This window comes from Streptomyces sp. NPDC085944, assembly GCF_040686295.1.
In the GTDB taxonomy this organism is placed as follows: domain Bacteria; phylum Actinomycetota; class Actinomycetes; order Streptomycetales; family Streptomycetaceae; genus Streptomyces; species Streptomyces salinarius.
Map to the genome: position 1 here is coordinate 256704 of NZ_JBFBJX010000004.1, position 56673 is coordinate 313376.

Consider the following 56673-nt stretch of genomic DNA (forward strand, 5'->3'; position numbering starts at 1 on the left):
TCTCGGCGATCCGCGTCGGCGGCCTCCAGGGGCGTGCCGACGACGAACGGGTGGCGCTCGCCGAGGGCGTCCTCGGGCAGGAGACGGTCGGCGCGGGCGGCATCGCCTACGGGCTGCGGACCGTCCCGGTCGCCGTCGACATCGCCCGCCGGGTGGCCCGGCTGGCGCCCGACGCCTGGGTCATCAACTTCACCAACCCGGCGGGACTGGTCACCGAGGCCATGTCCCGGCACCTCGGCGACCGGGTCATCGGCATCTGCGACTCGCCGGTCGGCCTCGGCCGCCGCGTCGCCCGCGTGCTGGGCGCCGACCCGGACCGCGCGTTCGTCGACTACGTCGGTCTCAACCACCTCGGCTGGCTGCGCGGACTGCGGGTCGCCGGACGCGACGAACTCCCGCGGCTGCTCGCCGACCCCGAGCTGCTCGGCTCCTTCGAGGAGGGCCGGCTCTTCGGCCCCGAGTGGCTGCGCTCCCTCGGCGCGATCCCCAACGAGTACCTGCACTACTACTACTTCAACCGGGAGACCGTACGCGCCTACCGGGAGGCCGACCGCACCCGCGGCGCGTTCCTGCGCGACCAGCAGGCCCGCTTCTACGACGAGATGCGCCGCCCCGACGCCCCGGCCCTGGCCACCTGGGACCGCACCCGCGCCGAACGCGAGGCCACCTACATGGCCGAGAACCGCGAGACGGCGGGTGCGGGGGAGCGCGAGGCCGAGGACCTGTCGGGCGGTTACGAGAAGGTGGCGCTGGCGCTGATGCGGGCCGTCGCCCGCGACGAACGCGCCACCCTGATCCTCAACGTCCGCAACCGCGGCACGCTCTGCGCCCTCGACCGCGACGCGGTGGTCGAGATCCCCTGCCTGGTCGACGCCGACGGCGCCCACCCGATGGCGGTCGATCCGCTGCCCGGCCACGCCACCGGCCTGGTCTGCGCGGTCAAGGCCGTCGAGCGCGACGTCCTGACCGCCGCCGAGACGGGCTCCCGCGCGGCCGCGGTACGCGCCTTCGCCCTGCACCCCCTCGTCGACTCGGTCGACGTCGCCCGCCGCCTGGTCGACGGCTACCGGGCAGTGCACCCGGGGCTGGCCTACCTCAGGTGAGCCCGGCCGGCGCGGACGTCGCCGGTGCCTGTGCGGGGGCCGCCGGGTGGGCCGGCCCCGGTGCCGTCGTCGGAGTCGGAACGGCGGGGAGGTCCGGGCGCTGCTGGGGCAGGGACACCGGGCGCAGCGGGCGCGGTCCGGAGACCACCGCGTAGTCCTGGCCCAGGAACGGCGGCTCCAGCTCGCCCGGGTCGTCGCCGAGGGCCAGCCGGACCGCCGCCCACGGCACGTTGACGCCGCACAGCGCCAGTTGGTGCAGTCCGCCGGCCGGGCGGGTGTTGACGTCCATCAGCACCGGCCGGTCGCCGTACATCCGGAACTGCACGTTGGACAGGTGGTGCAGCCCGAACGCCTCGGCGATCCGCCGGGCCGGGGCCAGCCACTGCTCGTGCAGGGTGAACCCCCGGCGGCGGCCGTTCTTCGTGCGGCCCACGGCCAGCCGGACCCGGTTGTCGGGCCCGGTGAGAAGGTCCACCGAGACCTCCGGCTGCTCCAGACGCGGCATCACCAGCCAGTCCACGGGCTCCTCGGCCGCCCGCAGCGCCTCGACGACCAGGGGCAGTGGCACGGACGGGCTCGGGAACCCGGTCAGGTGCGAGAGCGAGAAGGGGTCCCGGGTGACCATCCGGAAGCCCACACCGCCCGCGCCGGACGCCGGCTTGAAGCACGCCCGGTGGCCGCCGGCCTCCAGCTCCTCCACCGCGAGGACCAGCTCCTCGGCCGTGCGCACCCGCCACCAGGGCGGCACCGGCACGCCGATCGCCCGGACCGCCTCGTAGGCGATCACCTTGTCGCCGAACAGGGCCACCGCCTGGGGCGTCGGCGCGATCAGTGCCGTACCGGCGGCCTCGAACTCCGCGCGGTGCGCCACGATCGCCGACTGGTGCAGCCGCGGCACGAACACGTCGATGCCGCGCCGCGCGCACTGGGCCAGGGCGTACTCGACGTAACCCGCCGGGGAGAGCCCCTCGGGCTCCAGATCGGCGGTGTCCGCGGCGGCCAGCACGGGGGAGTCCGGGTCGCCGTGCGTGGCATGGATCTCGACGGCCCGGTCGGCGGGATTTCTCCGCAGCTGATCCATGAAGAAGACGTTCTCCGCGTACGTGCGGTTGAGCCAGACGCGTACGGGAGAAGCCATGCAAGCCGCCTTCCAGGGTTCGCGGGCAGGGCGAAGCAGGCCGTGCCCGGCCAGGGGTTCGGAGGGACACCGAGCCGCTCTGCGCGAGGAATGGGGCGTGGCGGTGGTGTTGTGGCGATCATAGGGGTACGCGCGGCCCCGAGTGCAACGCGCGTCACACGGATGCGCCGGGCCAGCAGCGCACCGGCCTTCGGACCGGTCCGGGGAGGGCGTCGCGGGGCCGTCTTGTGACGGGGGTGGCGATGTGATCTCGTGACGTCGAACGGATGTCTGCGGAGGGGTGGGGGGATGACGTCGAGGGCCGGCGCTCCGGGGACGCTGTGGGCCGTCAGCGACCTGCACATCGGTTACCGGGAGAACCGGGCCCTGCTCGAGCGGATGCGCCCCGAGTCCGCCGCCGACTGGCTCCTGGTGGCCGGCGACGTCGCGGAGACCGTCGCCGACGTCCGCCGGGCGCTGAAGACCCTCGCGGACCGCTTCGGCCGGGTCGTCTGGGCCCCCGGCAACCACGAACTGTGGACACACCCCAAGGACCCCGTCGCCCTGCGCGGCGTCGCCCGCTACGAACACCTCGTCGAGACGTGCCGCGAACTGGGCGTCATCACACCCGAGGACCCCTACCCCCGGTGGGAGGGCGCGGGCGGCCCGGCGGTCGTCGCCCCGCTCTTCCTGCTCTACGACTACTCGTTCCTGCCGCCGGGATGCGCGACCAAGGCCGAGGGCCTGGAGTACGCCCGGGGCACCGGCGTCGTGTGCACCGACGAGTACCTGCTGCACCCCGACCCCTATCCCAGCCGCGAGGCCTGGTGCCGGGCGCGGGTCGAAGAGACCGGGCGCAGGCTCGCCGAGATCCCCGCCGGCCTGCCGGTGATCCCCGTCAACCACTACCCGCTGGACCGGCACCCCACCGACGTCCTGTGGTACCCCGAGTTCGCCATGTGGTGCGGCACCTCGCTGACCGCGGACTGGCACCGCAGGTTCCGGGTGGCGACCATGGTCTACGGGCATCTGCACATACCGCGCACCACCTGGCACGAGGGGGTCCGCTTCGAGGAGGTCTCGGTGGGCTATCCCCGCGAGTGGCGCAAGCGGCCCGGGCCGCCGGGGCAGCTTCGCCGTATCCTGCCCTCTCCGTCGGCGTCCGTGGCGCCGTCGCGCCCGGAGATGACCCGTTGATCGAGGAACTGCTGCCCGACACCGTCGTCGCCGTGGAGGCGTTCGGCCACGACGAGGCCGGACACCTGCCCCTCTACCCGGAGGAGGAGGCGATCGTCGCACGGGCCGTCGCCAAGCGGCGCCGGGAGTTCACCGTCGTACGGTCCTGCGCGCGCCGGGCCATGGAGAAACTCGGCGTGCCCCGGCAGGCCGTGCCGACCGGCGAACGCGGGGCGCCCAGTTGGCCGGCCGGCCTCACCGGCAGCATGACCCACTGCGAGGGCTACGGCGCGGCCGCCCTGGTCCGTCTCGCCGACCTGGCCTCCCTCGGCATCGACGCCGAACCCGACGGGCCGCTTCCGGACGGCGTCCTCGGGTCCATCGCCCTGCCCGCCGAGGTGGCCCGCCTGCGGCGACTCGACGCGGCGCGGCCCGGCATCCACTGGGAGCGGCTGCTGTTCAGCGCCAAGGAGTCGGTCTACAAGGCGTGGTTCCCCCTCACCGGGCAGTGGCTGGACTTCACGGAGGCGGACGTCGAGATCGGCGTCGACCCGGCCGACCCGCGCCGCGGCACCCTGCACGCCGCCCTCCTGGTGCCGGGACCGACTGTGGGCGGCAGGCGCCTGGCCCACTTCGACGGCCGCTGGACCGCACAAAACGGCCTGGTCGCCACCGCGATCACGGTCCCGCACACCTGACGGCGACGGGCTGCCCGCCCCTCGCCGTCAGGTGGGCGGGCACCAGTCCCGCAGCAGCCGGAAGAACGCCTCCTCGTTCCCCGCCAGCCCCGCCGCCTCGAGGGCCTGCTCCGCCTCCGCCAGCACGGAGGGCGGGACGACGGGCGGACGCTTCGGGGCGTCCGGATCCGCCCCGGCGTCCACACCGGCCCGCACGGTGTGCAGGAGTCGCAGGTAGGCCTGGACGGCCGTGCGTTCGTGGTCGGTCAGTACGGCGGCGGTCATCGGTCGGCTCTCCCCACAACGACGTCAGCGGTCACGCGCCCCCGCACGGCGGCGGCACCCTCCCAGCTTGCCGTCCACCACTGACAATCACCTCCAGCCGCGCCCGAACTCCCGCTCCGCCCGCACCGATCGGGCCACCGCCCCGGTCAGACGCGCGACGGGCGCACTACTGACCCGAGACCGGCGCACGAACGGCTCACGAGAAGCGCACGGCTCGCGAAAGGGTGCGCGACGGCTCACGACTCGGGCCGCTGCACGCTCTCCAGCAGCATGTCCAGCCACTCGGCGACCTTGTCGCGGTGCTGGTCGGTGGGCAGTTGCGCGGCCCGCCAGGCGATGCCGCGCACGCCGTGGTCCTGGAGCAGCCGCTCCAGCGGGTCGTCGTCGGCGGCCGCCGCCGCCTCCCGCTCCCGGTCGGCGAGTTGCTGGAGCAGCTCCTGCTCGGTGCGCTGGAGGGCGCCGGAGAGCGCCTCGGGGTCCTCGGCGGTGAGGAATCCGGCGTGCACCCGGAAAAAGCGCTGGATGGCGTCGCAGTGCTCCATGGTGGGGCGCCGGTCGCCGTTGATGAGCGCGCCGGCCTGCTGCCGCGACATTCCCGCGCCGTCGGCGATCTCCTGCTGGGTGTACTTGCGGCCGTTCGGTTTCAGCCGGGTGCGGCGCAGCAGGTCCAGGCGCTGGACGAACCGGGTCTGGACATCGGGTTCACCCGCCGGCCGGCCGCTGAGCAGGGCTCCCACCACGGGCTCGGGGACGCCGGAGGCCGCGGAGAGCCGGCCGACGTCGAACACCTCGGTGTGCGGCACGCCGAGCCGGTCCGCGAGTGCGCCGACCCGGGCGACGACGGCGGTCAGCGTGGTCATCGGCATGGTGCCCGGACCCTCGAAGCCACCCGTCACCGACAGCTCTCCTACGTCTCTCACAGGCCTCACAGGCTTCTCACAAGCAGTTGCCGTGAACTTCCCGGAGAGTAGCCTGCCGCTCGAACTCACATCCAGGCATCGCCACAACTGTGGCCTATTTCAGCCGTCAACAGGCACGAAATGCCACGATAGTTGACACGCCTCGCGTCGGGGCGCCAGGATGCGGGACGCCGCGAGAAGGCCGCATAGGCAAGAGGGGTGACCTCCCGATGGCATTTCAGGCAGAAGGGCAGCGGTCGGCGCCGCGGCCCACCCCCGCGACCCCCGAGGCCCAGGCCTATCTCCAGGACTACACCGCGCTCCTGGAGGCCGTCCCCTTCCCCTCTCTCGTCGTCGACCACCGCTGGGACGTGGTGCTGGCCAACGGCGCCTTCCGGACACTCTTCCAGGGAGCCGGACCGCACCCGACGGCCATGCCGGACGACAACTTCCTCCGGTTCGTCCTCTTCCACCCGGACGCCGCCACCGTCCTCGGCGAGCACGAGTCGAGCTGGTGCCTGCCCATGCTGGCGCACTTCGCCGCCACCCTGGAGCGGGACGGCCACGACCCCGGCCTGCAGGCCGTCCGCCGGGACATCGCGCAGGACCCGATCATGGAAGCCGCCTACCGGCAGGGCCTGCCGCACTGGATCCGCGCCGTCGGAGACCGGGCCGTGCAGCACGACGGCGCCGTACGGCCGCTGCACCACCCCGACCCGCGCCGGGGCACCACCGAGTGCCGCGTCGTGGTGGAGACGCCCAGGGCGCTCCAGGAGCTCGGCTACACCCGGCTGACGCTGGTCTGGCGGGAGCCGCGCCGCACCGAGCACCGGTCGCCGCGCGCCCGCCGTGCCCCCTCCCACCTGAGGGTCGTCCCCGCCGCCGAGTGACGCGTGGTCACGGGCGGGCGGAGCGGCCGTCGCGCAGCACGATCACCCGTTCCCCCAGGTGGACGGCCTCGCGGAGCCGCCACGGAGTCACAGGTCCAGCACGAGCCGCCGGCCACGGCACCGGGAGACGCAGAGGAGCATCGTCTCCCCGGCGGCCCGCTCCTCCTCGGTGAGGACCGAGTCCCGGTGGTCCGGTTCCCCCTCGACGACCTCGGTCTCACAGGTTCCGCAGGTGCCCTCCGTGCAGGAGTGGAGCACCTCGACACCGGCTTCGCGGACCGCGTCCAGGACCGGGACACCGGCCGGGACGGCGACCGTACGGCCGCTGCGCGCGAGCACGACCTCGAACTCCGCCTCCGCAGGGGCATCGGCGGCGGCCTCCTTCGGGCGGGACCGCTCCACGCGCGGGCGCCCGGCAGGACAGCGCGCCTCGACGGCGTCCAGCAGCGGGCCCGGGCCGCAGCAGTACACGAGGGTGTCCGGGGGCAGGTCGTCGAGCACGGGCGCGGGGTCGAGCAGCCCCGCCCCGTCCTCCGGGACGATCGCCACCCGGTCGCCGTACCGCCCCGACTCCTCCCGCGAAGTTACCCGTGCGTTCCGCACGTCGGAGTGATGACAGCGGCAACTGTGCGCGGCCGTACGCGGCGTGACAGCGTCGTCTCCGTCAGCGACCGGGTGGGAAGGAGCAGGCGTGAACAAGGGCTACGCCGTGTACTGCGACGCGGACCCGTACTTCTACGACGCCCCGCACCGCACGGCTTCGGGCACCTCGCGTTCCCGTTACGCCGCGGCCTCCCGGCCGGTGCCGGAGGGATGGCGGCGCAACGAGAGCGGGGACTGGCTCGCGCTGCGCCCGGCCGACGCGGACCTGCCCGACCAGGGGTGGAAGATCCACGTCTCCGCCTGCCTCGACAACGCCGAGTCCGTGCTCGACCGCGTGTGGTGCCACTGCGTCGCCGGGGGCACGGCCTTCAAGTTCGTGCCCAGCCGCTACCTGCTGCACCAGCGCAACGCCAAGTACGCGGACCGGGCCGGCAGCGGCAAGTTCGTCACCGTGTACCCGGCGGACGAGGCGGAGTTCGAACGGCTGGTGCGCGAGCTGTCCGACCTGCTGGCCGGCGAGCCCGGCCCGCACATCCTGAGCGACCTGCGCATCGGTGCCGGCCCCGTGCACGTCCGCTACGGCGGCTTCACCCGCCGCAACTGCTACGACGCGGACGGGGAACCGCAGCCTGCCGTGGCCCGCCCCGACGGTGTGCTGGTCCCGGACCTGCGCGGCCCGGTCTTCCGCGTCCCGGACTGGGTGGGCCCGCCCGCCTTCCTGCGCCCCCACCTCGACGCCCGTTCCGCGGTCACCGTGACCGGCCTGCCCTACGCCGTCGAGTCGGCGCTGCACTTCTCCAACGGCGGCGGCGTGTACCTCGCCCGCGACACCCGCACCGGCGAGCGGGTCGTCCTGAAGGAGGCCCGTCCGCACGCCGGTCTCGCGGCCGACGGAGCCGACGCCGTGGCCCGCCTGCACCGCGAACGCCGGGCGCTGGAGCGGTTGTCGGGCCTCGACTGCACGCCCGGGGTGCTCGACCACGTCACGGTCGGGGAGCACCACTTCCTGGTCCTGGAACACATCGACGGCAAGCCGCTCAACACGTTCTTCGCCCGCCGCCATCCGCTGATCGAGGCCGATCCGGGTGAGCGGAGACTGGCCGAGTACACCGACTGGGCCCTCGACGTCCACGCGCGGGTGGAACGCGCCGTCGAGGACGTCCACGCCCGGGGTGTGGTCTTCAACGACCTGCATCTGTTCAACATCATGATCCGGGACGACGGCAGCATCGCCCTCCTGGACTTCGAGGCCGCCCACCACGTCGACGAAGCCGGCCGGCAGACCGTGGCGAACCCCGGGTTCGTGGCGCCCACCGACCGCCGGGGCGTGGCGGTGGACCGGTACGCGCTGGCGTGTCTGCGGCTCGCGCTGTTCCTCCCCCTCACCAGTCTGCTGGCCGTCGACCGGCACAAGGCTGCGCATCTCGCGGACGTGGTGGCGCGACAGTTCCCCGTGGACCGGGCCTTCCTGGACGCGGCGGTCGACGAGATCACGCGCGTGGACGGCGCCCCCGAGGCACGACGGCCCGCCGGGCCGGTGGCGCGACCGCTCACGGGGCCGACGGCATCACCGCCCGCCGGGCCGACGGCACGACCGTCCGACGTGCCCGCCGCACCACTCACCGCCGGACCGCGGACGCCACCGCCCGCGGGGCCGGTGACCCGATCGCGCCCCGGGTCGGCGGCGCGACCGTCCCCCCGGCCGGTGGTTCCGGTCCGGCCGGACGACTGGCCGCGCAGCCGGGACTCCATGGCCGCGGCGATCAGGGCCTCCGCGACGCCGTCCCGCACGGACCGCATCTTCCCGGGCGACATCGCGCAGTTCGCCACCGCCGGCGGCGGCCTGGCCTTCGCCAACGGTGCGGCGGGGGTGCTGTACGCCCTCGCCGAGAGCGGTGCGGGACGGGACGAGACGGGCGAGCAGTGGCTGCTGGAGCGGACCAAGGAGCCGCCCTCCGGCACGCCCCTCGGCTTCCACGACGGGCTCGCCGGCATCGCCTGGACCCTGGAGCACCTCGGCCACCGCGACCGCGCCCTCGACCTCACCGAACTCCTCCTCGACCAGTCCCTCGACCACCTGGGCCCCGACCTGCACGGCGGCACCGCCGGTGTCGGCCTGGCCCTGGACTCGCTGGCCGTCACCACCGGGGAGAGCGCACCGCACGAGGCGGCCCTGCGCTGCGCCGAACTGGCCGCCGACGCCGCGCCGGCCGAGGGCGGGAGCCGGGGACGTGCCCGCGCGGGGCTCCTGTACGGCGGCGCGGGACGCGCGCTGCTCTTCCTGCGGCTGTTCGAACGCACCCGGGACCCCGCCCTGCTCGACCTCGCACGGGACGCGCTGCGCCAGGACCTCGCCCGCTGTGTCCGCGGCGCGGGCGGCGCGCTGCAGGTCGACGAGGGATGGCGCACCATGCCCTATCTGGGCGCCGGCAGCGTGGGCATCGGCATGGTGCTCGACGACTACCTGGCGCACCGGGCCGACGAGGAGTTCGCCCGGGCCGGGGACGAGATCGTCGCCGCGGCCCAGGCGATGTTCTACGCCCAGCCGGGCCTCTTCCGGGGCGTGGCCGGCATGGTGCTGTACCTCGGCCGCACCACGGCCACGGCGCCCGGCACGGGCCCGGAGGCCGTACGGCGCCAGCTCGACGCGCTGTCCTGGCACGCCATGTCCTACCGCGGCCGGCTCGCCTTCCCCGGCGAGCAGATGATGCGCCTGTCCATGGACCTCTCCACCGGAACGGCCGGATGCCTGCTGGCCGTCGCCTCCGTCCTCGGCGACGCGCCCACCGGGCTGCCGTTCCTGCCACCGCTGCGCCCGAGCAGCGCCCCCTGACTCGGCCCCGTCCGGGGTCGTGAGAAAAGCACACCCGTTGCCGAACGAAAGGAAGTCGTCATGAACCTGTTCGACCTGCAGTCGATGGAGACCCCCAAGGAAGAGGCCATGGGGGACGTCGAGACCGGTAGCCGCGCGAGCCTCCTGCTCTGCGGTGACAGCAGCCTGAGCGTCACCACCTGCAACTGACGCCGGACTTGACGGCCATGACGGCGTGCTGAGCCATGCCGTCGGGCGCGGGCGCCCCGGGCTGCGGCCCGGGGCGCCGACGCCTGCCCGCGAGGGACGTACGGAGGTGTCGCAGGTGCGAACGGGACGGGGTGCGATGCGCCGAGCGCCGGGGAATCGGAACGCGGCCGACGGCTCGGCACCCGGGCGCGCACTGGAAGCCCTGGTGCTGCTGTGCTCGGTCGGCGCGGCTCTGGCGGCCGTGGTCCAGCCCCTCGTCCTCGGCCGCACCCTGGATCTGCTGCTGCGCGACGGCGACGCGGGCCGGTGGCTCCCGCTGAGCGCCGGGCTGCTTCTGGGCGAACTGCTGCTGGACAGCGCCACCGCACTGTTCACCGGCCGCTGCACTGCCACGTGGACGCAGTCCGTCCGCTCCCGCGCCCTGCACGGACTGCTGCGTGCCGTACCCGAGCACGCCCGGCCGCACCCGCCCGGCGACGTCGGCACCCGGCTGACCCTCAACGCCGCGGACGCGGGCGGCGCCCCGGCGGCCCGTGCGGCGCTGGCCGCCTCGCTGATCACCCCGCTGGGCGCGCTCGCGGCGCTGGCCCTCGTCGACCTGTGGGTGGCGCTCTGCGTGCTGACCGGTCTGCCCGCCCTGGCGCTGGTGCTGCGGTCCTTCGCCCGCGACACGGGCGCCACGGTCGCCGCCTACCAGCGCACCCAGTCCCTGATCGCGTCCCGGCTGCTCGAAACCCTGGAGGGCACGGCCACGATCGGTGCCGCGGGGACCGCGGACCGGGAACGCGCCCGGGTGCTGGCCCCGTTGACGGAACTGGCCGCCCGGGGCCGGCACATGTGGGCCCTGCACGGACGGGCCCTCGGCAGGAGCGCCGTCCTGGTCCCGGCGCTGACGCTGACCGCCACCGCCGTCGGCGGACTGCGCCTGGCGGCCGGTGAACTGAGCGTGGGCGACCTGCTCGCCGTCGGCCGGTACGCGCAGCTGACCGCCGGCGTCGGCGGTGCCGCGACGCTGCTCGGGGCAATCGTACGGGCCCGTCAGGCACGGCACCGGACCCTGGAGCTGGAACGGATGCCCGCGCAGGCGTACGGGACACGGTCGTTGCCCCCGGACGGCCCGGGGGAGCTCGAACTGCGCGGAGTGCGCGTGGTGCGTGACGGCAGGCGGGTCCTGCGCGTCGACCGCGTTCGGGTGCCGGGCGGCAGCACCGTCGCCGTGGTCGGCCGCGGCGGATCGGGCAAGTCCGTCCTCGCCGCCGTGGCGGGGCGGCTGATCGATCCGGACGAGGGACACGTGCTCCTGGACGGTGTCCGGCTCGACCGGCTGACGCGCGAGGCGCTGCGCGGCGAGGTGACCTACGCCTTCGAGCGCCCCGTGCTGGGCGAGGGCACGGTCGCCGAAGCGGTCGCCACCGGGGCGCGGCGGCCGACGGGGGAGCAGGTGCGGCGAGCGGCCCGCGCGGCGGGCGCCGACGGCTTCGTACGACGGCTGCCGCTCGGCTACGACACCCCGTTGCCGCAGGCACCCCTGTCGGGCGGGGAACACCAGCGTCTCGGACTGGCGAGGGCGTTCGCGCACGCCGGGCGTCTGCTGGTGATGGACGACGCGACGTCCAGTCTGGACACCGCCACGGAACACCGGGTGAACCTGGCACTGCGCCACTCGGTACGCCCCGGGACCAGGCTCGTGGTGGCGCACCGCCCGTCGGTGGCGGACCGGGCTGACCTGGTGCTCTGGCTGGAGCAGGGCAGCGTGCGCGCGGTCGGCACGCACCGCGACCTGTGGCACACGGCCGACTACCGCGCGGTCTTCGGCGCGGGTACCAGCGGCACCGGAGCCGAGACACCGGGCGTGGAGACCGTACGCCGACCCGAGCCCGAGGAGGCGCGTCCGTGACGTCCACCGGGCACCCCTTGGAGCAGGCCCCGGACCACGATTGTCCCGGTACCGGGGCGGGTGCGCTGCGCCGCCTCGCGCCGCCCGCGGGCCGCTTCCTCGCCCGCCGCAAGGGCGTGCTGGTGCGGCTCACGCTCTGGTCGCTGGCCGAGTCCGGGCAGGCGTTCCTGGTGGGCCACGCGGTCGCCCGCGCCGTCGACGGCGGATTCCTCGCCGGCGACCCGCGCCGTGGGCTGCTGTGGCTCGCGGTCGCCCTGCTCGCCGTACTGTCCGGCGCCCCGGTCGTCCGGGGCGTGTTCGCGCAGCTCGCCGGGCTGACGGAGCCGCTGCGCGACGCGCTGGTGCGGCGCGCGGTCGACCGTTCCATGGCCCGGGCGCTCCGGGGCGGGCCCGGCGGGACGGACCGGGCGGCCGTCTCACGGCTGACGAACCAGGCCGAGATCGCCCGGGACAGCTTCGCCGGACTCGTCCTCACCCTGCGTTCCTTCGTCTTCACCGCCGCCGGCGCCCTGCTCGGCCTGCTGTCCCTGCACCCGGCCCTGCTGGTGGTGGTCCTGCCCCCGCTGGCGGCCGGTCTCGCGCTGTTCCTCGTCACGCTGCGGCCCATGGCGGCCGCCCAACGCCGCGCGCTGGCGGCCGACGAGGCACTGGGCGACCATGCGGCGCGCTCGCGTGCGGCGTTGCGGGACCTCGCCGCCTGCGGTACCGGCCCGGCGGCCGAGCGGCGCGGCGCGGACCTGGTCGCCGACGCGGCGGCCCAGGCCCGGACCCTGGCCGGGTGGGCGGCGGTGCGCACGGCGGCGCTCGGCGTCGCGGGCCAGCTGCCCGTGCTCGCGCTGCTGGCCGCCGTGCCGTGGCTGCGCGGCCGGGGGGTGAGCGCGGGCGCGCTGCTGGGCGCCTTCACCTACCTCGTCCAGTCCCTCCTGCCCGCCCTGCACACGCTGATGACCGCGCTGGGCGCGGCCGGGGCCCGGCTCCTGGTCGTCCTCGACCGGATCCTGGGCCCGGGGCCGGGCGCCACGAGCCCACCGGCGCATGCTCTTGAAGCGAGCACCGCCGGGAACCACGGCCGGTTCCGGGAGTACGGCACCGGCGTCCGCGCACCGGGCGACGACGGGCACCCGGAGCGTCGGGCAGCGGTCCCGGCGGTGGACCTGCGGTCCGTCACCCTGTCCTACGGTGCCCGGGCCGAGCCCGTGATCGACTCGCTCGACCTGCGCGTCGCGCCCGGTGAACACCTCGCCGTCGTCGGGCCGAGCGGCATCGGCAAGTCGACGCTCACCCGTCTCGTCGCGGGGACGCTCGCGCCGAGCCGAGGCGAGGTGCGCGTGGCCGGAAGGGCGGTGACGGGCCGCCCCGCCGCCGAGCTGGCCGCCCTGCGGGTGCTCGTCCCCCAGGAGGCCTACGTGTTCTCCGGCACCGTCGCCGACAACCTCGCGTACCTGAACACGGACGTGTGCCGGGCGGAACTCCAGGCGGCGGTCCAGGCGTTCGGCCTGGACCAGCTGGTCGAACGCCTGGGCGGACCGGACGGCCCGGTGCGGCCCGCCGAACTCTCGCCGGGGGAGCGGCAGCTGGTCGCGCTGGTCCGCGCGTACCTCTCGCCCGCCCCCCTGCTGCTGCTGGACGAGGCCACCTGCCATCTCGACCCGGCCTCCGAGGCCCGTGCGGAGGAGGTTCTCGCGAGACGGCCCGGCACACTGGTCGTGGTGGCGCACCGCCTGTCCTCGGCGGTCCGCGCCGACCGCACCCTGGTGCTGGACGGCGAGCGGGCGGAGTGCGGCACGCACGCCGAACTGCTGGCCCTCTCGCCCCTCTACCGGGACCTGACGGGCCACTGGCACGCGTGACCGTGCCAGGCCCCGGCACGGGGTGCCCGTCCGTCACGGGCCCTGGCACGCGTGACCGGGACGGCCACCGGCGCGCGTGGCCGGGACGGCCACCGGGCCCGCGTGACCGCCGTGGCGGCCGTGTGCGCGGGCCGACGTCGCCTGCGCCGAGGACGGGGACGCGGCCGCGTCAGGTCCAGCCCGCGCTCTGGACGATGCGGATCGCGTCGACCCGGTTGCGGGCGCCCACCTTTCGGACCGCCGTGGCCAGGTAGTTGCGGACCGTGCCCCGGGACAGGTGCAGCCGCGCCGCGATCTCGGCGATCGGCGCCCCCTGGGAGGCCAGGGCCAGCACGCCCAGCTCCCTCGTCGTCAACGGCATCTCCGCGCCCTTCAGCAGGGCAACGGTGAGCGTCTCGTCGAGGAAGCGCTCGCCCTTGGCGACCGTGTGCACCGCCGTGATCAGCCGCTCGGCCGGGGCGTTCTTGTCGACCAGCCCGAGGGCGCCCCCGTCGAACGCCCGGCGCAGCACTCCGGGCCGCTTGGCGGTGGCCAGGACGACCAGCCGGTCGCCGTACCGGTCGCGCAGGAGCGCGGCGCGTGCGTCGTCCGGTCCCGTCAGGCACTCTCCGTCCACGACACAGGCGTCGGCCGGCAACGTGTCGCCCTCCGGCCCCCGGGCGTCTGCGCACTGCGGGGACACCTCCAGCGTGGTGTCCGATCTGAGCAGTTGCACCAGCGCCGACCGCAGCAGCTTCTCGTCGTGCGCCACGACAATGCGAACCATCTCCCCCACCCCTTGTCAGCGGCGGTCCGTTCGGACCGCCGGGCTCTCCGCGCCCCCGCGCCACCGGCCATGTGCCCCCATCCGGGTCGGTGGAACACGACGCGTACGCGCGTGCGAACCGCATCGCAGTCAATTCGCCGTCGTCACGGCTCTGTCGGAGGACGGACGGGACCCGGGACCGCGGGAAGAAGGGCGGATAACACACCCATCCGCGTCCGGCGCCGGAACGTGCGGACGCCGGTGACGAGCGGCCGTCCGGCGCTCCGTGCCCTGGCCCCCTGACCAGGGCGGGTGCCGTCCTCCGCGACCGGGGACGCCCGCCGGCCCGGCCCGAACGGACCGGAGTGCGGCCGCCGCCGAGCCCGGCCGAAAAGCGCCGTCGCCCAATCTGGCGCGAAAGGCACCGCGCCGGTCGGCGCCGGACGCTGTCGGTGGGTGCCCCTAGTCTTTGGCCAACGCACAGCACAGCGTGTCGATTCGGGGTTGTTCCGCATGCCGTGCCGTTGGTCCTAGTGGTGGGGAGAGGCGAGACACGGATGGGTTGGCTGGCAGCGGGCAACACCTACGAAGTCGCTCATTCCACCTGTCGCTCGCCAAGCAGGCGCCGTTGGAGTACCTCAACGGGCTGGCGCTGCCCGAACTGCCCGCCGTGCTGGCGCTCCGGGCGGCCTCGGAAGCCACCGTGGAGGAACACCGGAAAGCCCTGGACACCTTCCTCGGGGAACTGGACGCGCACGGGCTGACGGAGCTCGACCCCGGCCACTGGCGCCGGGTGCGCCTGGCCTTCGACCCCGACACCTTCGACGGGCCGGGCGACACGCACGGGTACAGGAGGGGGACCGTGCTCGACCTGGAGGGCGGCGCGTTCCTCCTCTTCCCCGACGACTGGTACCAGTTCGTCCGCGAGTACGGACCCCACGAGGTCAAGGGCAAGCACTACGGCGCGGCCTACCACGACCCCTCGGGCCGCTTCCAGGTGCCGGCTCCCTACACCCTCGTGTCCGAGGAGCCGTTCGTGCCGGAGCCGACGCGGGCACCCGGCTGGGTCGCCGCCTTCCGCGCCGAACTGGCCGAACGCGGCCCCGTGCCCTGGCGCCCCGAGGCCGCCGAGGAGTTCGCCCGCCTCACCGGCGTCACCCCGACCACGGCCCGCCTGGTGCTCGCCGGAATGCCGCAGACCGACGACAGGCGCGTCAGCGTACCCTCCGCGACCCTGAAGGTCGTCGGGGTGAAGTCGGCCGACGCCCGCGTGGCCAAGGACGAGCTGAGGTCCCTCGACAGCGGTGCCCTGCGGGCCGTGCTGGCCGCCCTGCTGCCCACCGAACCGTCCCGGCTGTGGACGCACGGCCCCGACACCGCCCGTGCGGCCGAGGTCTGGAACGAGCGGCTGGGCAGGCGCACCCCGCTGCCCGAGGAGGTGCTCCACGACGCCGTCCGCACGGTCGAACCCGTGGGCTGGGCCCCCGCCGACGCCCTCCGGGGCTTCGCGGACCTGGCCACCGAGCCCCGGCTGACGAAGGACCTGACCTGGAGCTTCGGCCGCTACCACCTGGAAACTGCGGAGAACGCGCCCCGCTTCGACAGCTCGGTCCTCAAGGGATCGGTGGCCCTGGCCGCGTGGCTGGCCCACCGGCTCCCCTCCGGCGACCCGCTCCGGGCCAGGCTGCCCGGTGTCCTGACCGCGCTGCGCGAACGCCTGGCCCATCCCGGCCTACTGCTCGCGCTCGACCGGCGGGGCATCGACTGGGAGGCGTTCCGGCGGACGGCCGAAGACCCCACGGAGACCGGCGACGGCTTCGAACGGTACGGCGCGGTCGTCCTGGGCACCGGGCCGACGGAGCCGATCCCCGCCGTGCGGCCCGCCCTGCTGGACGCCTCCGGCAACGACCCGCACCTGGCGGCGCTCTGCACCGGTGAACGGCCGAACGCCCAGGAGACGGCGCTGCGCCTGGTCCACGACCGGCCGTTCGCCGAGCTGCTCGCCGACCCGGGCAACCCCTTGGCCGGGGAACGCGACGCCGACGGGCTGTGGTGGCCCCAGGACCCCGCGCGCTCCGCGCCCGACCTGGTCGGCGAGGTGGCCGAGCGGTACGGCGTCGGCGAGGACGCCGCCGTGCTGTACCTGATGCTGCTCGCCCTGCCCGACCCCACCGACCGCGACACCGCCCGCTGGACCGGCTGGGGCGGCCGGCGGGGCGCAACGGCCAGGCTGCGTGCCGCCCGCGCCGAACTCGCCGCCACCGACCTCGTGGTCGAGGGCAGCCGCTCCAAGGCAGGCCGCACGCTGTTCCTGCCCGGCGGCTGGACCCGGCCGCCGAACCCCCACCTCCCGCTGGAGCGGTGGAAGCTGCCGCTGTACGGCCTGCTGGAGGGCGAGTCACCCGTCCTGGGAGTGATCGTGCCCACGCGGCCCGTCGCCGGGCTGTACCGCGAGGCCTGGCGGCGCGTCCAGGACGGTCATGGGCCACGCCTGGAGGAACTGGAGGTGCCGCGACCGCGCAAGCGCCGCCGCTGACGTGCGGGCGGAGGGGGCGGCCGGGGCCCGCGGCCGCCCCCGGCCGTCAGCGCTCCAGTACCTTGTGCGCCGTCTCCGGCAGCCTCAGGTACACCAGTGAGGACAGCAGGCACAGCACGGCGACGTACCAGGGGAAGAGCCCCGCATGCCCCAGGTCCTTGAAGAGCGTGCCCACGTACGGTGCCGTGCCGCCGAACAGCGCCACCGTGAGCGAGTAGGGGAAGCCGATCCCGGCCGCTCGCACCCGCGGCGGGAACACCTCGGCGTTCACGGCCGCGCTGATGGAGGTGAAGCCGGTCAGCAGGACCATCCCGGCGCACTGCACGAGCAGCAGCACGGCGAAGGAGTCGCGCAGCGAGTGCAGCAGCGGCACGCTCAGCAGCGCGAACCCCACGCCGAAGAAGAGCAGCAGGGGGCGGCGCCCGAACCGGTCGGAGAGCAGGCCGCCGAGCGGCTGGAGCAGCCCGAACAAGGCCAGCGAGATCGTCCCCGCGAGCAGCGCGTCCGACTTGGCGACGCCCGCGTTGAGTTCGGCGTACGTCGGCAGGTACGAGGTCCAGGTGTAGTAGGCGATGGTGCCGCCCGCAGTGATGCCGCAGATCAGCAGGGACTCGCGCGGATGGCGGCGCAGCGCCTCGAACAGGGCCGGGCGCGGAGCCCGTTGCTGCTCGGTGCTGCGGGTCTCCCGCGCGCCCCGCCGGATCCAGAAGCCGACCAGGCTCAGGACGGCGCCGAACACGAAGGGGATCCGCCACCCCCAGCCGTTCATCCGGTCCTCGCTCAACGTGTCCACCAGCAGCGTCGCGATCCCGGAGGCCACCAGCTGCCCCGCCGTGGTCGAGACGTACTGGAAGCTGGAGAACAGCCCGCGCCGGCCCGGCCCGGCCGACTCCACCAGGAAGGTCGTCGAGGCCGCGAACTCGCCGCCCACCGACAGCCCCTGGAGCAGCCGCGCGACCACGAGGACCACCGGGGCCAGCACACCGGCCGCCGTGTACGTCGGGGTCAGCCCGACCAGCAGACTGCTGCCGCCCATCAGCAGGATGGTGACGGTCAGCGCGGCGCGCCGCCCCCGCCGGTCCGCGATCGCGCCCATCAGCAGCCCGCCGACCGGCCGCATGAAGAAGCCCACCGCGAACACGGCGAACGTCGACAGCAGCGGCACCAGCGAGCTGTCCGCGCTGTCGGGGAAGACCTGGTCCGCGATATAGGTGGCGAGGAAGGTGTAGGCGTACCAGTCGTACCACTCCACGGCGTTGCCCACCGAGGCGGCGAGGAGCTGGCGTACGGGCCGGCGGGTCGGGGTTGGCGGTGCGTCCGTGTCCATGCCTGTCATGATCGCGACCATCCCCGTACGGCAGGCCCGGCACACCTCGCGTACCGGTGACTTTCACACCGGCGCCACCGGACCCTTCCCTGACGTTTGCTGCTCCTGGAACACTCCTTTCGCGCGCAATCCGTCATCACCCGGCACCGATCCGACCGGTTGAACCCCCAAGGCGAGAGGTCCCTCACCCCCATGGCCGAAGTGAACCGGCGCAGATTCCTCCAACTCGCGGGCGCCACCACGGCGTTCAGCGCCCTGTCCGCGAGCATCGACCGGGCCGCCGCGCTTCCGGCGAACCACCGCTCGGGGTCGATCGAGGACGTCGAGCACATCGTCGTCCTGATGCAGGAGAACCGTTCGTTCGACCACTACTTCGGCAGGCTGCGCGGCGTCCGCGGCTTCGGCGACCCGCACCCGGTGCGGCTCGACGACGGCCGGTCCGTGTGGCACCAGCGCAAGGGCGACGGCACCGAGGTGCTGCCGTTCCACCCGGAGGCCGACGACCTCGGCATGCAGTTCCTCGAAGGGCTCCCGCACGGCTGGTCCGACGGCCAGGACGCCTACCACGACGCCAAGTACGACCGCTGGCTGCCCGCCAAGGGCACCACCACCATGGCGTACCTGACCCGCGAGGACATCCCCTTCCACTACGCGCTCGCCGACACGTTCACGGTCTGCGACGCCTACCACTGCTCGTTCATCGGCTCCACCGACCCCAACCGCTACTACCTGTGGTCGGGGCACACCGGCAACGACGGCGCGGGCGGCGGCCCGGTCCTCGGCAACGACGAACTCGGCTACGACTGGACGACGTATCCCGAGCGCCTGGAGGCGGCCGGGATCTCCTGGAAGATCTACCAGGACGTCGGCGACGGCCTCGACGCGGCCGGCCACTGGGGCTGGATCGACGACGCCTACCGGGGCAACTACGGCGACAACTCCCTGCTGTACTTCAACAAGTACCGCAACGCCGAGCCCGGCGACCCGCTGTACGACAAGGCCCGCACCGGCACCGACGCGAAGAGCGGCGAGGGCTACTTCGACCGGCTGCGCGCCGACGTCGAGGCGGGCAGGCTGCCGAAGATCTCCTGGATAGCCGCCCCGGAGGCCTTCTCCGAGCACTCCAACTGGCCCTCGAACTACGGCGCCTGGTACATCTCCCAGGTGCTGGACGCGCTCACCTCCAACCCGGCGGTGTGGGCGAAGACGGCCCTGTTCATCACGTACGACGAGAACGACGGCTTCTTCGACCACGTGGTGCCGCCGCTGCCGCCGAAGTCCGCCGCGCAGGGCCGCTCCACCGTCGGCGTCTCCCTGGACGTCTTCGAGGGCAGCGCCAAGCACCGCGAGGGCTTCTACGGGCTGGGTCCGCGTGTGCCCATGCTCGTCGTCTCGCCGTGGAGCAAGGGCGGGTTCGTCTGCTCCGAGACCTTCGACCACACCTCGGTGATCCGCTTCATGGAACGCCGCTTCGGCGTCCACGAGCCGAACATCTCACCCTGGCGCCGCGCCGTCTGCGGCGACCTGACCTCCGCCTTCGACTTCTCCCGCACGGACAGCCGCCCGGCCCGGCTGCCGGACACCGACGCCTACGAGCCGCCGGACCGCGAACGCCACCCGGACTACCGTCCGACGCCGCCCTCGGAGCCCGGCATGCCCCGGCAGGAGCGCGGGAGGCGACCCACCCGCCCGCTGCGGTACGACCCGTACGTGGACGGCGCCGTCGACACGGAGGCCGGGAAGTTCACGCTGGCCTTCGCCTCCGGGGCCCGGGCCGGGGCAGCCTTCCTCGTCACCTCCGGCAACCGCACCGACGGCCCCTGGACGTACACCACCGAGGCCGGCAAGACCCTCGCGGACACCTGGAACTCGGCGTACTCCGGCGGTTCCTACGACCTGACCGTGCACGGTCCGGCCGGCTTCCTGCGGGTCTTCCGGGGCCCGAACGAGCCCGCCGGACCCGCAGGGCCCGAGGCCACCGCCCGGCACCACGGCGACGACCTCCGGCTCACCCTCACCAACACCAGTGCCGGCACGGTCCGGCTGCGGATCGCTGGAGCCCACGACGGCCGCTCCCGGACCGTCGCCGTCCGCCCCGGTGCCACCGTGCACCACACGGTCGACCTCGCGCGCAGCCGCCGCTGGTACGACGTGACGGTGACCTCCGAGGCCGACCCCGCCTTCCTGCGCCGCTTCGCCGGCCACGTGGAGAACGGCCGGCCGGGGGTCAGCGACCCGGCGCTCGTCACGGACTGAGAAGAGGGGTCCGAGAACGGGGACCAGCTAGAGCCGTGTGAGGCGTCCCGGCCCCTGCCGCCGGGGCGCCGGCACGGCACCCACCTGCTCGGGCCCTTCCGGCTCCGGCTCAGGTGCCGGTACGTCGGGCACCGGACGGGCGGGCCCCGGCCCGGGGGCCACCGACCCGGCGGGTCCGGTCCGGGCGCCGGCCGGCTCCGGCTGCCCCGGGACCGGGGTCGCCCGGCTGAGCTGGAGGACTCCCCAGGCGGCCAGCGCCGCACCGGTCAGCGCGAGGAGCACGCCGCCCGCGCCGCCCCTGAGTCGTTCACCGAGCAGGGAGAGGCCGATCACCGCGGCGGCCACGGGATTGGCCAGGGTCACCACCGCGAGCGGGGCGCCCAGACCGCCCCGGTACGCCGTCTGGGACAACAGCAGTCCGCCCGCGGCGAAGGCGGCCACCAGCACGGCCACACCGATCACCTGGACGCTCAGCAGCGGGCCCGACCGGTCGGTGACGGCGACCGTCACGGTCTGGGTGAGCGCCGAGGCGACGCCGGACGCGATGCCGGACGCCGTCGCGTGACGCAGCCCCGGCCGGGCGCCGGGCCACGACAGCATGCCGATCAGCGCCGCCGTCGCGCCGGACACCGTCAGAGCCTCCGGCACGCTCAGGACGTCCTCCGGTGCGGGCCCGGACGCGGTGAGCAGCAGCGCGCCGAGACCCAGCAGCGTGAGCCCGGTGCCCCGCCACTCGACCGCGCTCACCCGCCGGCCCGCCAGCCGCGCCCCCAGGGGCACCGCCGCGACCAGCGTGAGGGCGCCGAGCGGCTGGACGACGGTGAGGGGGCCGTACTTGAGCGCCACGACGTGCAGCAGCGCGGCCGAGGCGTTGAGCGCGACCGCCCACCACCAGGCACTGGAGGCCAGCATCCGCAGCGGGCCGGCGCCCAAGGCGCGCGAGGCCAGCCGTTCCTGGGCGACGGCCGCTGCGGCGTAGGCGCAGGCGGAGACGAGCGAGAGCAGTACGGCGACGAGCGCGGCGTTCACCGGCCCGCCCCGACCAGCTCCGGCCGCTCGGCCGAGGACCGGCGCCGGACCTCGGGCCGGCGGCGGGGCAGGGCGCACCCCGGGCGCCGCGACACCCGCAGCACTGCGAGCGCGAGGCCGAGCAGGGCCGCGGCCACGATCACGTCGAGCCAGTAGTGGTTCGCGGTTCCCACGATCACCAGCAGCGTCACCAGGGGATGCAGCAGCCACAGCCACCGCCACCGCGTGCGGGTCGCGACGATCAGACCGATCGCCAGCATCAGCGCCCAGCCGAAGTGCAGCGAGGGCATCGCCGCGAACTGGTTCGACAGCGAGTCCGTGCGCGGCGGGCCGTACACCGAGGGCCCGAAGACCCTGGCCGTGTCGATCAGGCCGGTGGCGCCCAGCATGCGCGGCGGGGCCAGCGGGAAGAGCAGGTGCAGCACCAGCGCGGCGCCGGTCACGGCGGCCAGGACCCGGCGGGCCCAGACGTAGTGCGCGGGCCGGCGCAGGTAGAGCCAGACCAGGAAGGCCAGGGTGGCCGGGAAGTGGACGGCCGCGTAGTACGTGTTCGCCACGTGGATCAGTGTGTCGCCGTGCAGGAGCAGGTCCTGCACCGTGCCCTCGTCGGGCAGCCGGAGCGCGCGCTCCCAGTCCCACACGTGGTGGGCGTTGTGGAAGGCCTCGGCGGTGTGTCCCGTCGCCAGCCGGCGGCCGAACTTGTACACGAGGAAGAGCCCGGCCACGAGCAGGAGCTCACGGACGAGCGGTGGGCGCGCGGGCGCGTCCGGCCCCGCTTCTGCAGGCTCGCTGCGGGCAGTCATCCCCCGGCCCCTTCGCTGACGGTGGTGCGTGTGGCTCATCGGGTACGGGGCGTGTGACGGTTCTCATCGATACGACCTCGTTCCGATACGCCAGTGTACCGATACGGTCGTGTACCGGTACACTGGCGTATCGATAGACGAACGACACACCGGAAGCGGGAAGGAGTGGAGTCGATGACGTCGCAGGACGCCGACCGGCCGGAAGCGGCCGGCACCCCGCGCCGCTCCAAGATCACGCCGGAGCGTGAGCAGGAGTTCTTCGACGCCGTGCTCGACCAGCTCCGCTCCTGCGGCTACGACGCCGTGACCATGGAGGGCATCGCCGCCAGCACCCGGTGCAGCAAGTCCACGCTCTACCGGCAGTGGAAGACCAAGCCCCAGTTCGTGGCCGCCGCCCTGCGCTCCAACAGCCGGGTGCGCTTCGCCGGCATCGACACCGGGTCGCTCGCCGAGGACCTGCGCCGGGCGGCCGCCGCCGCGGGCGAGGGCGCGGGCAAGGACACCGGGCTGCTCCAGGCGCTCGGCCACGCGGTCATGGAGGACCCGGAGCTCAAGTGCGCGCTGCGCGAGGCGCTCGTCGAGCCGGAGATCGCCGAGCTCCGGGCGATCCTCGCGCGCGGCGTGGCCCGGGGAGAGGTCCCGGCCGGCCATCCGGCGCTGGAGTACGTGCCCGCGCAGCTCTTCGGCATGCTGCGGATGCGTCCCGTCCTGGAGGGCAAGCAGGCCGACGCGGCGTACCTCGTCCGGTTCGTGGAGGCCGTCGTGCTGCCGGCGCTCGGCCTGCCCTGAAGACCCAGGTCGCCGTCCACGGGATGACTGGACGGTGACCTGCCCGCGCCGCACCGTGGGGACGGGGGCGGCGCGCACCCCCGGCCGGGCGGGGCACCCTTTGAGCGGAAGGGCGCCCCGCCCGGCCGACGGCTTTGCGGCGGCCCGCGGCCTCGGACGGGGCCGCGGGCCGCAGAGTCACACGTCCTGGCCGCTGCCGCCCCCGCCGCCGGAGGTGTCCAGCTCGATGCCCTTGGTGATCTCGTCGATGACCGTCTCCTTCTGGTCGACGTCGACACCGAAACGCACGAGGACGATCTGCGAGGGCCGGGCGGGCGAGGGGAACGCCAGCGACTCGACGAAACCGTCGGAGCCCTTGGCGGTGACCACCTTCCAGCGGACCAGGTAGCCCTTCTGCCCGGCGACCGTGACCGCCTTGGAGGCCAGCTCGTCGTGCGAGGTGATCTTGCCGTAGGAGTCCTTGCCGTAGGACTGCTCGGCGTTCGCCGCGATGTCGGCCTTCGCGACCTCCTCGGCGGTGTCGCCCTCGGACTGCAGCAGCCTCGCCGGAGCCGAGTACGCGCCGCCCTTGGTGCAGGACTTCGAGGTGTCGCCGGGGCACTTGTAGGAGTCGTCCGACGTGATCTGCGCGCCGATCTTCAGCTCCTGCCCGTACCAGCCGTCCGGAATGGGCAGGCTGATCCCGCTCATCGGGTCCGTCACCGAGCCGCTGTCGACCTCGGGCGGCTCCGAGGAGCCCGGGGACGAGGGCGAGGGCCGCGGGCCGTCCTCGCCGCCGTCCTTGTCGCCGTTGCCGCCGCCCGAGTCGCCGAAGGGGTCGTTCCGGTCGCCGGAACCCGGCCGGTCCCGCTGCGCGCCGGCCGCGCTGTCGCCGCCCGACCCGTCGTCGGTCAGCACGTACACGCCGACCCCGATACCGGCCAGCACCGCCACGGCCGTCGCGACGGCTATGCCGGTACGCAGCCGCCGCCGTCGCGCCGACGGCGGCGGCTGGACCGGAAAGCCCGCATACCCCGGGTGCACGGGATACGGCCCGGGCGCGGCGTTCTGCACCGGCGGGTGGAACGGCGGTTGCCCCGGCGGCTGGGCGGGCGGAGTCCACGCGGCGGCCGCCCCCGCCGGGCGCACCTGGTCGGTCCACGCCGTGCCGTCCCACCAGCGCTCGGTGGCGGGACCGTCATTCTTCTGTCCGGGGTCGGGGTACCACCCGGGAGGAGTCGCCTGCGTCATGTGCCCACCGTATGAGGCGTCGGTGAAAGCCGGATGAGAGGCCCACCCGTACCACCGGACCGGCCGGTACGGCATCGCGTGCCGCGAGGGGTTGACGGGTGCCCGGCCGCACCGCCGCAGATGACGGGCCCGCCGCGTCGTTCACGCTTTACCGCATGTCACCCGTCACGGCAACTGGTCGGCGGAGCACCCACCACTTGCGCGATCCGGGGGCTAGGCTCAGGCTCTGTACGTCATTCGGGCGACTCGGGGAGGTAGCGGGATGACGGAGGTACGGCGGGCGGGCACCGCCTCGGCCGCCCTCTGGGAGCGCGACGAGGAGATCGCCACCATCACACGCGCGGTGGACACCCTGGGCGCGGACCGCTCGTCCCCCGGCACCCTGCTGGAGGCCCGCGGCGAGGCCGGGGTGGGCAAGACGGCGCTGCTCGCGGAGACCCGCCGCATCGCCGAGGCCCGGGGCTGCACCGTCTGGTCGGCGCGCGGCGGCGAGACCCTCAGGTCCGTCCCCTTCAACGTGGTGCGCCAACTCCTCCAGCCCGCCCTGGTGTCCATGCTCCCCGAGGAGGCCCGCGAGTACCTCGGCGACTGGTACGACATCGCCGGCCCCGCCCTCGGCATAGCGGACCCCGGTGAGCGGCAGGCCGATCCGCAGGGCGTGTGCGACGGCCTCGTCGCCGCCGTGCGCCGGCTCGCCCGCCGTGAGTGGCCGCTGGTGCTGATGATCGACGACGCCCACTGGGCCGACCAGGAGACCCTGCGCTGGCTCGCCGCGCTCGCCGAACGGCTCGACGAGACCTCCGTCCTGGTCGTCGTCGCCCGCCGCCCCGGCGACGTCAGCGGTGACAACGCCCGCCACCTGGAGGCGGCCGGTGCCATGGGCCGGCCCCTCGGCCCGCTCAACGCCCTCACCCCGGACGCGACGGCCGGACTCACCCGCGCCACCCTGGGCGAGCACGCCGAGGCCGCGTTCTGCCGCGAGGTGTGGGCCGTCACCGGCGGCAACCCCTACGAGACCGTCGAACTCCTCGCCAAGGTCCAGGACAGCGAACTGCAACCCGTCGAGGCGGAAGCCGCCGAACTGCGTGATCTGAACCGCTCGGCCCGCGGCGGCGGCCTCGTCGCCCGCCTGGAGCAACTCGGCGTCGACTCCACCCGGTTCGCCTGGGCCGCGGCCATCCTCGGCGGCGGCATCACCGTCGACATGGTGGCCAGGCTCGCCACTCTCGACCGCGCCGACGCCGCCCGCTGCGCCGAGCTGCTGCGCGGCGCACGGATCCTGTCCGTACCGGACGCCGCCGGACAACCGGGCGTGGACGAGCTGGAGTTCGTCCACCCGCTGATCGCCACCGCCGTCTACAACTCCATTCCCGACGCCCTGCGCACCGCGATGCACGGCATAGCGGCCCAGCTGGTCACCGACTCCGGACTCGGCGCCGCGGCCGCCTCCCGCCATCTGCTCAAGGTGCACCCCGACGACGACCAGGAGGTCGTGGCCCAGCTGCGCGAGGCCGCCCGGGAACACCTCGCCGTCGGAGCCCCCGACGCGGCCCGCCGCTGCCTCGAACGCGCCCTGCAGGAACCGCCGTTGCCCGCCTCCCATGCACGCGTGCTGTTCGAACTGGGCTGCGCCACGCTCCTCACCGCGCCCGCCACCACCATCGGCCACCTGCGCACCGCGCTCGCCATGCCGGGGCTCGACGGCGATCAGCGCGTCGACGCCGTCTTCCGGCTCTCCCAGGCCCTGCTCCACAACGACCAGCTGGAGGAGGCCGTCCGCACCGTCGAGGCGGAGGCCGCCCGCAATCCCGACCCGTCCGCGCGGCTGCGGCTCCAGGCCGCCCAGTACATGTGGGAGGGCATCCACGCGGGCGAGACCTCCTCGCCCCACCGCTCCGCCCGCCTGGCCGAACTCGCCGCCGGCTGCACCGGCCGCGACAACGCCGAGCGGGCCCTGCTGATCCTGCGCGGCTTCGACGCCATGACCCACGGCGAGAGTGCCGAAGAGGTCGTCGAGCTGTGCGACCGCGCCCTCGTCAACGGCCGCCTCGCCCCCGGGCTCGGCTGGACCGACACCGAGTGGGGCCTGGAACTGCCCATGATGCTGGCCAGTTCCTACGCCTACACCGACCGGCTCGACCGCGCCGAAGCCCTGTTCACGGAGGCCCTGCGTGCCTACGAAAGCGCCGGCTGGAGCGGTGGCCACCTCGCCCTCGCGCACGCCTACGTCGGCCTCGGCCACCGCAGGAGGGGCCGCCTCAGGGAGGCCGAGCAGTCCCTGCGCGCCTCCCTGCGCATCGCCGAACGCGTGGGCCGGGGGCTGCCGCTGTACTGGTCGGCGACCTGCAACCTGGTCGACACCCTGCTCGCCCGCGGCCATGTCGAGGAGGCCCGGACCGTCGCCGAGCAGTACGGCTTCGCACCGCCGTACCCGTCGACAATCGTGCTGCCCGACCCGCGCCCGGTGCGCGCCCGTCTGCTGCTCGCCACCGGCCGCACCGAGGAGGGCGTCAACGAACTGGAGGCCGCCGAGAAGGCGGCGGCCGCCCGTGGCCGGCACAACCCGGTGGTCGTCCCCTGGGCGACCGAACTGGCCCGGGCGCTGGCCGGCGAGGACCCCGGCCGCGCCGCCCGGCTGGCCACCGACGCCCGCCGCCAGGCCGAGCGCTTCGGCACGGACACGGCGATAGGAGAGGCCCTGCGCTGCGCCGCCGCCCTGGAGACCGGCCAGCGCGCGGTCCGGCTGGCCGCCCAGGCCGTCACCTACCTGGAGGCCTCGCCCTGCCAGTACGAGCACGCCGCCGCCCGCGTGGAGTACGGCATCGCCGCCCGCTCGGCCGCCGAGCTGAACCGGGGTCTGGCGCTGGCCGACTCGTGCGGCGCCGACGGACTCGTGGCCCGCGCCCGTGAGGCTCTGGCGGCGGGACACGGGGGCTGAGGACCCGCCTCGGCACGCCGAGGGGTTTCACCGCCCGGTGTCGTCCGCCTCCTCGGCCAGCACCCGCTGGGCCGTCGCGAACGCCGAGTTCGCGGCGGGGACACCGCAGTACACCGCCGTCTGGAGCAGCACCGCACCGATCTCGTCCGCCGTCAGCCCGTTGCGCCGCGCCGCCCGCACGTGCATGGCCAGCTCCTCGTAGTGGCCGTGCGCGACCAGTGCCGTCAGCGTGACCATGCTGCGCTCACGGCGCGACAGCGTCTCGTCGGTCCAGATCTCGCCCCACGCGTAGCGGGAGATGAAGTCCTGGAAGCGGGCGGTGAACGGCGTCTGCCGTCCCTGCGCCCGGTCCACGTGCGCGTCGCCCAGCACCTCGCGCCGCACCGCCATGCCCCGCTCTGCCCCGCCGCCGAAGTGGGCCCGCAGCGCCGCGAGCACCGCCTCCGGCCGCTCGGCCGGCGCCAGATGCGACGCACCCGGGATCTCGGTCAGCGTCGAGCCGGGGACCGCGTCGGCCAGCTCCCGCAGGTGCGCGGGCGGCGTGGCCGGGTCCTCGCGCCCGGCGATCAGCAGCGTCGGCGCGGAAATCTCCCCGACCCGGTCCCGCAGGTCGAAGGCGGCCAGCGCGTCGCAACAGGCGGCGTACGCGCCCGGGTCGGCCTCCCGGTGGTCCCGGACCAGCCGCGGCACCGTGAACCCCGGGGTGAACCACCGCGCGTCCGCGCTCTCCGCGAGCCGTGCCAGTCCCTCCTCGCGCACCCGCGCGGCCCGCTCCTGCCACGCCTCGGCGCCGCCGAAGTGCGCCGACGAGCAGACGACCGCCAGCGAGGACACCCGCTCGGGGTGGTGCACGGCCAGGTGCAGGCCCACCGCGCCGCCCAGGGAGACCCCGGCGTGGGCGAACCGCTCCACGCCGAGCGAGTCGGCCAGCGCGAGCACCAGCTCGGCCAGGTCCCCGACGGTGGCGCCGGCCCCGATCAGGTCCGCCGGCGAACCCCCGTGGCCCGGCAGGTCCCAGCGGATCACCCGGTGGCCGACGGACAGCTCGGGCGCCACCGTGTCCCACAGCGCGTACGAGGTGCCCAGCGAGGGCCCGAGCAGCAGCGGGGGAGCGGAGTCGGGGCCTTCGGACAGGTGGTTGAGCAGGGTCGTCAACGTCGCTCCAGTGCACGATCGGTGAGGGCGCCGGCGGCACCCGTGTAACGGTCGGGGTCGGTCCGGGCGGCCAGCTCGAGGCCCCGCAACCCCGGTACCTCGGCCAGCAGTTCTCCCAGAGACCGGTCCTCTGCGTACGTACGCGCGGCCAACTCGGTGAGCAGCTCCTTGGCGCGGGCCCGTCCGAGCACCGGCGCCAGTTCGGCCGAGAGCCGCTCCGACACGATCAGCCCGTGCGTGAGACCGAGGTGGGCGCGCATCACGTCCGGACGCACCCGCAGCCCCTCGGTCAGCTCGGCGGCGTCACGGGCGGCGCCGCCGGTCAGCCGCAGCAGGTCCCGCAGCGGCTCCCACTCGGCGTGCCAGGCCCCGGCCGGACGCTCGTCCTCCGCGGCCAGTGAGCCGTACAGCGTGGCCGCGAGCTGCGGCGCGCGCCGGGCGGCCGCCGCGATCAGCGTGGAGCGCACCGGATTGGCCTTGTGCGGCATCGCGGACGAGCCGCCTGCGCTGCCCTCGGCGACCTCGCCGATCTCGGTGCGGGACAGGGTGAGCACGTCCACGCCGACCTTCCCGAGCGCTCCGGCGGTGAAGGCGAGGACGCCGGCCAGGTCGGCGACCGGAGTGCGCAGCGTGTGCCAGGGCAACAGCGGTTCCCGCAGGCCCAGTTCATCCGCGTACGCCGCCGGGAGACCGACCGGGTCCGTCGCGCCGTACGCCTCGAAGGCGGCCAGGGTGCCTGCCGCACCGCCGAGTTGGGCGGGCAGCGCGTCGCGCACCGCCGTGATCCGGTCCCGTGCGTCCAGCACCAGCACACGCCATCCGGCCGCCTTCAGGCCGAAGGACGTCGGCACGGCGTGCTGCGTGAGGGTCCGGCCCGGCATCGGAGTGTCCCGGTGCTCGGCGGCCAGCCGGGCCAGCGCCCGTTCCGTCCGGGCGAGGTCGGGCAGCAGCAGGTCCAGGGTGCGGGCGGCGACCAGCATCGTCGCCGTGTCCAGGATGTCCTGGCTGGTCGCGCCCCGGTGCACATACGGTCCGTACCGCTCGCCGACCGCCTTCGTCAGGTCGGCCACCAGGGGGATGACCGGGTTCCCGCCGTCCCTCGCCCGCTCGGCCAGGGAGCGCGCGTCGAAGGCGCCGGGGTCGGCCGCGGCCGCGCTCACCGCGTCCGCGGCCTCGGCCGGGACCAGCCCGAGGGCGGACTGGGCGCGGGACAGTGCCGCCTCCGCGTCGAGCAGGGCCCGCAGATACGCGCCCTCCCCGGTCGCGGACGCGGCCGGCGAGCCGGCCCACCCGGGGGCGAGCAGGCTCGTGCCGGCGTCAGTGTCGGCGGGTTCGGCAGGTGGTGTCACCGGAACTCCAGGAAGACCGTCTCGCCCTCGCCCTGAAGGCGGATGTCGAAACGGTACGTCCCGTGGCCCTCGTCCGCCGCGATCAGCGTGTCGCGGCGCCCGGCCGGCACCTGGCTCAGCAGCGGGTCGGCGGCCAGCGCCGTCTCGTCGCCCGGCAGATAGATCCGGGTGAACAGGTGCACGAGCAGCCCGCGCGCGAACACGCACACGCTCAGGTACGGCGCGCTCCGCCCACGCGCCCCCGGCCGCAGCGTCCGCGCGTACCAGTGGCCGTTCGCGTCGGTCTGTATGCGCCCGAACCCGGTGAACTCCACGCCGTTGCGGCCCAGGAAGCCGCCGGAGGCCGGGTCGCGCCGCATCGAGCCGTCGGCGGTCGGCACCTTGCCCTCGCTGTCCGGCCCCCACAGCTCCAGCAGGGCGTCCGGCAGCGGGTTGCCCTCGCCGTCGTAGACGTACCCGTGCACCGTGACCGTGTCCGGGTGCCCGGCGGGCGCGATGTCCTCGCCGCCGCGGAAGGGCAGCGCGTACCCGTAGAAGGGGCCGACCGTGTGCGACGGTGTGGGCAGCACCTGCTCGGGGCTGCTGGTGTCGATCTTCGTCATGGCGGGTCAGCGTCCTTCTTCGATCCAGGTGGCGTTCGGGCCGTCGAGCACGATGTCCCAGTGGTAGCCGAGCGAGAACTCCGGCACCGACAGGCTGTGGTCGTACGTCGCGATCAGCCGCTGCCGCGCCGCGTCGTCCGTCACCGACTGCAGGATCGGGTCGTAGGGGAACAGCGGGTCGTTCGGGAAGTACATCTGCGTGACCAGGCGCTGGGTGAACGCCGAGCCGAACACGGAGAAGTGGATGTGCGCGGGGCGCCAGGCATTGACGTGGTTGCGCCACGGGTAGGGACCGGGCTGCACCGTGGTGAAGCGGTAGCAGCCGTCGGCGTCGGAGAGGGTGCGGCCGACGCCGGTGAAGTTCGGGTCCAGCGGCGCGTCGTGCTGCTCGCGCTGGTGGGCGTAGCGCCCCGCCGAGTTGGCCTGCCAGATCTCCACGAGCTGCCCGCGCACCGGCCTGCCGTGCCGGTCGAGGAGCCGGCCAAAGACGGTGATGCGCTCGCCGACCGGCTCCCCGGTGTGCTGCCGGGTCAGGTCGTTGTCGATCTCGGTGATGTCCCGCTCGCCGAAGGCGGGGGAGGCCAGCTCCACCAGCTCCGGGTCCTTGGTGACGTCGACGGCGATCGGCGGCTGCTTCGGGTGACGCAGCACCGAGGAGCGGTACGGGGCGTAGTCGCGGCGCGGGTGGTGCTCGACGGGTGCGCCGTCGGCGACCCGCTTCTCGTACGCGGCGTGCTCGGCCGCGATCTCCGCGTCGATGTCGTGCTGGGTGAGAGTCATGGGGGATCCCGTGGGTGACTAGCGGTCGAGGACCAGGGCGAGGCCCTGGCCGACGCCGATGCAGAGGGTGGCGATGCCGGTGCCGCTTCCCTTGCGGGCGAGCTGGTGGGCGACGGTGCCGGCGAGGCGGGCGCCCGAGGCGCCGAGCGGGTGGCCGAGGGCGATGGCGCCGCCCTGCGGGTTGAGGACCGCGGGGTCGAACTCCGGCCACTCGGCGACACAGCCGAGCACCTGGGCGGCGAACGCCTCGTTGAGTTCGAGCACGTCCAGGTCGGCGAAGCTCCGGCCGGCCTTGGCCAGCGCGCGGTTCACGGCCTCGACGGGGGCGAGTCCGAAGTACTGCGGATCGGTCGCCGATACGCCGGTCGCCGAGACCCGGGCCAGCGGCTCCCGCCCGGTGGCCCGCAGGCCCTCCTCGTCGACCAGGAGCAGCGCCGCGGCACCGTCGTTGAGCGGCGAGGCGTTCCCGGCGGTCACCGTGCCTCCCCCAGCCTCCGGCCGGGGGGACCCCCATCTCGCTTCGCTCGCCTTCCGGAAGGACGGCCGGAGCTTGGCCATCGCCTCCAGGGACGCGTCCGGGCGTACGCACTCGTCGGCGGCGAAGTCGACCGGGTCGCCCTTGCGGCGCGGCACCGGGACGGGCGCCAGCTCGGCGTCGAAGAGGCCGTCGGCCCGGGCGCGGGCGGCCTTGTGGTGGGAGGCGAGGGCGTACTCGTCCTGCTGCTCGCGGGTGATCCCGTGCTTGTCGGCGATCAGCTCCGCCGACTCGCCGAGCGGGATCGTCCACTGCGGGTCCATCGCCGGGTTGACCATGCGCCAGCCCAGGGTGGTGGAGTACATCTCGGTGTGCCCGGCGGGGAAGGGCCGGTCCGACTTGGGCAGCACGTACGGTGCCCGGGTCATCGACTCGACACCGCCCGCGAGCGCGACCGACGCGTCGCCGACCGCGATGGCGCGGGCGGCCTGGATCACCGCCTCCAGGCCGGACGCGCACAGCCGGTTCACGGTGACGCCGGGGACGGTGGTGGGCAGACCGGCCAGCAGCGCGGCCATGCGGGCGACGTTGCGGTTCTCCTCGCCGGCGCCGTTGGCGTTGCCGACGTACACGTCGTCGATCCGGGACGGGTCCAGGCCGGGCGTACGGGCGAGGAGTCGACGGATCGCGTGCGCGGCCAGGTCGTCCGGGCGTACGCCCGCCAGGCCTCCGCTGTACTTGCCGAACGGGGTGCGCACCGCGTCGACGATGTAGACGTCCTTCACTTCGGTCCCTCCGCGCTCTTCGCGACGACGAGCTTGGCATCGGTCTTGGTGACGACCTCGTCGACGTCCACGTCCGGCGCGGTCTCGACCAGGACCAGACCGTCGTCGCTGACGTCGAGGACGCCGAGGTCGGTGATGACACGGTTCACACAGGCCTTGCCGGTGAGCGGCAGCGCGCACTCCTGGAGGATCTTGGGGGAGCCGTCCTTGGCGGTGTGCGTCATGACCACGATGACCGTGCGGGCGCCGTGGACGAGGTCCATCGCGCCGCCGATCCCGGTGATCATCTTCCCCGGGATCGCCCAGTTCGCGAGGTCGCCGGTGGCGGAGACCTGCATCGCGCCGAGCACCGCCACGTCGATGTGCCCGCCTCGGATCATGCCGAAGGACAGGGCCGAGTCGAAGAAGGCGGCGCCCGGGCGGACCGTGACCGTCTCCTTGCCCGCGTTGATCAGGTCGGGGTCCACCTCGGCCTCGGTCGGATACCGGCCGGTGCCCAGGATGCCGTTCTCGGACTCCAGGGTGACCTCGACGCCCTCGGGGAGGTGGTTCGGGATCAGGGTGGGCAGGCCGATGCCGAGGTTGACGTACTGGCCGTCCGCCAGTTCCAGCGCGGCCCGCGCGGCCATCTGTTCACGCGTCCAGGGCATCAGGAAGTCACCGTTCCTCGCGCCGGGGGCGCGGAAATAGTACGCCGCTCCATCTTCTTGTCGCCGGCCTGCTCGCGGGTGAGCGCCACCACCCGCTGGACGAAGATCCCCGGCAGGTGCACCGCGTCCGGGTCGATCCCGCCGGGCTCGACCAGCTCCTCCACCTCGGCGATCGTCACCCGGCCGGCCATCGCGGCCAGCGGGTTGAAGTTCCGGGACGACTTGGCGAAGACCAGGTTGCCGTGCCGGTCGCCCTTCGCCGCGCGGACCAGCGCGAAGTCGGTGCGGATGCCGCGCTCCAGGACGTACTCCGTCCCGTCGAACTCGCGGACCTCCTTCGGCGGTGAGGCCAGCGCGACCCCGCCCGACCCGTCGTACCGCCACGGCAGCCCGCCGTCGGCGACCTGGGTGCCGACCCCGGCGGGGGTGTAGAAGGCGGGGATGCCGGCGCCGCCGGCCCGCAGCCGCTCGGCCAGGGTGCCCTGCGGGATCATCTCCACCTCCAGCTCCCCGCCCAGGTACTGGCGCGCGAACTCCTTGTTCGCGCCGATGTAGGACCCGGTCACGCGGGCGATGCGTCCGGCGGCCAGCAGGACGGCCAGCCCGGAGTCCATCGCCCCGCAGTTGTTGGAGACCACCGACAGTCGGCCGGTCCCGCGCTCGTGCAGCGCCTGGATCAGCACGTTCGGCACACCGCTCAGCCCGAAACCGCCCACCGCGAGCGACGCGCCGTCGGGCACGTCGGCCACCGCCTCACCGGCCGTGGCCACCACCTTGTCCATCCGAGAAGCCCCATCTCTGCCGCGCGCCCCGGGAGTGGATAGTCAGGGCACTGAGTATTTCAGCGAGGTTTTCCACACGCTGCCATCGGACGGTCGGGGCGTCAAGGCCCACAAAACACGAGGTAGATCGTAAGGAGTGCTTCCGGGTGGGCACTGTTCGTTCCGTGTATCGTCAGTGCACCAACGAAAGTCACCACGGGAGTGCGCGCATGGCAGCGGTCGATCTGACCACCCACCCCGGCCACCTGGCCAGGCGGCTGCAGCAGGCGCACTACCTGCTGTGGAACACGATGGTCTCCGAGGAGACCACCTCGCCGCAGTACGCGGTCCTCAACGCCCTGGTCGCCGAGCCGGGCCTGGACCAGCGCACCGTGGGCGAGCGGGTGGGGCTGGACCGGTCCACCATCGCGGAGGTGGTCAGCCGGCTCGGCCGACGCGGGCTGCTCGACAAGGTGCGCGATCCGCAGGACGGCCGCCGGTCCCTGCTCCGGCTCACCGAGGAGGGGCAGCGTGTCCACCGCAGGCTGGGTGTGCGCATCGCGCGCATGAACCAGGTCTTCCTCGCCCCGCTCGCCCCCGGAGAGCAGGCGGTCTTCGTCGACCTCCTGCGCCGGGTCGCGGACGCCGCGGAAGGGCTCCGCAACCCGGCCGAGCCGACGACGGCACCGGGCTGACCGGGGACCTGCGCATCAGGGACTCGCGGATCAGCGGCTTGCGGATCAGGGACTGGGGAGCACGGAACCCGCAGCTCAGGACTGGCCCGCGAAGACCACCCAGACCTGGCCCTCGGCGAAGTTCAGCGGCTTGCCGTCCTCGGTGGTGAAGGTCGTGCCGTCCTCGGCCGCCCCGCGCTTCCAGGTCGCGTCGTAGGCGCGCCCGTCGCGCAGCACCTCCGCATGGCCCGAGCCCACCGACTCGACGTAGGGCGAGTTGCTGCCGCGGAAGTCGCGGAAGGCCGACTCCCGCACCGTCACGTGCTGCACGACGACCGTGGCCGGGGCCGGCCGGCCGCCGTCGGTCGTGCGGGCCGGGCTGCCGTCCATGGCGACCAGCCACCGGTCCCGGCTGTCGGACCAGGTGAAGGTGAAGCTCGCCGAGGGGTAGCGGACCGTGTGCGAGGACTCCGTCCGCCCGCCCGCGGGCGCCTTGCCGTAGGTGAAACCGGTGGTGAGGGCCGCGGCACCCGACGGCTTGCGGAGCAGTTCGTCCGGTCGCAGGTAGAGGTTGTGCGGAGCCTGCCGGTTCGGGTCGCGCAGGTAGGCCGCGGAGTCCTCGTCCGCGGGCTCCGCGCGCAGCGGCGCCTTGTCGATGAGCGGCAGCAGCTTGCTCTGCGCACCGGAGAACGCCAGCACCGGCTGGTCGAACTGGCCGAGCAGTTCCAGGTCGGACTCGCGGGCGCTGCGCACCGGCCCCACCGACTCGGGCAGCTTGGTGGCGTAGATCGCCATGAGGCGGCTCAGTCCGGCCTCCACCGGCTCGGCGTAGACGACGTCCGCGTCCGCCAGCCCCGTCTGGGGGCGGGCCGCGCGCACGTTGTCGATCTTCACGGCGAGCACGGGTCCGGACGCGGGGGCCGCGCTGTGAGACCGCTCCGGTCGCGGCGCGTGCGACGCCCGCCCGTCGTCCTTCGTGCCGGGCCCCGCCGTGCAGCCCGCCGTCAGCGAGACCGCCACCGCTGCCGTCAGCAGGGCGGCGCAGCGTCCCCTGTGGGTCCCTCTTCGCGATCCGGTCATCCGTCCACCCATCCCGTGTCATTGATTGTGCGCTTCTTGAAGCATTTAGTGCCATAGCTGACTGAATCCGATACGGCACACGGAACGGGGCAGATAATCCGCTGTTCGGCCGATAAGACCGCCGGGTTCGGTGCCGGGAGCCCCGGGGTACCCGGCCGCCACGCAGAACCGACGCGCACGGCGACGGAGGGAGCGCGGGCGATGAAGGCAGTGACGTGGCAGGGCAAGCGGGACGTGCGGGTGGAGGAGGTGCCCGACCCGAGGATTCAGGAGCCGACGGACGCCGTCATCCGCGTCACCTCGTCCGGGCTGTGCGGCTCCGACCTGCACCTGTACGAGGTGCTCACGCCGTTCATGACACCGGGCGACATCCTCGGCCACGAGCCGATGGGCATCGTCGAGGAAGTCGGCCCGGAGGTGACCAACCTGAAGCCCGGCGACCGGGTCGTGGTGCCGTTCCAGATCGCGTGCGGACACTGCTACATGTGCGACACCGGGCTGCCGACCCAGTGCGAGACCACCCAGGTCACCGGCGAGGGCATGGGCGCCCCGCTGTTCGGCTACACCCGCCTGTACGGCGCGATCCCCGGCGGCCAGGCCGAGTACCTGCGCGTGCCGCAGGCCCAGTTCGGCCCGATCAAGGTGCCCGAGGGTCCGGCCGACGACCGTTTCGTCTACCTCTCCGACGTTCTGCCCACCGCCTGGCAGGCGGTCGAGTACGCGGCCGTACCGCAGGGCGGCAGCCTCGCCGTGCTGGGCCTCGGCCCGATCGGCGACATGGCGTGCCGGATCGCCCGGCTCAAGGGTGTCGACAAGGTGTTCGGCGTCGACCTCGTGCCGGAGCGGCTCGAGCGGGCCCGCGCCCGGGGCGTGGAGACGTTCGATCTGCGGTCCTTCGACAACGAGAAGGAACTCGTCGCCGCGATCCAGGACCGCACGGGCGGCCGCGGCCCCGACGCCGTGGTCGACGCGGTCGGCACCGAGGCGCACGGCGGCGCCGTGGCCAAGCTGGTCCAGCAGACCGCGGCGGTGATGCCCCGGGCCATCGGCGGCCCGCTGGCCGAGCGGTTCAGCATCGACCGGCTCGCCGCGCTCTACACGGCGATCGACCTGGTGCGCCGCGGCGGCACCATCTCGCTGTCCGGCGTGTACGGCGGCATGGCCGATCCGATGCCGATGCTCACCATGTTCGACAAGCAGATCCAGTTGCGCATGGGCCAGGCCAACGTACGCCGCTGGAGCGACGAGATCGTCCCGTTCCTGACCGACGAGGACCCCCTCGGCGTCGACGGCTTCGCCACCCACCACGTGCCGCTGTCCCAGGCGCCGCAGGCGTACGAGATGTTCCAGAAGAAGCGGGACGGCGCGGTCAAGGTCCTGATGAAGCCGTAGCGCCCGCGGCTCGACGCCGCCGCTCAGGCCCCCGCGGCTCAGGCCCCGCCCAGGATCTCCGCCAGGTCGTGGCGGACCGGCTCCTCCAGCTGCGCGTAGGTGCAGCTCTCGGGGGTCCGGTCCGGGCGCCAGCGGCGGAAGCGGGCCGTGTGCCGGAAGCGCGCCCCGTTCTCCATGTGGTCGTACGCCACTTCGGCGACGCGCTCGGGGCGCAGCGGCACCCAGGACAGGTCCTTCTTCCCGGACCAGCGGCTCGGGGCGCCGGGCAGCCGCGCCGACTCGTGGGCGGTCTCCTCGGCCCACTTCGCCCACGGATGGCCGGCGGCGTCGTCCATGCGCAGCGGCTCCAGCTCGGCCACCAGCTCCGCCCGGCGCTTCATGGTGAAGGCCGCGCACACCCCCACATGCTGGAGCGCGCCCCGGTCGTCGTACAGGCCGAGCAGCAGGGAGCCGACCACGGGTCCGCTCTTGTGGAGGCGGTAACCGGCGACCACGACGTCCGCCGTGCGCTCGTGCTTGATCTTGAACATGGCCCGCTCGTCCTGCCGGTAGCGCAGGTCGAGCGGCTTGGCGACGACCCCGTCGAGCCCCGCGCCCTCGTACTGCTCGAACCACTGCCGGGCCACCTCGATGTCGTCCGTCGCCGGTGCCACGTGCACCGGCGGCGTCACCCCGCCCAGCGCCCGCACCAGCAGCGCCCGCCGGTCGGCCAGCCCCACGTCGAGCAGGGACTCGTCGTCCAGCGCCAGCAGGTCGAAGGCGACCAGCGAGGCCGGCGTGCGCTCCGCCAGGGTCCGCACCCGGGAGTCCGCCGGATGGATCCGCTCGGTCAGCGCGTCGAAGTCGAGATGCCCGCCCCGCGCGATCACGATCTCCCCGTCCACCACGCACCGCTCGGGCAACCGCTCCCGCACCGCCGCCACCAGCTCCGGGAAGTACCTGGTCAACGGCTTGCCCGTCCGGCTCCCCAGCTCCACCTCGTCCCCGTCGCGAAACACGACGGCCCGAAACCCGTCCCACTTGGCCTCGTACTGCATGCCCGGCGGGATCTTCGCCACGGACTTGGCGAGCATCGGCTTCACGGGCGGCATGACGGGGAGGTCCATGGTCCGATTCTGTACGCGCCCGCCCGCGCCCGCCTGCTGTACGCCTCGCCCGCGATGGCCTGATATGCGAAGCTCCCGTGCTGCGCCTACCGTGGCTCGCATGGCGGAAGCGGTGGAACTGGAGTCGGGCGGCCGGACCGTGCGGCTGTCCAGCCCGGGGAAGGTGTTCTTCCCGGAGCACGGGTACACCAAGCTCGACGTGGCCCGGTACTACCAGGCCGTCGCCCCCGGCATCCTGCGCGCCCTGCGCGAGCGGCCCACCACCCTCCAGCGCTACCCCGACGGCGTCACCGGCGAGTGGTTCTACCAGAAGCGCGCGCCCAAGGGCATGCCCGACTGGATCCCGACCGCGCACATCACCTTCCCCAGCGGGCGCAGCGCCGACGAGATGTGCCCCACCGAGGAGGCGGCCGTGCTGTGGGCCGCCCAGTACGGCACCCTCACCTTCCACCCCTGGCCGGTGCGCCGCGACGACGTCGACCACCCCGACGAACTGCGCATCGACCTCGACCCGCAGCCCGGCACCGACTACGACGACGCCGCCCGCGCGGCCCACGAGCTGCGCGCCGTGCTGGAGGAGTTCGGCGGACTGCGCGGCTGGCCCAAGACCTCCGGCGGGCGCGGCATCCACGTCTTCGTGCCGATCGAGCCGCGCTGGACCTTCACCCAGGTGCGGCGCGCCGCGATCGCCGTCGGCCGGGAGATGGAACGCCGGATGCCGGACCGCGTCACCATCAAGTGGTGGAAGGAGGAGCGCGGCGAGCGCATCTTCATCGACTACAACCAGACCGCCCGCGACCGCACCATCGCCTCCGCCTACTCCGTGCGCCCCCGCCCCGGTGCGCCGGTCTCCGCACCGCTGACCTGGAACGAGGTGGGCGTCGCGCACCCGCGGGACTTCGACATCACGACCATGCCCGCGCGCTTCGCCGAACTCGGCGACGTGCACGCGGGCATGGACGACACGAGGTATTCCCTCGACGCGCTGCTGGAACTGGCGACGAAGGACGAGCACGACCACGGGCTCGGCGATCTGCCGTACCCGCCCGAGTATCCGAAGATGCCGGGCGAGCCGAGCCGGGTCCAGCCCAGCCGGGCCAGGAAGAGGACTCCCGACCCGGACTGAGCCCGACTTCCCTGTTCCTACAGGTCCTTGATCCGGACGTCGCGGTACGAGACGACGTCCGACGTGCTGTGCACCTGCAGTCCGATGTAGCCGGCCGCGAACCGACGTCCGTCCGTGCCCGGGTCGTCCGAGCGCTCGGGGTAGAAGGTCTGGCCGCCGAAATTGTCGAACTCGTTGATCAGCACGCCGTTGCGGTAGACCGAGAAGTGCTGGTCCACCACGCGGATCTCGTAGTCGTTCCAGGTCCCCTTCTCCGTCACGCCCGCGCCGGCCAGGCCGACCCGGTCGAAGCCGTAGACGGAGCCGGTCTTGTACATGTCGCCGGTCGGGCTGTCGAACACCTGGATCTCGTGCCCGTACTTGATGGCGACCCACTCCGGCCGCGACTCCTCCGGGTGGTCGTGCACCTGCGGGAAGCGCACGAAGACGCCGCCGTTGGTGTTCGCCGTGCCGGCCGCGTCGTCACGCCACTGGAGCTTCAGCGAGAAGTCCCCGTACTTGCGCTCGGGGAACCACAGCATGCCCATGCCGGGCGTGCTGGTGCTGGACGTGATCGACCCGTCCGCGTTCAGCGCGAACGAACCGCCGCCCACCTGCTCCCACTTGGCGAAGGACTCCTGGCTGCCGTCGAGGATCTTGCGGTAGCCCTCGGTCTGACCGGGCTTGCCGATCTTCGACTGGCGGGCGGCCTTGTTGATCGCCCGGTACTCCCGCTTGTCGACGACGCCCTCGTCCAGGAGGCCGTCCAGCACCTCACGGACGTGCTTGAGGAAGAGCGCCTGGGACGTCCACTCCTTCTCGTCCTCGATCATCTCGCCGATCCGGCACCGGTTGTCGGTGACCCGGTTCGGCACACCCGAGTCGACCGTGCCGACGATCACCGTCTGGCGTTCGTCGTACTCCGGGCAGGGCGGCGGCGGCACCTGTCCCGCCACCACCGTGAAGCTCACGGTCAGCGGCTCGGAGGTGTTGCCCGCCTTGTCGCTCGCCCGGTACGCCACGGTGTGCCGGCCCACCCGGTCCACGACCACCGGGTCGGTGTACGCCAGGTAGGGCCCCGCGTCCAGCGAGTACTCCACTGCGGCGACGCCGGAACCGCCCTCGTCCGCGGCGCTCACGGTCACCTTCGCGCTGCCGACGTAGGCGCCGTCGGAGTCCTTGGTGCCGTCCACGGTCGCGCCGGTCACCGGCGGGGTGGTGTCCTGCGGGGGAGCGGCGGCCACGGTGAAGGCGACGCTCTTCTCCGCCGCGACGTTGCCCGCCTTGTCGGTGGCCCGGTAGCGCACCGTGTGCTCGCCGACCTCGTGCACCATGACCGGCGCCGTGTATGCCGTCCAGGCGCCGTCGCCGACCGCGTACTCGATGGTGTTGACGCCGGAACCGGTGTCGGAGGCGGTGACGGTCACCGTCGCCATGTCGATGTACGCGCCGTCCGCGTTCTTCTCACCGCTGACCGTCGCCGATGTCTCCGGCGCGGTCGTGTCGTCGGTGTCCGGCGCGGCCACGGCGAACGTGACGCTCTTCTCCGCGGCGGCGTTGCCCGCCTTGTCGAACGCCCGGTAGCGCACCGTGTGTTCGCCGACCTGGTCGACGACGACCGGCGTGGTGTACGGCTGCCAGGCGCCGTCGGCACCGATCGCGTACTCGATCCGCTCGACGCCGGAACCGCCCTCGTCCGTGGCGGCGAGCGTCACGGTCGCGGAGCCGACGTACGCGCCGTCGGCGTTCTGCGTGCCGCCCACCTCGGCCGAGGTCGCCGGCGCCGTGGTGTCCTCGCCACCGCCGCCCTCGGTCACCACGAGCACGCCCGTCATCTGGCCGTGGCCCGGGATCGTGCAGTGGTACATGTACGTGCCGGGGGTGAGGGTGACCTCGGCGGTGTGCCTGCCGCCCTGGTCGTCGAACGGGTTGGCCAGGATGTTCAGCTGCACGTCCTGGTTGTACTCGGGATCGCTGGTCACGAACGTCAGCGTGTGCGGCATGCCCGTGGTGTTGCCGGTGGCCTCACTGTTCTCGAAGACGATCGTGGCCGGACCGGCCACCGCCGTCTCGGGCGCCGACGTGTACTTGGTGATGTCGTCGCCCGCGGTCCAGGTCAGCACCTGGTCGGCGGCGGCCGCGGCGGGCGCCGCCGCGGGCTGTCCGGAGGCGGACGTCGTCTGCAGACCGAGCACCATCAGCAGGCCGGCCAACAGCGCGGCCCACATTCTTCGTTGGCGTATCACTCGGACCCCCTCGCCAGCTGGTTGGCGGCCGGGGTCGGCCCGCCGCCCTCGTAGGTGACCCTCCACAGCGCCGACTTGGAGTCCGAGGTGAAGAAGCCGCGGCCGTAGTCGAGGACGTACAGCGCGCCGTCCGGGCCGAACTTCCAGCCCATCAGGTTCTTGATGCCGTCGTTGCCGACCGGCACGATCTTCTTCAGGGACTCCGAGTGCACCGGCAGACCGCCGTCGCCCTGCGTCTTCGGGTCCATCAGCACCGCGTTGCGCGGCTGGTCGGCGTCGTAGAAGTCGCCGACGAACCACTTGCCGTCCCAGTACGCGGGCCACTTGGTGTCACTGGTGCTGGCGGCGTCGTAGCGGTAGACCGGGCCGTTCATCGCGGCCTGGCCGCCGCCCTTGAGCCAGGGCAGCTTGTACGTGGCCTCGTCCTCCTTGTACGACGGGACGCCGTTCTCGTCGCGCGGGTAGTCGGGGCCGCCGCCCTGCGGCGAGTACCAGATGTTGTTGCCGGTGACCGGCGGCAGGTTGACCAGGCCGTCGTTGTTCGGCGACTCGTTCTTCGGGTGGTCGCAGTCGTACCAGCCCAGCGGCTTCGACGGGTCCGGCAGGTTCCGGTCCCGGTACGGCTGCTTGTTGCCCATGCAGTACGGCCAGCCCCGGTTGCCCGCCTCGGTGATCGCGGCGAACGTGTCGTACTTGGCCGGACCCCACGTCGGCGACGGGGCGCCCGCGTCCGGGCCGACCCAGCCGGCGTACAGGGTGTCGGTCTTCTTGTCGACGGAGATGCGCGCCGGGTTGCGCACACCCATCACGTAGATCTCGCCGCGCGTCTTGCCGCCGCCCTCGGCGGTCTCCTTGCCGGTGAAGAGGTTGCCCTCCGGGAGCGTGTACGTCCCGTCCGGCTCCGGGTGGATGCGCAGGATCTTGCCGTTGAGGTTGTTGGTGTTGCCGGCGGTGCGGCGCGCGTCGGCGAAGGACACGCCCTTGAAGTCGGGCTCCGGGTTGTTGCCGGAGTAACCGCCGCTGAAACCGCTGGAGTTGTTGTCACCGGTGGCGATGTACAGGTTCCCCTTGGAGTCCCAGGCCATCCCGCCGCCCGCGTGGCAGCAGCTGTGGATCTGCACCGGCCACGTGAGCAGCACCTTCTCGCTGCCCATGTCCAGTTTGTCGGTGGCCGGGTCGAGGGTGAAGCGGGAGACCCGGCGCTCGGCCATGTGCGTGTCCCGGTTGATCTCGGAGTGCGGGGTGTAGTGCAGGTACACCCACCCGTTCTCCGCGAACCTCGGGTCCAGTTCGATGCCGAGCAGGCCCTCCTCGACCTTGGTCAGCTCGTCGCCGCCGCCCTTGTTGCCGAAGACGGTCAGCTCACCGGCGAGGGTGACCTTGCCGGTCTTCGGGTCCCAGACGTGGATCTCTCCCGTGCCCTTGCCGACGTCCGGGTCGTTCCAGTCGGTCACCACGGGGTGGGAGGAGTCCGCGCCGCCGCGGCCGATGTAGAAGACGCGGCCGTCGGGGGCGGTGACCAGGCCGTGCGGTTCGCCGATCTGGTCGTTCTGGCCGGGCTGGTTGGGCTCGGTGAGCCGCTCGGCCTTGTAGTTGGCGTCGATGGTCGCCTTGCAGTCGGCCTGCGACAGCCGGGTCGTCCACATCAGGGCGCCGCGCAGATGGCTGCGGAAGTCGGTCTCGTCGTACGACGACACCGTGCCGCCCATGCCGGTGTAGAAGGACCGGCCGCCGTCGTAGTCGCGGCACCAGCTGACCGGGTGGTCCCAGCCGTTGGCGCTCGCGCCGGGCGCGTACGTGGACTCGCGCACCCGGGCCACGGTGTGCACCTCGCCGGACGGGTTCTCCTTCCAGTTCAGCCACTGGTCGGGGCGCTTCCACTGCATCGGCAGGTCCTTGGTGGCCGGATGCCGCCGGTCACCGACCTCGACCGTGGCCCGCTGGACCTTCGTCGGGCTGTCGGCGGCCGGACGCGCGCCGACCAGACCCGTGAACCAGTCCGAGTACGGCTCCGCGCGGGCCGCGTCGTGGACGCCGAGGAACCCGCCCCCGGCCTCCATGTAGGCTTCCAGGCCCGCCTCCTGGGCAGGGGTCAGGACATCGCCGCCGCCGGTCAGGAACACGACCGCGTTGAACCGGCCGAGCTTCTTCCCGTTGGTGAAGACACCGGCGTTGTCCGTGGCCTCGACCTTGAAGCGCTCCTTGGCCGGGCCGGAGAGCCCGATCCGCTCGATGGCCGCGATCCCGGCGTTCACGACCGGAGACTCGTCCCCGGCCGCGGCGGAACCGTAGAAGATCAGCACCCGTACGTTGGCGCCGCCCGGAGGCGACTTGATCGACATCGTTGTCAGGGATGGGTCCGGAGCCGGACGTGCGCTGGCGGCAGGGCCGGCCAGCAGTCCCGCGGCGACGAAAGCGGCGGTGGCGCACGCCGCCCAGCCTCTTCTTCTCGCGCTCAACCCTCTCAAGGGCATGGGCACCTCCTCGGTCACGGCAGCAGCGCCAAGGAAGCTAGACCTCTTTGCGCGGTTCGCCAATAGGTATGACCGGGATCGAACGAACTTTGTCCTGAGTGTGGATAAACACGGCGGCAACCGGTACGGTCCCACAGGTTCGTCACGGCCAATCAGGTCCTGGGTGCGCGCACATTCCGTATCGGCGTGGGGAGTTGGGCATGGACAGGCGAGGCTTCAACCGACGGGTACTGCTGGGCGGCGCGGCCGCGGCGACATCGTTGTCCATCGCCCCGGAGGCGGCGGGCGCCCCGCCCGCGGCCAAGGGGATCACCGCGCCGACGGCGCCGGCCGGCGGCGAGGTGAGACACCTCAAGATGTACGCCGAGAAGCTGCCCGACGGGCAGATGGGCTACGGCTTCGAGAAGGGCAAGGCGTCCGTCCCCGGCCCGCTGATCGAGCTCAACGAGGGCGACACGCTGCACATCGAGTTCACCAACACCATGGACGTGCGGGCCAGTCTGCACGTCCACGGCCTGGACTACGAGATCTCCAGCGACGGCACCGCGATGAACAAGAGCGACGTCGAGCCCGGCGGCACCCGCACCTACACCTGGCGCACCCACAAACCCGGACGCCGCAGCGACGGCACCTGGCGGCCGGGCAGCGCGGGCTACTGGCACTACCACGACCACGTGGTCGGCACCGAACACGGCACCGGCGGCATCCGCAAGGGCCTCTACGGCCCGGTGGTCGTGCGCCGCAAGGGCGACGTGCTGCCGGACGCCACGCACACGATCGTCTTCAACGACATGACCATCAACAACCGCGCCCCGCACACCGGTCCCGACTTCGAGGCCACCGTGGGCGACCGCGTCGAGATCGTCATGATCACGCACGGCGAGTACTACCACACCTTCCACATGCACGGTCACCGCTGGGCGGACAACCGCACGGGCATCCTCACCGGGCCCGACGACCCGTCCCGCGTCATCGACAACAAGATCACCGGCCCGGCGGACTCCTTCGGCTTCCAGATCATCGCGGGGGAGGGGGTGGGCGCCGGGGCGTGGATGTACCACTGCCACGTGCAGAGCCACTCCGACATGGGCATGGTGGGCCTCTTCCTGGTGAAGAAGCCGGACGGCACGATCCCCGGGTACGAGCCGCACGACCACGGCGGGACGGCCGCGAAGAGCGGAGCGCCGGAGGCCGAGGCACCCGCGCAGGAACACCAGCACGAGCACTGACCCGGTGCCGGCCGCCGGGCGGCCCGACCCGGCCACGCACCTGCACGTTCCCCACTGCGAGTACGCGCTCTTCCGCCCGGTGGCTGCCGCTATCCTGAGCCGCAGCCGCCGAGGAGGAGCCGCCCGTGACCGAGACCGCGCCGCGCCCCACGCTCGAGGCCGTGGCCGAGCGCGCCGGGGTCTCGAGGGCCACCGTGTCCCGCGTGGTCAACGGCGCCCACGGGGTGCGGGAAGCACTGGCCGAGCGGGTCCGGCGCGCCGTGGAGGAGCTGGGATACGTGCCCAACCAGGCCGCCCGCTCCCTGGTGACCCGTCGGCACCAGGCCGTCGCCGTCGTCGCCGCCGAACCGGAGACCCGGGTCTTCGCCGACCCCTACTTCGCCCAGCAACTGCGCGGCATCAGCAAGGAACTGACGGCCCACGACAACCAGCTCGTGCTGCTGCTCACCGAGGGCCGCGAGGACCACGCCCGCGTCGGCCGCTACCTGGCCGGCGGCCACGTCGACGGCGCGCTCGTCTTCTCCCTGCATTTGAACGACCCGCTGCCCGGCCTGGTCCGCGGCGCCGGTCTGCCGACCGTCTTCGGGGGACGCCCCGACTGGGACGACGGGCGGGACGACGTGGTCTATGTGGACAGCGACAACCGGGGCGGCGCCCGCTCCGCCGTCCAGTACCTGGCCGGGCTCGGCCGCACCCGGACCGCCCACATCACCGGACCGCTCGACCAGACCTCCGCGGCCGACCGGCTGGCGGGCTTCCGTGACGTCCGGGCCGGCACCGGCCCGGAGCTGATCGCCCGGGGCGACTTCACCTCGGGCGGCGGGGAACGGGCGATGCGCGAACTGCTCGACCGGTGCCCCGGCCTTGACGCCGTCTTCGCGGCCAACGACCTGACCGCGGCGGGCGCCCTGCGGGTGCTGCGCGAACGCGGGCGGCGGGTGCCGGACGACGTGGCCGTCGTCGGCTTCGACGACATGCTGCCCGTCGCCGAGGAGACCGACCCGCCGCTGACCACCGTCCGTCAGGACATCGAGGGCATGGGCCGGCTGATGGCCCGCCTGCTGCTGCGCGGCCTGGACGGGGGGCCGGCCGACAACGCCGACGCCCCTCGGGCCCCGGTCGCCACCGCGCCCGGCGTGGTCCTGCCGACCACCCTGGTGCGCCGCGCCACGGCGTGATCCGGACGCGCCGCCCGGCTCGCCCACGGCCTGGTCGCGCGGGGCACGCCCGCGCGTGAGCCGGGCGCCGGGGTCGTCGCGCGGCGTGCGGGTGTTGGACCGGGTGCGAAGGCGGGACGTGCGGGGCCGCGCTTTTGGCTTGGTCGCGCGGGGCACGCCCGCGCGCGAGCCGGGCGCCGGGCACCGTCCCGCGAGTGTGGGCACCGGACCGGGCGCGAAAGCGGAACGCGCCGGTACGCACGCCCTGGTGCCGTGCCGTGCCGTGCCGTGCCGTGCCGGGCCGCGACGTGAGTGCGGGCACCAAACGCGCCCCCCGCTCCCTACCCCTGGCGCGGGGCCGGCCTGAGGATCGCGAACCGGGCGCCGTAGGGGTCGGCGAGCCGTGCCACGCGGCCGACGCCCTCGATGTCCGTCGCGGGCATCTCCACCGAGCCGCCCAGCTCCGACGTCCGGGAGACCGTGGCGTCGGCGTCGTCGACCGCGATGTAGGGCAGCCATCCGGCACCGGTGTCCGCCGGGTCCTCGGCGAGCGGGACGACGCCGCCGAACATGGCCTCCTCGCCCTCCCCGGCCGGATTGACACACGTGTAGGAGCCGCCGGGGAAGGAGACGGCGGAGGTCTCCAGGCCGAGCACCGCACGGTAGTACGCGGCGGCGGCCGCGACGTCCGCCGTGTGCAGCTCGACCCAGCACAGGGCGCCGGCCTCACCGGCCACGTCCAGACCCCCGCGCTGCCCGGGCTGCCAGATGCCGAACGGCACCCCGGCCCGGTCGGCGAGGATCGCCATGGTGCCCTGATCCATGACGTCCATCGGCTGCACGAGGACTCCGCCGCGGGCCTCCTCGGAGGCCTTCGCGGCGGCCCGGGCGTCCGGCGCCTGGAAGTACACGGTCCACGACGGCGGGCCCTGCTCCTCGGTCGTACGCATGCCGCCGGCCACGATCCGGCCGTCCAGCTCGAAGAAGCCGTAGCCGCCGGCCTCCGGTCCCGCCGACCGGAACCGCCAGCCGAAGAGGCCGCCGTAGAAGGACGTGGCGCCGTCGAGGTCGGGGGTGCCGACGTCGAGCCAGTTCGGAGCGCCGGTGACGTAACGGGTGGTGAGCATGATCGCCCTCCTCGGAAGGGTCCCGTTGCCTGCACTGACGAGTCTTCCACCGACCACTGACAACCGCTTCCGCGCGCCGCCGTGCGCCGCCGTGCGCGGCAAAGGACGATCTGATCGGCTGCGGGTGCCGGACGCGCGGCGTTGATGCCGCGTTGATCGAACGTTTTTCGCCCCCCGGCACGCTGCTGCCCATGCACATCGAGACGACCGCGACGCCCGACCTCAGCTGGCAGGAGCAGGCGTTGTGCGCGCAGACCGGGGGAGACTTCTTCTTCCCCGAACCCGGCAGCTCGGTACGGGACGCGAAGCGGATCTGTGCCCTGTGCCCGATCCGCTCGACCTGCCTGGAGTTCGCCATGCGCAACGACGAGCGCTTCGGCGTCTGGGGCGGACTGTCGGAGAAGGAGCGGCTGGCCCTGCGGCGCACCGCCCCCTGAACGCGGTCCGCACGGGCGAGGGGAGCCCGCGCGGACCGGGACCGGAGCGGTCAGCCCGCCGCGCGGGCCGCCATCCGGGCCTTGCGCGCCGCCAGCTTCTCGTCGAACTTGGCGGCCTCGGCGTCCAGCCCGCCCATGTACAGCCCCAGTTCCTCCTGGGCCGCCTGCCCATCGGGACCGAGGCCGTCGATCTCCATGACCTTCAGGAAGCGCAGCACGGGCTGGATCACGTCGTCGTGGTGGATGCGCAGGTTGTAGACCTCACCGATCGCCATCTGCGCGGCGGCCCGCTCGAAGCCGGGCAAGCCGTGACCCGGCATGCGGAAGTTGACGACCACGTCCCGGACCGCCTGCATCGTCAGGTCGGGCGCCAGCTCGAAGGCCGCCTTGAGCAGGTTCCGGTAGAAGACCATGTGCAGGTTCTCGTCGGTCGCGATGCGGGCCAGCATGCGGTCGCAGACCGGGTCGCCGGACTGGTGGCCCGTGTTGCGGTGCGAGATGCGGGTGGCCAGCTCCTGGAAGGCCACGTACGCCACCGAGTGCAGCATCGAGTGCCGGTTGTCCGACTCGAAGCCCTCGCTCATGTGGGCCATGCGGAACTGCTCCAGCTTGTCCGGGTCCACCGCGCGCGAGGCGAGCAGGTAGTCGCGCATCACGATGCCGTGCCGGCCCTCCTCGGCGGTCCAGCGGTGCACCCAGGTGCCCCAGGCGCCGTCGCGGCCGAAGAGGCTGGCGATCTCGTGGTGGTAGCTGGGGAGGTTGTCCTCCGTCAGGAGGTTCACCACGAGGGCGATCCGGCCGATCTCGGTGACCTTGGACTGCTCCTTCTCCCAGGCCTCGCCGTCCTCGAAGATCCCCGGGAAGTTCCGGCCGTCGCTCCACGGCACGTACTCGTGCGGCATCCAGTCCTTGGCGACCTTCAGATGCCGGTTGAGTTCCTGCTCGACCACTTCCTCCAGCGCGTACAGCAGCCGGGCGTCGGTCCATTCTGCGGAAGTGCCGAGGTGCGGGGAGACGATCGTCACGAATAACTCCAGGGGGACGTACGACAGTGCGGTGCGACCGGCGAGCGGTGCCGGGAACTTACGGGATCGTAGGCTACGAAACCGTAGGTTACGAGGGCGTAGGTTAAACGCACTGTAAAGGCCGCTGATCAGCCACCATCCGGCGGAGTACGCCAAGGCTCCCAGACTCGCAGGTCCGGGGCCGGACGGCCGTTCCCGGCGCCGCGCTCAGGCGTACAGCTCCCGCAGCCGGACCGAGAGGCAGGTCACACAGCCCTCCAGCTTCTCGAACTCTCCGATGTCGACGAGGACCGGTTCGTGACCGAGGTCGGCGAGCATGTCCGCCGTCTTCGGCGCGCTCGCCGCCATCAGCAGCTTGGCGCCGCCGAGCAGCACCACGTGGGCGCCCGACTCCTCCGGCACCGGCAGGAAACGGGGGAACAGCGAGGGTACGTCCGTCATCGGGATGTGCCCGATCACCGTCCCGTCCGGCAGCGCGGTGACTGCCGACTTCAGGTGCAGCACCCTGCTCACCGGCACGGCGACGACCCGGGCGCCCAGCGGCTCGAACGCCGCCCGCACCTGCTGGACACCGGCCGCGTTGGTGCGCCCGCCGCGGCCCACGTAGATCGTGTCGCCGATCTTCAGCACGTCGCCGCCGTCCAGGGTGCCCGGCTCCCAGACCCAGTTGACCGAGCAGCCGAGCCGGGCCACGGCCTCCTCGACGCCGGCCGTCTCCGCGCGCCGCGACTCGGCGCCGGGCCGCGTGAGCAGCGCGACGTTGCGGAACACGACGACGATGTCCTCGACGAAGACCGAGTCCGGGCAGTCGTCGGCCGGGTCCACCTCCAGCGTCTCCCAGCCGTGCGCACCGAGGGCCTCGACATAGGCGTCCCACTGCTCGACGGCACGGCCGTGGTCGACCTTCTCCCGCTCGATGTGCGTGACCAGCCCTTCGGCGAGCTTCGGGCTGGGACGGCGGACGAGGGCCTTCTTGCTGGGCACGAGGGGTCTCCGGGGTCTCCGATTCGGGGCTGGCTGCTCCGGCGCGACGTATCGGCGCCGGTCCGCCATCATGCAGCGGGGACCTGGGCGGACGGAACCCCCGTCAGCTGCTCGTGGCCCTCCTGAGATGCTCCGCGGTGCTGGAGCCGCGGGCCGCGAGCAGCTCGCGCGGGGTGCCCTCGAAGATCACCCGGCCGCCGTCCCGTCCTCCGTCCGGACCGAGGTCGATCACCCGGTCGGCGTGCGCCACCACGTCCAGGTTGTGCTCGACGACCACGGCCGTGTTGCCGGTGTCCACCAGCCGGTCCAGCAGGGCGAGCAGGCCCTGGACGTCCGACATGTGCAGTCCGGTGGTCGGCTCGTCCAGGACGTAGACCGCGCCGGTGCGGTGCAGCCGGGTGGCCAGTTTGATGCGCTGCCGCTCGCCGCCGGAGAGCGTGGACAGCGGCTGCCCGAGGGTGAGGTAGGTCAGGCCCACGTCGCGCAGGGCGTGCAGCCTGCGGCGTGTGCCGGTGTCGGCGAAGAAGCCGAGGGCCTGGTCGGCGGTCATCGCCAGCACGTCGGCGACGGACCGGCCGTCGACCGTCAGACGCAGCACCTCCTCCCGGAAGCGGCGCCCCTCGCAGTCGTGGCAGGTGGTCGTCACCGGGTCCATGAAGGCGAGGTCGGTGTGGATGATCCCGCGTCCCTCGCAGGTGCCGCACGCCCCCGCCGAGTTGAAGCTGAAGAACCCCGGCTCGGCACCGGTCTCCCGGGCGAAGATCCTCCGCACCGTGTCCATGATCCCGAGGTACGTCGCCGGGGTGGAGCGGGCCGAGATGCCGATGGCCGACTGGTCGACGACCACGGCGTCCGGGTGGGCGGCGGTCAGCTCCGCGACCAGCGTGCTCTTGCCCGACCCGGCGACCCCGGTGACCGCGGTGAGGACCCCGGTCGCGAACGCCACCGTCACCTCCCGCAGGTTGTGCCGGTCGGCACCCTTGACCCACAGCTCGCCGGTGGGCGTGCGCACGGTCTCCTTCACCGCCGTACGCCGTCCCAGGCACCGCCCGGTGAGCGTGTCCGACGCGGCCAGCCGGTCCGGCGTCCCCTCGAACACCACCCGGCCGCCGTCGGCACCGGCCCGCGGCCCCATGTCGACGACGTGGTCCGCCAGCGCGATCACGTCCGGGTCGTGCTCGACCACCAGCACGGTGTTGCCCTTGTCGCGCAGCCGCAGCAGCAGGCCGCCGAGACGCCCCACGTCCCGCGGGTGCAGTCCGACGCTGGGCTCGTCGAAGATGTACGTCATCCCGGTCAGGCTGGACCCGAGGTGCCGCACGGTCTTCAGCCGCTGCCCCTCGCCGCCGGAGAGCGTGGCGGTCTCCCGGTCCAGGCTCAGATAGCCGAGGCCGATGGCCTCCACCCGCTCCAGCGCGGCCACTGCGGCGGCCGCCACCGGCAGGGCCACCGGGTCGTCGATCTCCCGCAGTACGGCGATCAGGTCGGTGATCTGCATGCGCGAGCAGTCGGCGATGGAGCGCCCGCCGATCCGGGACGCGAGCGCGGCCGCGTTCAGCCGGGCGCCGCCGCAGTCGGGGCAGCGGGCCTCGACCAGGAAGCCGCGCACCAGGTTCCGGGTCTTCTCGCTCATGCCGGACAGGTCCCGCTTGAGGTACAGCCGTTCGAACCGGTCGGCGAGGCCCTCGTAGTCGGTGCTCCACGTTCCGCCCGAGCCGCTGACGGTGACCTTGCTGCCGGGCCGCCCGCGCATCAGGAAGGCGCGCTCGGCGTCGGTGAAGTCGCCGACCGGCTTGCCGGTGTCCAGCTCGTCCGTGTTGGTGTAGGCCTGCCCCTGCCAGGTCCCGGCCGCGAACGGCGGGAAGCGGACCGCCCCGCCCGCCAGCGACCTCGCCGGGTCGAGGATGCGGTCCCAGTCGGGCTGCACCCTGCGGCCCAGGCCGTCGCAGCCGGGGCACATGCCCGACGGGTCGTTGAAGGAGTACGCCGTCGCCCCTCCGGCACTGGGGGCGCCGTGCCGGGAGAACAGCACCCGCAGCACGGAGTGGATGTCGGTCATCGTGCCGACCGTGGAGCGGGAGTGGCCGCCGACCGGCCGCTGGTCGACGACGATGGCGGGGGTCAGATCCTCCAGGGCGTCCGCGTGCGGCCGCTCGTACTTGGGCAGCCGGTTGCGCACGAACCAGGGGAACGTCTCGTTCAGCTGGCGCCGCGACTCCACCGCGATCGTGTCGAACACGACCGACGACTTCCCCGACCCCGAAACGCCGGTGAACACGGTCAGCCGGCCCTTCGGGATGCGGAGCGTGACGTCCCGGAGGTTGTTCTCCCTGGCCCCGGTGATGCTGATGAATTCGCTCATCCAGCGGACGCTAGGCGGAATACCCGACAGCTTCCGGCGTGATTTCCTTCAGTTCCCCCTCCTCCAGCAGCAGCCAGCGCGTGATGCCGAGCGACTTCAGGAACGGCAGGTCGTGGCTGGCCACGACCAGCGCCCCCTCGTAGGCCTCCAGCGCGCCGGTGAGCTGCCGGACGCTCGCCATGTCCAGGTTGTTGGTCGGCTCGTCCAGCATCAGCAGCTGCGGCGCGGGCTCGGCCAGCATCAGCGCCGCCAGCGCCGCCCGGAAGCGTTCGCCGCCGGAGAGTGTCGCCGCCTGCTGGTCGGCGCGGGCGCCCCGGAACAGAAAGCGTGCCAGCCGCGCCCGGATCCGGTTGTTGGTGGCACCCGGCGCGTACCGGGCCACGTTCTCGGCGACGCTCAGCTCGTCGTCCAGGACGTCGAGCCGCTGCGGCAGAAACCGGAGCGGCACGTGTGCCGTCGCCTCGCCGGCCACCGGCGCCAGCTCCCCGGCGACGGTGCGCAGCAGCGTGGTCTTGCCCGCGCCGTTGCGGCCGACCAGCGCGATCCGCTCGGGGCCGTGCAGATCGAGACCACCCGTCACCCGGGCGCCGTGGGCCAACTCCACATCGCGCAGGGTGAGTACGGTCCGGCCCGGCGGCACGGCCGTGTACGGCAGGTCGACGCGGATCTCGTCGTCGTCCCGCACGGCCTCCACCGCGTCGTCGAGCCGCTCCTTGGCCTCGGCGAGCTTCTCCTCGTGCATGATGCGGTACTTGCCGGCCGACTGCTGGGCCGTACGGGCGCGCAGCTTCATCACCGCCCGCGGCTCGCGCTTGGTGTCGTACATCTTCTGCCCGTACCGCTTGCGCCGGGCCAGGACGACCTGGGCGTCGGCCAGTTCGCGCTTCTGCCTGCGCAGGTCCGACTCGGCGACCCGGACCATCCGCTCGGCCGCTTCCTGCTCCACGGCCAGCGCCTCCTCGTAGGCCGTGAGGTTGCCGCCGTACCAGGTGACCGTGCCGGAGCGCAGGTCGGCGATCTGGTCGACCAGCTCCAGCAGCTCGCGGTCGTGGCTGACCACGACCAGAACACCCGGCCAGGACCGGACGGCCGCGTACAGCCGTCTGCGCGCGTACACGTCGAGGTTGTTGGTGGGCTCGTCCAGCAGCAGGACGTCGGGCCGGCGCAGCAGCAGCGCGGCCAGGCGCAGCAGCACCGACTCGCCGCCCGAGACCTCGCCGACGGTGCGGTCGAGCCCGAGATGGCCCAGCCCCAGTTCGCCGAGTGTGGCGATGGCGCGTTCCTCGACGTCCCATTCGTCGCCGACGGTCTCGAAGTGCTCCACGCTCGCGTCACCCGACTCGATGGCGTGCAGCGCGGCCCGCCGGCCGGCGATGCCGAGCGCGTCGTCGACGCGCAGCGCGGTGTCGAGGGTGACGTTCTGCGGCAGGTGGCCCACCTCGCCGGCCACCCGGACGGTGCCGTCGGTGGGGGTGAGCTGCCCGGCGATCAGCTTCAACAGGGTGGACTTCCCGGCGCCGTTGACGCCGACGAGCCCGGTCCTGCCGGGGCCGAAGGCGACGTCGAGCCCGTCGAAGACGGCAGTGCCGTCGGGCCAGGCGAAGGACAGGGACGTACAGGTGAGGGAAGTGGGGGAAGTAGACATACGGGGTCTCCGCGGTTGCTCGAAGCGGTCAGGGGCAAACGCGTATCGAGACACCGGAAGCGGGCGGCCACCGTCGAACGAGGGAGGGCACGAAGGAAGCCCTGCTCCGCAAGGAGGCACGGACGGCTCGAACGCCGAGGTCGCACGCGGCGGCCACACGTGAGATACGTGTGACGCGGTGTCTCAGGACCTCAGACGAGCAACGTCCTTCTCCAATCGGCGGCAACAGAAGCGATAGTGAACCTAGGAGAGACCCGGTGGCCTGTCAACGCATTTACGCGGGACCCGGACACCGACGTGCTCCACGGCCCGAGGAGGCCCCCGTGCCCAACGGCTCGCTCTCACTGCCGGCCCGGCTCTGCCTGCTGGCCTGGGACCCCGCGCGGCCCACGGCCGCCGACACCGCCCGGGTCCACCACCTGGTGCGCGCCGGCGCGCTCACCGAACTCGCCCGGCGCGGTCTGCTCACCGACGACGAGGGCATCGCCACGCCCGCCGACCCGGACTCCCGCACCGGGGACCCGGTCCTCGACGGCCTGCTGGAGCTCGTCCGCGAGTCGATGCCGCGCCGGTGGCGCACGTGGGTGCGGCCGCACGCCCGGGTCACCTACGACGCCGTGCGGGAGCAGCTCGTGGCCGAGGGGTACGTGCGGGCCGAGAAGAAGCGCGTGCTCGGCGTGTTCCCGTCCGTGGACCACGTGCTCGCGCGGCCCGCCGTCGCGCGGGCGCTGCGCGAGGAGGCGCGGCAGATCCTGGAGGGGCCGCTGCCGACAGGGGAGGTTTCCGAGCGGGACGCGGCGATGGCGGTGCTGGCGGCCGCCGCCGGGCTGGGCGTCCCGGAGGACTGGGGGAGCGGGGCGCGCGGCCGGGAGCGGATCGCGGAGCTGACCGGGCGGTGCGGGAGCGCGGCCCCCGGCATGCGGAAGATCGTGGGCGAGGTCCGGGGCGCGGTGAGCGACGAGACCACGCGGGCGCAGGCGCCGGCGACGACCGGCGGCTGAGCGTCCCCCGCCGCGGCCCCCGGCGGGGCGGTCGGCAGCTCCCGCCGCCGCGGGGCCCGGCAGGCTGGTCAGCAGCTCCCGCGCATCAGCTCCGCCAGGTCGTGGTCCAGGTCCAGTTGAAGATGCTCCAGACCCACCGGCACCAGCTCGCCGGCGGCCCGCAGGAACCGGCGCAGTTCCCCCGAGCGCACATGGATCACGGCGGTGCCCTCGGGCGCGTGGAACTCCAGGACGGTGCGGTCGTACCCGTACGGGCGCACCCGGACGTCGCCGTGGCCGTTCGGCTCCCGCATCCCGGCGATCAGCAGCTCGCGGGAGAAGGTCCAGCAGACGTCCACGCCCTCGAGGGTGGCCGGGGCGGGGAAGGTCATGCGGACGGCGAAGGGGTCACTGCGGTCGTAGTGCAGGGTGGCGGGGATGCTCGGCATACGCGGTGCGGCGGCGACGAGACGCGCCTCGACGGGCTGCTCGATGACGGTGGACAACGCCTTGCTCCCTCGTGACGGCTGGACGGGCTTCGGGGGTGGTGCGGGCCGGGCACTGGAAGAGACGTCGGAATCAGCCCATCCGTGCACACGACGAGCGAGTGACCTCTGTCACCGCGTTCATGCCCGGGAGCGTCCGGGAGTGACACGGCTCTCCCCGCGTGCGCCGAAGGGCACTTGCGGCACTCGTGCGCCACACACGCGTGGCGCACGGCTTGCGCCGACGCCCCCTGGACGGCGCCCGGGCGGTGGGCTGGCTTCGCCCGCCATGAGGCGCTTGGGAAGCACGCGACGCACGGTACGGCCCGTTTCGAGCCGGCGGCAGGCGTACGGGGCGGGTGGCGCTCGCGGCGACGGTCTGCGCCGCGGCGCTGGCCGCGCTGACCGCCGTACCCGCCCAGGCGCACCCGCGGCCGCAGTGGGACGTGAAGGACACCGGGATCTCCGACGTCCGGTTCCGCGGGCTCGCCGCCGTCAGCCGGCACACCGCCTGGGTGGCCGGCACCGGGGGCACGGTCCTGCGCACCACCGACGGCGGCGACACCTGGCGCGACGTCTCCCCGCCCGGCGCCGGCGAACTGCAGTTCCGGGACATCGAGGCCTTCGACGCCCGTCGGGCCGTGGCCCTGTCCATCGGCGAGGGCGAGGCGTCCCGGCTCTACCGCACCGACGACGGCGGGGCGACCTGGACCGAGTCCTTCCGCAACACCGACGTGCGGGCCCTCTACGACTGCCTCACCTTCTTCGACCGCCGGCACGGCCTCGCCATGAGCGACCCGGTGGACGGGAGGTTCCGCATCCTGTCGACCCGTGACGGCGGCCGCTCGTGGAAGGCACTGCCCGACGCGGGGACGCCGGCCGCGCAGCCGGGGGAGGCCGGGTTCGCGGCCGGCGGCCAGTGCCTGGTCTCCGCCGGGCCGAGGGACGTGTGGCTCGCCACCGGCGGGGCCGCGCACGCGCGCGTGCTGCACTCCGCCGACCGCGGGCTCACCTGGACGGCCGCCGACGCCCCGATCCCGGGCCGGCGACCCCGCCCGCGGCGTCTTCGCTCTCGCCTTCCGCGACCGCGCCCACGGTCTCGCCGTCGGCGGCGACTACCGCGCCGAGCAGGCCTCCCCGCGGGCCGCCGCCCGGACCGCCGACGCCGACCGCACCTGGCGCCCCGCCGACCGGCCGCCGCCGGCCTGCCGCTCCGGCGTCGCATGGCTCCCGCACAGCCGCACCGCCGCCCTCGCCGTGGGCCCCACCGGCACCGATCTCACCACGGACGGCGGCCGCACCTGGCGCACCCCCGACACCGGGTCCTACGACACCGTGGACTGCACCCCGGACCTGGGCTGTTGGGCCGCGGGCGAGCAGGGCCGGGTCGCCAGGCTGGAGCGTTGACGCCGGGCGGGGCGGGGTGTTTGTCCGTA

General features: G+C 73.5%; 44 protein-coding genes and 2 pseudogenes (1 of these 46 cut by a window edge). 20 read left to right on the forward strand and 26 right to left on the reverse strand.

Annotated elements, in window-relative coordinates:
* Positions 1 to 1103, forward strand: partial view of a 6-phospho-beta-glucosidase gene (locus AB0P07_RS09795; protein WP_365547588.1) — the 3' portion only. It extends 235 nt beyond the left edge of the window; 1103 of the gene's 1338 nt are visible here — the last part of the coding sequence; its start codon lies off the left edge, out of view; the stop codon is at positions 1101 to 1103.
* On the opposite strand, the gene AB0P07_RS09800 is transcribed toward AB0P07_RS09795, so the two are convergent.
* Complete coding sequence (locus AB0P07_RS09800; protein ID WP_365547591.1) at positions 1096 to 2241, reverse strand: ATP-grasp domain-containing protein; 1146 nt, start codon at positions 2239 to 2241, stop codon at positions 1096 to 1098. The genes AB0P07_RS09795 and AB0P07_RS09800 overlap by 8 nt on opposite strands.
* 288 nt (positions 2242 to 2529) lie before the next feature.
* Between AB0P07_RS09800 and AB0P07_RS09805 the strand changes: the two genes are divergently transcribed.
* Both AB0P07_RS09805 and AB0P07_RS09810 read left to right on the forward strand, forming a co-directional pair.
* Positions 2530 to 3417, forward strand: a complete 888-nt coding sequence (locus AB0P07_RS09805) for a metallophosphoesterase (RefSeq protein ID WP_365547594.1) — start codon at positions 2530 to 2532, stop codon at positions 3415 to 3417.
* The gene (locus tag AB0P07_RS09810) at positions 3414 to 4094 is read left to right on the forward strand and encodes a 4'-phosphopantetheinyl transferase superfamily protein (protein ID WP_365547597.1); all 681 of its coding nucleotides are present in this window, start codon (positions 3414 to 3416) and stop codon (positions 4092 to 4094) included. The genes AB0P07_RS09805 and AB0P07_RS09810 overlap by 4 nt, the downstream gene beginning before the upstream one ends.
* A gap of 27 nt (positions 4095 to 4121) precedes the next feature.
* On the opposite strand, the gene AB0P07_RS09815 is transcribed toward AB0P07_RS09810, so the two are convergent.
* Together AB0P07_RS09815 and AB0P07_RS09820 are read right to left on the reverse strand one after the other, a co-directional pair.
* Positions 4122 to 4358 (reverse strand): hypothetical protein, encoded by a 237-nt coding sequence (locus tag AB0P07_RS09815; RefSeq protein ID WP_365547600.1) that lies wholly within the window; start codon positions 4356 to 4358, stop codon positions 4122 to 4124.
* A gap of 236 nt (positions 4359 to 4594) precedes the next feature.
* On the reverse strand, positions 4595 to 5254 hold the full coding sequence (locus AB0P07_RS09820) for a helix-turn-helix transcriptional regulator (RefSeq protein WP_365548139.1): 660 nt from the start codon (positions 5252 to 5254) through the stop codon (positions 4595 to 4597).
* A 233-nt stretch (positions 5255 to 5487) separates the two neighbouring features.
* Here AB0P07_RS09820 and AB0P07_RS09825 point away from each other — a divergent pair, with 233 nt between their 5' ends.
* Positions 5488 to 6147 carry a hypothetical protein gene (locus AB0P07_RS09825; protein ID WP_365547603.1) on the forward strand — a complete coding sequence of 220 codons (660 nt, stop codon included), beginning with the start codon at positions 5488 to 5490 and terminating at the stop codon, positions 6145 to 6147.
* Positions 6148 to 6234: 87 nt separating this feature from the next.
* Here the strand turns inward: AB0P07_RS09825 and AB0P07_RS09830 are convergent.
* A pseudogene (locus AB0P07_RS09830) lies at positions 6235 to 6723 on the reverse strand (iron-sulfur cluster-binding domain-containing protein); the annotation flags it as partial.
* Positions 6724 to 6838: 115 nt separating this feature from the next.
* Between AB0P07_RS09830 and lanKC the strand changes: the two are divergent.
* The 4 genes from lanKC to AB0P07_RS09850 all read left to right on the forward strand — a co-directional run bounded on the left by lanKC (position 6839) and on the right by AB0P07_RS09850 (position 13519).
* Complete coding sequence (gene lanKC / locus AB0P07_RS09835; protein WP_365547606.1) at positions 6839 to 9583, forward strand: class III lanthionine synthetase LanKC; 2745 nt, start codon at positions 6839 to 6841, stop codon at positions 9581 to 9583.
* A 60-nt stretch (positions 9584 to 9643) separates the two neighbouring features.
* Positions 9644 to 9772, forward strand: a complete 129-nt coding sequence (locus AB0P07_RS09840; protein ID WP_006130296.1) for a SapB/AmfS family lanthipeptide — start codon at positions 9644 to 9646, stop codon at positions 9770 to 9772.
* A 136-nt stretch (positions 9773 to 9908) separates the two neighbouring features.
* Entirely contained in the window at positions 9909 to 11669 is a 1761-nt protein-coding gene (locus AB0P07_RS09845; RefSeq protein WP_365547610.1) for an ABC transporter ATP-binding protein, read from the forward strand.
* Positions 11666 to 13519, forward strand: coding sequence for an ABC transporter ATP-binding protein (locus AB0P07_RS09850; protein WP_365547613.1), 1854 nt, complete (start codon positions 11666 to 11668; stop codon positions 13517 to 13519). Before AB0P07_RS09845 ends, AB0P07_RS09850 begins: the two co-directional genes overlap by 4 nt.
* Positions 13520 to 13688: 169 nt before the next feature.
* Here the strand turns inward: AB0P07_RS09850 and AB0P07_RS09855 are convergent, their stop codons facing one another.
* Positions 13689 to 14294: a response regulator transcription factor gene (locus AB0P07_RS09855; protein WP_365547616.1), complete on the reverse strand. Its 606-nt coding sequence runs from the start codon at positions 14292 to 14294 to the stop codon at positions 13689 to 13691.
* A gap of 598 nt (positions 14295 to 14892) precedes the next feature.
* Here AB0P07_RS09855 and AB0P07_RS09860 point away from each other — a divergent pair.
* Positions 14893 to 16800, forward strand: a complete 1908-nt coding sequence (locus AB0P07_RS09860) for a hypothetical protein (RefSeq protein ID WP_365547619.1) — start codon at positions 14893 to 14895, stop codon at positions 16798 to 16800.
* A gap of 46 nt (positions 16801 to 16846) precedes the next feature.
* On the opposite strand, the gene AB0P07_RS09865 is transcribed toward AB0P07_RS09860, so the two are convergent.
* On the reverse strand, positions 16847 to 18148 hold the full coding sequence (locus AB0P07_RS09865; RefSeq protein WP_365547622.1) for an MFS transporter: 1302 nt from the start codon (positions 18146 to 18148) through the stop codon (positions 16847 to 16849).
* Positions 18149 to 18319: 171 nt separating this feature from the next.
* On the opposite strand from AB0P07_RS09865, the gene AB0P07_RS09870 reads away from it, so the two are divergent.
* A complete protein-coding gene (locus AB0P07_RS09870; protein WP_365547624.1) occupies positions 18320 to 20383 on the forward strand; it encodes a phosphocholine-specific phospholipase C in 2064 nt (687 codons plus the stop codon).
* A gap of 27 nt (positions 20384 to 20410) precedes the next feature.
* Here the strand turns inward: AB0P07_RS09870 and AB0P07_RS09875 are convergent, their stop codons facing one another.
* Both AB0P07_RS09875 and AB0P07_RS09880 read right to left on the reverse strand, forming a co-directional pair.
* Entirely contained in the window at positions 20411 to 21412 is a 1002-nt protein-coding gene (locus AB0P07_RS09875; protein WP_365547626.1) for a hypothetical protein, read from the reverse strand.
* Entirely contained in the window at positions 21409 to 22215 is an 807-nt protein-coding gene (locus tag AB0P07_RS09880) for a phosphatase PAP2 family protein (protein ID WP_365547629.1), read from the reverse strand. The genes AB0P07_RS09875 and AB0P07_RS09880 overlap by 4 nt, the downstream gene beginning before the upstream one ends.
* Positions 22216 to 22389: 174 nt before the next feature.
* On the opposite strand from AB0P07_RS09880, the gene AB0P07_RS09885 reads away from it, so the two are divergent.
* Positions 22390 to 23004 (forward strand): TetR/AcrR family transcriptional regulator C-terminal ligand-binding domain-containing protein, encoded by a 615-nt coding sequence (locus AB0P07_RS09885; RefSeq protein ID WP_365547632.1) that lies wholly within the window; start codon positions 22390 to 22392, stop codon positions 23002 to 23004.
* 177 nt (positions 23005 to 23181) lie between these two features.
* Here the strand turns inward: AB0P07_RS09885 and AB0P07_RS09890 are convergent, their stop codons facing one another.
* Positions 23182 to 24234, reverse strand: a complete 1053-nt coding sequence (locus AB0P07_RS09890; protein WP_365547634.1) for a DUF2510 domain-containing protein — start codon at positions 24232 to 24234, stop codon at positions 23182 to 23184.
* A 262-nt stretch (positions 24235 to 24496) separates the two neighbouring features.
* On the opposite strand from AB0P07_RS09890, the gene AB0P07_RS09895 reads away from it, so the two are divergent.
* On the forward strand, positions 24497 to 27172 hold the full coding sequence (locus AB0P07_RS09895) for an AAA family ATPase (protein WP_365547637.1): 2676 nt from the start codon (positions 24497 to 24499) through the stop codon (positions 27170 to 27172).
* A 27-nt stretch (positions 27173 to 27199) separates the two neighbouring features.
* On the opposite strand, the gene pcaD is transcribed toward AB0P07_RS09895, so the two are convergent.
* Genes pcaD through AB0P07_RS09930 form a run of 7 tightly spaced genes read right to left on the reverse strand, consistent with a single transcriptional unit; the run spans position 27200 to position 33750 of the window.
* Positions 27200 to 28327 (reverse strand): 3-oxoadipate enol-lactonase, encoded by a 1128-nt coding sequence (pcaD, locus tag AB0P07_RS09900; protein ID WP_365547640.1) that lies wholly within the window; start codon positions 28325 to 28327, stop codon positions 27200 to 27202.
* Positions 28324 to 29676, reverse strand: a complete 1353-nt coding sequence (gene pcaB / locus AB0P07_RS09905) for a 3-carboxy-cis,cis-muconate cycloisomerase (RefSeq protein ID WP_365547643.1) — start codon at positions 29674 to 29676, stop codon at positions 28324 to 28326. The genes pcaD and pcaB overlap by 4 nt, the downstream gene beginning before the upstream one ends.
* Positions 29673 to 30278, reverse strand: coding sequence for a protocatechuate 3,4-dioxygenase subunit alpha (gene pcaG, locus AB0P07_RS09910; RefSeq protein ID WP_365547646.1), 606 nt, complete (start codon positions 30276 to 30278; stop codon positions 29673 to 29675). Before pcaG ends, pcaB begins: the two co-directional genes overlap by 4 nt.
* Before the next feature lie 6 nt (positions 30279 to 30284).
* Positions 30285 to 31058: a protocatechuate 3,4-dioxygenase subunit beta gene (pcaH, locus tag AB0P07_RS09915; protein ID WP_365547649.1), complete on the reverse strand. Its 774-nt coding sequence runs from the start codon at positions 31056 to 31058 to the stop codon at positions 30285 to 30287.
* Positions 31059 to 31076: 18 nt separating this feature from the next.
* Positions 31077 to 32318 carry a thiolase family protein gene (locus tag AB0P07_RS09920; protein ID WP_365547652.1) on the reverse strand — a complete coding sequence of 414 codons (1242 nt, stop codon included), beginning with the start codon at positions 32316 to 32318 and terminating at the stop codon, positions 31077 to 31079.
* Entirely contained in the window at positions 32315 to 32968 is a 654-nt protein-coding gene (locus AB0P07_RS09925) for a CoA transferase subunit B (RefSeq protein WP_365547655.1), read from the reverse strand. Before AB0P07_RS09925 ends, AB0P07_RS09920 begins: the two co-directional genes overlap by 4 nt.
* Positions 32968 to 33750, reverse strand: a complete 783-nt coding sequence (locus tag AB0P07_RS09930; protein WP_365547657.1) for a CoA transferase subunit A — start codon at positions 33748 to 33750, stop codon at positions 32968 to 32970. Before AB0P07_RS09930 ends, AB0P07_RS09925 begins: the two co-directional genes overlap by 1 nt.
* A 209-nt stretch (positions 33751 to 33959) precedes the next feature.
* Here AB0P07_RS09930 and AB0P07_RS09935 point away from each other — a divergent pair, with 209 nt between their 5' ends.
* Entirely contained in the window at positions 33960 to 34424 is a 465-nt protein-coding gene (locus AB0P07_RS09935; protein ID WP_365547660.1) for a MarR family transcriptional regulator, read from the forward strand.
* A gap of 75 nt (positions 34425 to 34499) precedes the next feature.
* Here the strand turns inward: AB0P07_RS09935 and AB0P07_RS09940 are convergent, their stop codons facing one another.
* Positions 34500 to 35483, reverse strand: a complete 984-nt coding sequence (locus AB0P07_RS09940) for a DUF3048 domain-containing protein (RefSeq protein WP_365547662.1) — start codon at positions 35481 to 35483, stop codon at positions 34500 to 34502.
* A 201-nt stretch (positions 35484 to 35684) separates the two neighbouring features.
* Here AB0P07_RS09940 and AB0P07_RS09945 point away from each other — a divergent pair, with 201 nt between their 5' ends.
* Positions 35685 to 36875: a zinc-dependent alcohol dehydrogenase gene (locus AB0P07_RS09945; RefSeq protein WP_365547665.1), complete on the forward strand. Its 1191-nt coding sequence runs from the start codon at positions 35685 to 35687 to the stop codon at positions 36873 to 36875.
* A 38-nt stretch (positions 36876 to 36913) separates the two neighbouring features.
* Here AB0P07_RS09945 and AB0P07_RS09950 read toward each other — a convergent pair whose 3' ends face one another.
* A complete protein-coding gene (locus tag AB0P07_RS09950; protein WP_365547668.1) occupies positions 36914 to 37981 on the reverse strand; it encodes an ATP-dependent DNA ligase in 1068 nt (355 codons plus the stop codon).
* A 100-nt stretch (positions 37982 to 38081) separates the two neighbouring features.
* Between AB0P07_RS09950 and ligD the strand changes: the two genes are divergently transcribed.
* The gene (ligD, locus tag AB0P07_RS09955) at positions 38082 to 39107 is read left to right on the forward strand and encodes a non-homologous end-joining DNA ligase (protein ID WP_365547671.1); all 1026 of its coding nucleotides are present in this window, start codon (positions 38082 to 38084) and stop codon (positions 39105 to 39107) included.
* A gap of 17 nt (positions 39108 to 39124) precedes the next feature.
* Here the strand turns inward: ligD and AB0P07_RS09960 are convergent, their stop codons facing one another.
* The gene (locus AB0P07_RS09960) at positions 39125 to 41314 is read right to left on the reverse strand and encodes a family 16 glycoside hydrolase (RefSeq protein WP_365547674.1); all 2190 of its coding nucleotides are present in this window, start codon (positions 41312 to 41314) and stop codon (positions 39125 to 39127) included.
* 14 nt (positions 41315 to 41328) lie between these two features.
* Complete coding sequence (locus AB0P07_RS09965) at positions 41329 to 43674, reverse strand: ThuA domain-containing protein (protein WP_365547677.1); 2346 nt, start codon at positions 43672 to 43674, stop codon at positions 41329 to 41331.
* Positions 43675 to 44006: 332 nt separating this feature from the next.
* Between AB0P07_RS09965 and AB0P07_RS09970 the strand changes: the two genes are divergently transcribed.
* Positions 44007 to 45035 (forward strand): multicopper oxidase domain-containing protein, encoded by a 1029-nt coding sequence (locus tag AB0P07_RS09970; RefSeq protein WP_365547680.1) that lies wholly within the window; start codon positions 44007 to 44009, stop codon positions 45033 to 45035.
* A gap of 125 nt (positions 45036 to 45160) precedes the next feature.
* Positions 45161 to 46213: a LacI family DNA-binding transcriptional regulator gene (locus AB0P07_RS09975; RefSeq protein ID WP_365547682.1), complete on the forward strand. Its 1053-nt coding sequence runs from the start codon at positions 45161 to 45163 to the stop codon at positions 46211 to 46213.
* 320 nt (positions 46214 to 46533) lie between these two features.
* Here the strand turns inward: AB0P07_RS09975 and AB0P07_RS09980 are convergent, their stop codons facing one another.
* Positions 46534 to 47319, reverse strand: a complete 786-nt coding sequence (locus AB0P07_RS09980; RefSeq protein WP_365547685.1) for a VOC family protein — start codon at positions 47317 to 47319, stop codon at positions 46534 to 46536.
* Positions 47320 to 47510: 191 nt separating this feature from the next.
* On the opposite strand from AB0P07_RS09980, the gene AB0P07_RS09985 reads away from it, so the two are divergent.
* Positions 47511 to 47756: a WhiB family transcriptional regulator gene (locus tag AB0P07_RS09985; protein ID WP_365547688.1), complete on the forward strand. Its 246-nt coding sequence runs from the start codon at positions 47511 to 47513 to the stop codon at positions 47754 to 47756.
* A 50-nt stretch (positions 47757 to 47806) separates the two neighbouring features.
* Here AB0P07_RS09985 and AB0P07_RS09990 read toward each other — a convergent pair whose 3' ends face one another.
* From AB0P07_RS09990 to AB0P07_RS10005, 4 genes are all read right to left on the reverse strand, one after another.
* Complete coding sequence (locus AB0P07_RS09990; RefSeq protein ID WP_365547691.1) at positions 47807 to 48781, reverse strand: acyl-ACP desaturase; 975 nt, start codon at positions 48779 to 48781, stop codon at positions 47807 to 47809.
* 207 nt (positions 48782 to 48988) lie between these two features.
* Positions 48989 to 49765 carry a dimethylargininase gene (gene ddaH, locus AB0P07_RS09995; protein ID WP_365547694.1) on the reverse strand — a complete coding sequence of 259 codons (777 nt, stop codon included), beginning with the start codon at positions 49763 to 49765 and terminating at the stop codon, positions 48989 to 48991.
* A 103-nt stretch (positions 49766 to 49868) separates the two neighbouring features.
* On the reverse strand, positions 49869 to 52127 hold the full coding sequence (locus tag AB0P07_RS10000; protein ID WP_365547697.1) for an excinuclease ABC subunit UvrA: 2259 nt from the start codon (positions 52125 to 52127) through the stop codon (positions 49869 to 49871).
* 10 nt (positions 52128 to 52137) lie between these two features.
* Entirely contained in the window at positions 52138 to 53772 is a 1635-nt protein-coding gene (locus AB0P07_RS10005) for an ATP-binding cassette domain-containing protein (protein ID WP_365547700.1), read from the reverse strand.
* A gap of 323 nt (positions 53773 to 54095) precedes the next feature.
* On the opposite strand from AB0P07_RS10005, the gene AB0P07_RS10010 reads away from it, so the two are divergent.
* Positions 54096 to 54773 carry a GPP34 family phosphoprotein gene (locus AB0P07_RS10010; protein ID WP_365547703.1) on the forward strand — a complete coding sequence of 226 codons (678 nt, stop codon included), beginning with the start codon at positions 54096 to 54098 and terminating at the stop codon, positions 54771 to 54773.
* Between the two features lie 68 nt (positions 54774 to 54841).
* Here AB0P07_RS10010 and AB0P07_RS10015 read toward each other — a convergent pair whose 3' ends face one another.
* Complete coding sequence (locus AB0P07_RS10015) at positions 54842 to 55258, reverse strand: SsgA family sporulation/cell division regulator (protein WP_125627854.1); 417 nt, start codon at positions 55256 to 55258, stop codon at positions 54842 to 54844.
* A 338-nt stretch (positions 55259 to 55596) separates the two neighbouring features.
* On the opposite strand from AB0P07_RS10015, the pseudogene AB0P07_RS10020 reads away from it, so the two are divergent.
* Positions 55597 to 56644, forward strand: a pseudogene (locus AB0P07_RS10020) (oxidoreductase).
* Positions 56645 to 56673: the final 29 nt, after the last annotated feature.

What these genes read in the sequence shown, in the direction of transcription:
- AB0P07_RS09800 (WP_365547591.1), bottom strand. Translation starts at nt 2,241, where the DNA reads ATGGCTTCTCCCGTACGCGTCTGGCTCAACCGCACGTACGCGGAGAAC.
- AB0P07_RS09805 (WP_365547594.1), top strand. Translation starts at nt 2,530, where the DNA reads ATGACGTCGAGGGCCGGCGCTCCGGGGACGCTGTGGGCCGTCAGCGAC.
- AB0P07_RS09815 (WP_365547600.1), bottom strand. Translation starts at nt 4,358, where the DNA reads ATGACCGCCGCCGTACTGACCGACCACGAACGCACGGCCGTCCAGGCC.
- AB0P07_RS09825 (WP_365547603.1), top strand. Translation starts at nt 5,488, where the DNA reads ATGGCATTTCAGGCAGAAGGGCAGCGGTCGGCGCCGCGGCCCACCCCC.
- AB0P07_RS09840 (WP_006130296.1), top strand. Translation starts at nt 9,644, where the DNA reads ATGAACCTGTTCGACCTGCAGTCGATGGAGACCCCCAAGGAAGAGGCC.
- AB0P07_RS09845 (WP_365547610.1), top strand. Translation starts at nt 9,909, where the DNA reads ATGCGCCGAGCGCCGGGGAATCGGAACGCGGCCGACGGCTCGGCACCC.
- AB0P07_RS09865 (WP_365547622.1), bottom strand. Translation starts at nt 18,148, where the DNA reads ATGGTCGCGATCATGACAGGCATGGACACGGACGCACCGCCAACCCCG.
- AB0P07_RS09870 (WP_365547624.1), top strand. Translation starts at nt 18,320, where the DNA reads ATGGCCGAAGTGAACCGGCGCAGATTCCTCCAACTCGCGGGCGCCACC.
- AB0P07_RS09880 (WP_365547629.1), bottom strand. Translation starts at nt 22,215, where the DNA reads ATGACTGCCCGCAGCGAGCCTGCAGAAGCGGGGCCGGACGCGCCCGCG.
- AB0P07_RS09885 (WP_365547632.1), top strand. Translation starts at nt 22,390, where the DNA reads ATGACGTCGCAGGACGCCGACCGGCCGGAAGCGGCCGGCACCCCGCGC.
- AB0P07_RS09890 (WP_365547634.1), bottom strand. Translation starts at nt 24,234, where the DNA reads ATGACGCAGGCGACTCCTCCCGGGTGGTACCCCGACCCCGGACAGAAG.
- AB0P07_RS09895 (WP_365547637.1), top strand. Translation starts at nt 24,497, where the DNA reads ATGACGGAGGTACGGCGGGCGGGCACCGCCTCGGCCGCCCTCTGGGAG.
- pcaG (WP_365547646.1), bottom strand. Translation starts at nt 30,278, where the DNA reads ATGACGAAGATCGACACCAGCAGCCCCGAGCAGGTGCTGCCCACACCG.
- pcaH (WP_365547649.1), bottom strand. Translation starts at nt 31,058, where the DNA reads ATGACTCTCACCCAGCACGACATCGACGCGGAGATCGCGGCCGAGCAC.
- AB0P07_RS09925 (WP_365547655.1), bottom strand. Translation starts at nt 32,968, where the DNA reads ATGCCCTGGACGCGTGAACAGATGGCCGCGCGGGCCGCGCTGGAACTG.
- AB0P07_RS09930 (WP_365547657.1), bottom strand. Translation starts at nt 33,750, where the DNA reads ATGGACAAGGTGGTGGCCACGGCCGGTGAGGCGGTGGCCGACGTGCCC.
- AB0P07_RS09935 (WP_365547660.1), top strand. Translation starts at nt 33,960, where the DNA reads ATGGCAGCGGTCGATCTGACCACCCACCCCGGCCACCTGGCCAGGCGG.
- AB0P07_RS09940 (WP_365547662.1), bottom strand. Translation starts at nt 35,483, where the DNA reads ATGACCGGATCGCGAAGAGGGACCCACAGGGGACGCTGCGCCGCCCTG.
- AB0P07_RS09945 (WP_365547665.1), top strand. Translation starts at nt 35,685, where the DNA reads ATGAAGGCAGTGACGTGGCAGGGCAAGCGGGACGTGCGGGTGGAGGAG.
- AB0P07_RS09950 (WP_365547668.1), bottom strand. Translation starts at nt 37,981, where the DNA reads ATGGACCTCCCCGTCATGCCGCCCGTGAAGCCGATGCTCGCCAAGTCC.
- ligD (WP_365547671.1), top strand. Translation starts at nt 38,082, where the DNA reads ATGGCGGAAGCGGTGGAACTGGAGTCGGGCGGCCGGACCGTGCGGCTG.
- AB0P07_RS09960 (WP_365547674.1), bottom strand. Translation starts at nt 41,314, where the DNA reads ATGTGGGCCGCGCTGTTGGCCGGCCTGCTGATGGTGCTCGGTCTGCAG.
- AB0P07_RS09965 (WP_365547677.1), bottom strand. Translation starts at nt 43,674, where the DNA reads ATGTCGATCAAGTCGCCTCCGGGCGGCGCCAACGTACGGGTGCTGATC.
- AB0P07_RS09970 (WP_365547680.1), top strand. Translation starts at nt 44,007, where the DNA reads ATGGACAGGCGAGGCTTCAACCGACGGGTACTGCTGGGCGGCGCGGCC.
- AB0P07_RS09980 (WP_365547685.1), bottom strand. Translation starts at nt 47,319, where the DNA reads ATGCTCACCACCCGTTACGTCACCGGCGCTCCGAACTGGCTCGACGTC.
- AB0P07_RS09985 (WP_365547688.1), top strand. Translation starts at nt 47,511, where the DNA reads ATGCACATCGAGACGACCGCGACGCCCGACCTCAGCTGGCAGGAGCAG.
- AB0P07_RS10000 (WP_365547697.1), bottom strand. Translation starts at nt 52,127, where the DNA reads ATGAGCGAATTCATCAGCATCACCGGGGCCAGGGAGAACAACCTCCGG.
- AB0P07_RS10005 (WP_365547700.1), bottom strand. Translation starts at nt 53,772, where the DNA reads ATGTCTACTTCCCCCACTTCCCTCACCTGTACGTCCCTGTCCTTCGCC.